The sequence below is a fragment of the Bacillus sp. B4EP4a genome, assembly GCF_006680105.1.
Classification (GTDB): Bacteria; Bacillota; Bacilli; order Bacillales; family DSM-1321; genus Peribacillus; species Peribacillus simplex_E.
Map to the genome: position 1 here is coordinate 1 of NZ_VHIK01000005.1, position 57,671 is coordinate 57,671.

Sequence of the window (57,671 nt, forward strand, 5' to 3'; positions counted from 1 at the left end):
TTACTCGTGAGTTTGGCGCGTTTACTCGTGAGTTTGTGCCTTTTACTCGTGAGTTTGGCGCATTTACTCGTGAGTCTGGCGCATTTACTCGTGAGTTTGCGCTTTACTCGTGAGTTTGGGGCATTTACTCGTGAGTCTGGCGCATTTACTCGTGAGTTTGCTCCTTTTACTCGTGAGTTTGGCGCGTTTACTTGTGAGTTTGCTCCTTTTACTCGTGAGTTTGTGCTTTACTTGTGAGTTTGCGCCTTTTACTCGTGAATTTGATGAAGAATCTAAATACCATTTATAAAAAAAGACGCCATAATTGACGTCCTCCCCATTCATTTCTTTACATGTTTTTTTAATACATAACCAATTTGGCTTCCCTTTTTCACTTTATACCATTCATCTTGTTGAGCCAGGATCGTTACGGCTTGGTCCCTGTATAGTTTCCCGACCGTTTCAGAAGATGCATTTTTATTTTCTTTAATATATAATTCGCTTGCTGTCACTATTCCCGGGGTCTTTCTAATGGAGACTTTCGTTGAAATGGATTTCTGATTGTCACTCTTATCCTTAGCGGAGATTGTCACCGTATACATCCCGTTGGACATATTTTTGAAATCCCAGGTTGCCGATTGTCTGCCTTTATGGAACTGCCTTTCAGAAAGGATGCCAACAACCTTACCTTTACTGTTTTTAATTTCCACTGTTACATTAGCGTTTTCATTAATTGTATAGGTTATGTTCGCTTTCTCGGTACTATAATCACCCGATGTATTGACATCGGTTATTTTCGGTGCCGACGTATCTTTACTGATCTTAATCGCCATTGTGGCCAAACCTTCATTCCCGCTTCGGTCCATTGCTGATATTTCTGCTTCATATGTACCGTTACTTACCGCTTTTGTGTTCCAGATTGCAGAATGGGTACCCTTTTTCATTGTTAGGTCACGGACTGGGGTAGCTAAGGCTTTCCCTTTACTATCTTTAATCGTGAGTGTTACCACAGCATCTTCTTTTAGGGAGTATGTGATTCCAACCTCATCATTTAAATGATCCGTCTCCGCTTTCATGTTTACTGAATTCGGTTCCGCCTTTACGACAGGTTCCGTTTTAGATCCAGCACCTGGTCCATATTCCTTTTCTATAGTTGTGTCAGGATAATAAAACCACAAAATCTCTTGATATGATTGGCCTGCTTCCGCTCTGTTTTTCGCTCCAAACTGACTTAGTCCGACACCATGCCCATATCCTGATCCTTCAATAGAGATTTTGGAAGGATTGGTAGATGAATGGTCAACCAAATAGCTTTTCATCACCTCTTGCCCGACCATGCCCCTGATTTTGGAAGCCGCTACATTAGTAAGCTTAACCGTTTGCTGCAAAAGTTTACCCCTGTCATCAACGAGATCTCTTACATAGAAATTCAGTTGGATGGAGCCTTTCGTTACACGGCCTCCCGTTTTTTCATCTGTAAATGTTAACAAGGGAATCTCCGTTATTTTAATATCTTTATTCGCATATCCATTATTCTTCAGCCAAACCTTCAGCTTCGGCACAACCGTTTTATCTTTTTCCTCTACACTTGCCCACCATTCTTCCGGTTTAGATAAATCCATTTTTGACAGGTCGATTTGCTGCTTGTCCAGCATTATCTCCCAATTGGTTTTCGAATCATAGAGATCTTCTTTTATAGATAAATATCCAAGGGGGTTGCCACTTGTCCAAACATTTGAATTCGATTCGGTCATTCCTCCATTGCTTGAGGAAAAGAACGCTTCGATTATTTCGCCATCATGTTTGATTACCATGCCCTTTGTCTGTTCAATGGCTGAATTAGTTCGATAGTGACCGGCAGCCCCGCCATATACTTGGTAAGAAACCGTATCATCAATTATTGCGGATTGATGGCGAAGTGCATAAGTTCGGGCGGCAATCGCCTGTGCCTTTAAGGCTTCGGCATGCCATAGAGCGGGCATCTCCAATGGGACAACGCCCTTTAGATAATCTTCCATGTAAACATGATTGATTGGCCGGATGTAACCGTCCTCCGCTGTAAATGAAAATGAGCCAAGATACGGACGGCCGTTTATGGACAATGAAGCATCAGGTTTAACTGGCATAACCTTAAAGGAAGCATAAGATCCCGTTTTCTTAAAACCTTTGTATACGGCAAGTTTACCCGACTCCACTTTCAAAGTCAGATTTTCCCCCGCCTTAATGAATATCTCTCCCCCTGAAGTACTGTAGTCCCCGGTTGCCTTTATTTTGACGCTGGTTCTATTCCCCAAATAATTCTTCAGTTTCACTTCCATCGTTGTATTCTCTTCCGCTGCCGTTGTTTCATGAGAAGGAAATGCAAAAAAAATGATAAAGAAAGCGATAAACAAATACCTTAAACTTCTCATTGCTTTTCATCCTCATTCCTATTCTATTTATCTTTCAAAGAATTTTGAATTAATCCTGTTCAATCCATTGGCATGGATAACGGCCTGGAAGATGTCACAGCTGCAGAAACCCCTGATGATTTCAGGACCACCTGGATCGCGGGCTTACTTGCAGGTACTCTTTTTACATTCTGTATGTACGACTCATTATCCTTCAATTCCAGCTTTATTGTCTTAACAAAATGGAATCCTCAACATGTGAAAAAATAAAAGCAGGACATGTAAGAAACCATGTCCTGCTTTTTAATGGTAAATGCTTGCTGCATTTTTACCCATTTCTGATGGATGACTTTTTTCTTTACTTCAAATACTTTTTCAACACCGGTTTCATATGATCGACAACGACATGGCTGCCGCCTCGTCCTTTTACATCTTCCATCATCCATGCCATGAGAAGTTCCGGGTCTTCTGTGTCCATGGCAACAAACCAGCCATTTTCTGTTCCGTCAGCATTTTTGGATGCCTTGATTTCGGCAGTTCCCGTTTTGGCAGCGATTTTGATGCCAAGATCATCTATTCCATGTCCGCTTCCCTTAGGATGTTCCACCACTTGTGTCAGCATCTTGGTGATCTGATTTGCTTGGTCTGCTGATATCGCATTTTCTTTCCATATTTTCTTTTCTGTTTTATCTCCTGTTATTAACGAAGGTGTCAGGATGTTTCCTTCATTCAAGAAGGCTGAATAGGTCATGGCGAGATGTAGCGTGCTCATTTGGACTTGCGCTTGACCATATCCAGCATCTGCCAAGCGTCCCTCACTGTCGATCTTACCGATGCTCGATGCTTTGATTGGATAATCGTAATTCAAAGACTCATCAAATCCGAATGCCTTGAGTCCATTTGTGAATTTTTCCTTTCCAAGCCCCAAAGCTTTTTGGGCAAAGTAAATATTGTCTGAATAAATTAATGCCTTTTCCATATCGATTGGAACACCGGGGTCCGACACCCTTGTAATGGAATGATCTTTCCATGTCGATTTGGCCCACGTTTTCCCTTGGATATTGATCGACTCTTTCGGATCCACACCATTTTCCAAAGCGATTGCCGCAGTGATGGCCTTAATGGTTGATCCAGGTGCAAACGTCGAACTGAAGCGGTTCAAAAGTGGTTTTTCCGGGTCTTCTTCAAGCGCTTTTTGTTCCGCTTTTGTTATCCCGAAAATATATTTATTAGGATCGAATGACGGACTTGAAACAAGTGCAAGCGTTTCGCCTGTCATCGGATCAATTGCCGATGCCGATCCAGTTTCGTTCTTATATTGCTCGAAGATATCCTTTTGAAGCTCGGCGTCGATGGTCAAGGTAATTGTTTCTCCCTCTTCAGCAGGCTTTTCAGCAATCACTTTTTCTTCACCATCTTCGGTTTTAATAAAGATTTTACCGCCAGGTTCACCTTTAAGCCGTGCTTCCAACACTTCCTCAAGACCTCGCTTGCCAATAACGTCACTTGCGGTATAACCTTTTCCTTTCAATTTCTCCAGATCTTCCGCCGATGCCTCACCGACATATCCAATTAGATGGGCAGTAGCGTCTTTATATGGATATATACGCTCTTCCGTATTATTGACAGATACACCGGCAATGCTCAATAGCTTTTCCAAGGTTGCGGCATTATCATTTGACATTTTCTTGATGGGCACGAAATAGCTTGGCTTTACCCATGATTGTTTTAATTTCTGATTCACTTCGTCGGTGGACATATTGAGGATTCCAGCGACCTTTTTAACCGTTTCGGAGTCGTTGGCCATTTTCTCTGGCACGATCCCCACTTCTGCTACCGTTCCATTCATGGCAAGGCCGCGTTCATTTCGATCGACAATTTCACCGCGAATGGCTGGATACGATTCAACCGATACCTTCTCTCCAGCTTTCAATTGTGGGAATATATAGCTTTCATCCCACTTGATGTACCAATTTTCTTCCTCGCCTTCCCCTTCCTTGACAAGTGTCGCTTTATGGTCAGAGCTGACAGCACCAGCCATAGTGGACATGTCAACGGTATATGAAAGGCTTACCTTTTCTCCATCTTTATGATTTTTCTCTTCTTTAGGCTGTTTATAGTCCACCTTTAATTGGTCGGCTTCTATGCCCGTATAGATTTTTTCATAACGGTTCGCAAATTCATCCGCACTGATTTCTTTCTTTGTCTCAGGTGACAGATACTCGTACATTTTTGCAAAATCTTGTTTATTCCAAAGCTTCGTGTATGCCGCAAAGCGATCTTCAGGACTTGGCTCATCCGAGCATCCGGCCAGAAACAATACGCTCATCAACAATAAGCTGGAAACTAAAACTAGTTTCTTCATGATTTCCTCCTAATGAATAGTTAGAATGATATACCTATAGTTTAGCAAAATATTAGGGGAATGGGGGATTTTGCACGCCGAATTTCTTCATTTTTCTAATTGACCATGTTTTTTCTAAAACAAAAGTCCTGTACAAGTGTACAGGACTTTTATATTAAAGCATTCTTTTTTTTCGGCTTTTTTTCTCTTGCAGCCATTTTTTCAAGAAGAAAAAGCCCAAGATTCCCGAAATGATTAGACCGCTAGTCGTAACAATGACAGCTACCCACTCGTATAAGGTGTAATTCATGTACGCTTTCCACGGCAATTTCCCTTTCCAATCTTCAATATATAGATTCATTCCGAATATCCCGGAAACAACCGTATAAATCGTTAATATTTGCAAGAGATAATTACTGCTTTTCCCAGACAGTTTATCTTGATTTTGATAAAGGTAGGAAAGTGTTTCCTTAACTTCTCTGTAGAGAGCGGAAATCCTGAAGGCTTCATCCGTTTTTTTGAATAGCTCCTTACCGATTGCCGTACTATTGACTTCAGTGAATAAGTACTTTGCAGAAAACTGAGTGATCATGAAAATCAACTGTTCCGTATCCGATTGATCTTTTTCCACATCTATCTGGGAATGTTCATGAGCCAATTTAAGCAGTACGATTTTATAATAGAAGAAAAGCAACACTGTATAAAAATGCTGGCCATACATTTCACTTGCCAGTTCCTTTTCCAATTTACCTGTCGCTTTCGTGACACAAGCGAAATGATACATGCTAGTTACATAATAGGTTTCCTTGCCCCACCTGTCATATACCCTTTCTTGATAATACTTTTCTATATAATCGGGGTTTATTGCGCCAATATATGGCTCACCATCATTGTCATACCCGTTCAGCTCACTGATGCGGAATAAATCATTTTTAGTGATATCACGATTCTCAGGGAATGCAGTATAGCTGACCACGTACATTCTTTCATCGATGAAGAAGGGCAAACTGCCAAAATAAGTCGGGTTCGCTTGTTCTTCATCCATATATTCCTCAATCGGCGGCAATAGTTCATTGAAGATGAAATCCTTCACCTGTTCATATTGATTTTCACGACAGCTTACTTTCGTTTTTTCTTCATCATCAGCAATCGGTTCGAGGATTCGGAATGTATCGCCAAAATAGAGCACATCATCATATGAAAGCTCTTCAGGCAAAGTAATGCGAAGATTCATCATGCCAATATGAAATGGGCATATGAAGATATCTATAGAGTTAATAATAAATGGGGTATTTAGATAGGGTGATTCGAAGGTACAATCAATATCCAGTTTTTTCGTGAAACGCCGCAAGCCTTCCTTCTGTTTTGCATTACCCGGAAATAAAATCGGTTCGATGTATGGCATGAAATACTTTTCCAATTTACGGTGAGAAACTTTATGGCCACCGTAAAATTGATTTTGTTGTTCCATATCTTTCAAGTTCAAAAAAACGAAATTGTCCTCAAACAACTTTTTCACAAACTTTTCAATCATATTTCCTTCAAGCGCAAATGGAAAAATGTACTGCTGGAAAGTTCGCTTTGTGGGATCATTCTTTACTTTCGCAACCATAAAATATATTCCTCCGATTAAACAGCGATAAACATAGGTTTAATTCATCTGTTTCTTATATTTACCCATGTATATACAAACAAAACGAAACATATTGTAGAAATAAAGTGGACAAATTATCCATATAAAAAAAGATCCCTCAAGCAAGTGCTCGGGGGCCATCGAAAAGAGTTCTGCAACCCTCTTCACTTTAGGGTACTAGAAACTGATGTTTCTAATGAAAAATCCGATATTCGGACCATTTTAGCATTTATTTAAAGTATGATAAAACACGAAATTCCTCCATATTTAGGCATTACCACTCATTATTATCTAATTAATCCTTATATACAGGGATTCCCAGAAGAAAATATAACTATAGGAATAATAACGAAAATTTTTTTGTTCATTATTTTTTTCCCTTTATCATGAAAATCACGTTTTAACTAATGAGAAATGGGTAAATAAAAAAAGCAAAGGAGAGACATCATGAAATCCGATAGCAATAAACAACACTTTAAATTTTTTGAAAGAACAAATAACGCTAAACCAAGTGAACGGAAACAAATGAGCGATTTCATCAAAAAAAAGATGAATGCTCAAAACTCTCATTTAAATGGTAAAAACTCATGACGGGTTGGATGTCATGAGTTTTTATCGTTTAAAATGCGATTTCATTTCCCTGAAGGTTGTGCTTTACACATTTCTTGATACCGATTACATTCAAAAAATGTTTAATTTTCTTCATCGAGGTTGCCTGATATTCATCTACAATGGAAAACTCTCTAATATAAGCGATTTTTTCTTGTATATCTGTATCTATATGATCTTGGCTGTATTCTTTTTGATCTGATTTTTTGCATGTGTACACCACAGCTTCACCAATATTCCTGGTTGCCTTATCAAAATAAAAAGAAAACACAATGGCACATTCATCATCGTAAAAAGAGGGTTGAACTTTCATATTAATATCCATCGTTAAACTTACACCTCTCTCCGTTTTGTTATTTACACTATAACAAAATCATTAAAAGGAAATAGGCGTTACAAACTACGCTCACGTTTCTTCCGCACCTAACAAATGGACTTTACACTCCCCATTCATAGATAATTATAACTACAGGAATATGCGTAAAAGAATAATCATTTAATAATAATAAAAAAACATCTTCTAATGAAGATGCTTGAATGATTGATAGGGAAGCTTCAGTACTTATTTATATAAACCTGGAAGTTCTGCGTAAAGGCCTGGTAATTCGCTTGGGACAATAACAAAAGCAGCGATGATAAGAAAAGATACGACTAATGCTTTAGTACTTTTTTTCATAGGTCATTCCTCCTTTTCTTTTAAAAAAATATTGGTTAAAATAGAAAATAATTCTATAGTTATATTTAACCACACTTCTTAAAACCATAAATTTCGACTAAAGATTCTATTTAAACCGTTCAGGACCTGTACATACCGCTTTCACCGATTTTTCATGACAAAATATAACTCTAGGCATATTTTAAGGAGAATCAAAATGGATTTTTTTGCAGTTGGACAAAAGATCAAAGAGCTACGTAAACAAATCGGGCTTTCCCAGGAAGAGTTGGCATCCGGTATTTGTACACAAGCACAGATCAGCAAGATTGAAAAAGGCGATGTCTATCCATATGCATCCACCCTCTACTTAATTTCCCAACGTTTAGGCGTTGATGTGAACTATTTTTTCGATATTGGAATGACCCCTAGGCTGGATTACGTTGAAGAAGTGATTTATCAATTAAAAATAGCCAGAAGAACCCGAAATTATGAGGAAATGCAGCAAATTGTAAAGGCTGAGGAAAACAGTCCCCTATTTCTTCAGAATAAAAAGAATCATCAATTGATTCTTTGGCACAAGGGAATATACGAATATGAAAAAAATAAAGATTTAGATAAAGCCATAGAATTCATTAATCAGGCCATCGCCATTACTCATACGACCGACAAAATATATTCGGAACGGGAGCTTGAAATCTTAAGCAGCCTTGGTGTAATGTATGTTGCCGAAGAACAGTACGAAAATGCATTCGCCTTGTTAAGGAAAGCTTTAGATCACTTGAAAGCCCTACCCTTTTTGACGGATAAAACGCTAAAAACACGCCTATCCTATAATTTTGGCAGAGTGTTAACACGCCTGGTCCGATATGAAGAGTCCATTGCCTGCTGCCAAGATGCCATAAAGTGGTGCCTCGAACATGATCAATTATATGCTTTAGCTGATTTACACTACCATTTAGGTTACAATTTTGAACTCATAGGTAACTTTGAAGAGGCAAAAGAGTACTTGGAAAAGTCAGCGTTTCTATTCAATTTACAAAAGAATCATACCTTTGTTACATTCATAAACAAAAAGTTAGACAGTTGGAAGAATGAAATGAAAATAAATTAATTCTATATTTTTGGCCATTCCCATGGGAATGGCTCCAATTTTTTAAGGAATGTACAATTTGAACGTTGCCTCCAGGCACCCGCTCCAGTCAACTTTGTTTTAACTTTTATATAGAACCCCATTTGCCTACAAACTGAGCCATTCACCAGGAATATGTATAATTTCACACGCATCATTTTCAAAACCTCCATTCTACATTTTAAATTCCAAGCCAAAATGAAGTATAATAAAGAGATGCTTCAAAAAACGCACATTAATAAAAGGTTCCAGCCCCTCATCACTTAGTTTTGTGAAGCGTGATGAGGATGAAGGATTTCAGGCATGGTTAACGTTAATGCCAGTTATTCCTGTTTATATCCGAACCGCTTATATTCAAGGGGATTTTTGACGATATTGACTTTTACAGGGTTTTTATGAATATACGGCTAGAAGCAGTGATGGTTTGTTCGATTAAATGTCTTAGAACGTAAAGAGAACGCCCATGGAAAAAGCCCGGCAATCGATCTCGGGATGTAATATATGCACGGCCCAAGAATAACGGGGGCGGGATTACGATAAGTTAAAGAACTGATGGTTCATGATCATACAAAAAATATAAATTTTGGTAAACAGGGCTTGTCCCTGAAGGAGGAGAGTATGGAGCGGGAGTTGTTGTTAGTTGGGGAGCGGCTGGCGGAATTTTTGGAGGCCGGGGATCCGGAAGATTCGGATGTGGTGAATCAAGGGCTCCAGTTATACCGTCAGGGGCTCGTCGATATTAAAGAAGAAGCGGTGGATACGATTGCGGCTGAGGTACAGGATGGGACACGCTTTAGGGCCAGGCTGAATCTGCTCTTCCCTCAGGATGGAAGCTGTACATGTGATTCAAGGTTCATATGCCGGCATCAAATGGCCGTTTTCTTTTCTGCATATTCTGAACACGCTAGTGTTTCCGAATGGCTGAGCGAATGGAAAGCACCAAAAAACACCTCAACTGCCCAAGCACTGCAGCAAGTCAAACGGGCAAGTGAATTACTTAAACAGGCGGCGGGGAATTCCATCATCTTAGATAAAAGCTACCCATCATGGAAGCAATTCGTCAATGATGCCTTTGCGGAACATGTCGAGCCCCATATAGGCGAGGCTACTTATATGATTGAAAATCATATACAAACTTACTTTAAACGCCTTAGCTCAAAAGCTCCAATGGAAAGGGAATGGAAGTTGCTTTATCATTTCGTTACGCAATTTTGCACGATGCAGCAGACACTAAGAATGATTCAGCTGCATAAAAGTGAGACGCAAACGATCAGGGTCTTTTATGCACTTGCCGTCGACCTAGCAGAAGAGCTGCATGAATCGGTACAGCCGCTTAGCAGGCAAGCGAGGCCCTTCGCCTTTGATCCCTTCGTTTTCAGCATCAAGGAAGATGTAGCTAAACTACTGGATGGAGGAGAAGGCCTGGAATACGAAAAGATCGACCTCTACCGGGAGATATGGAGCTACTTATTCTCCAACTCCTCATGGCGTAAAGAGGAACTGGAACGAATCAATAAAGAACTTCCCGACAAGTATATTGGCACCACTGAGAGGACGTCCTATTCCCTCGCAGCCATTCACCTATCCCTTTTGGAGAGCCATGATAAACAAGCGATTGAGTTTCTTCATGAATTGAAGAAGGAAGCCTGTCCATACATTTTTTATTGGCTGAATCTCCTGGCTGAATCTGACAACCGGTCACGCGCCATCCCTTTTATTGAATTCATCAATAATAATGTCCAGGAATTCCTTGCCGGTTTATCCGATTATTATAAACGGGTAGATTTCGTCCGAACGTTCACGACTTTAATTAACAGTTGCTGTTATAAATTAAAACGGACCGATTTGCTTGAGAAATTTTACAGGGCCACCCTTCCGCACAGCTATTGGAACTATGCAAATTTCCTTTTTGAACAAGGACAATATAAAAAATGGGTGGAGATGCATATTTACTCAGAAATCAGCATTGACTTAATCAGCAGTGAATCCATCAAAGAAGTGGTCTCAAAAGAACCGGAACTAATCCTGCCCCTTTATTATCATGCGGTCCAGGAAAAAGTTTCTTTGAAAAACCGGCCTGCTTATAAGCAAGCTGTCCGTTATTTAAAAAGGATGCGCACCATTTATAAAAAGAGCAAAAAGGAAGACGTATTCGATCGTTATATACTTTATGTAGCAGATTCAACCAAACGGCTTCGCGCTTTCCAAGAAGAACTAAAAAGGGGTAAGCTTATCGATGTTTAATCCAGGGAAATTAAAAATCAAAATAGCGGCTCTCGAAAACGGAACTTACGCCCTTGGTGTCGTCAATGAAGAGAATACCTTCCTCACTACGAATCATATACGCAGGCTGTTATTCAACTGGGATGACGCAAGCTTTTATGGTACTAAAATGACTACGGATATAGTGGATGGAAATCAAGTATTCATTCTTGACGCTTGGGGACTTCTCAACTTTTTTGCTAGGGAAAGCTTTAACTCCTTCATAGAATGGGAATGGTCCGAGTTATCCTCCCTTTGCCTATCAGCAGCGCCCGTTCTTCATGAATCCATTGAAGCCGGAATCCCCGTACCGGATTTCACTAATCTTCAGTTGGACTCCATCGGCTGGAAGCTGCCGGAAGAAGTGGAAGAGGAATTCGTCCCTTCCTTTTGGGAAGAAGAAATATCTTTGGATCTCCCTTCACCTGAACTGGAAACAAACCGTACTTTTATCGAAAAGTGGTATAACGGTGCCGCTAATATGTATTTAAAAAACTATTCACCCATGCAGCATAAATGGAGTGAAGCCGTCGGGGCATTAAAGGATACACGACTTTCTCCCGAAGAATTGCAGGCCTTTTTTGACAAAGACAGCTGGCAGGAATGGCTCGGTACCCTGCCCGATCCCAAGCCATTCACCATAGGTCTCCGTTTAACTGAGCCTCCTGATGGCAATGGGCCTTGGATTCTCGATGTTACCCTTCGTTCAAAAAGGGATGAGAATATCCTTGAAACATATACAGGAAAAAAACTGCCGCGCGGCTGGAATAAGTATGCAAGTGAAGTGGTGCGTGCTACGAAACGCTGGCAACTCGTCGTGCCATGGCTTGGGGAGAATGGCCGTCTGAAAAGGGAGATTTCGGAAACGGATGCATGGGAGTTTCTGACCGACGCAAGCGAAAAGCTCCTGTTTCTTGGCGTCGAAATTCTCCTTCCATCGTGGTGGCTTGCCTTGAAGGAGTCTTCATTGAAGGTCAAGGCGAAAGTGAAGAGCCAATCGAACCGCGGCCCGTCTTATGTCGGGTTAAAAGCTTTAATGGACTTCGATTGGCGTTTCTCATTAAATGGCAAAGAGCTCACCGAGGCGGAGTTCGAGGAGCTCGTCAATGAAAAAAGGCGGCTTGTCTTCATCCGCGGCCAATGGGTCAAGCTTGATCCAGCTTTCATTAAACAAATTCAGGAGCTGATGGAAACAGCTAATGAAAAAGGCATCCAATTGACTGACTTGCTGCAGCAGGAACTGTTGAATGGCATAAATGAAGATGGCGATGACGATTCTGAAAACGACGAAATGCTCCGGATTCAATTTGAATTGAACCAGGAGCTCCGTAAAATGGTTGGAAGACTCCGGGAAACCAAAAACATTTCCATCCTGCCCGTCCCTAATGCACTTCAAGGTGATTTACGCCCCTATCAAAAACTGGGCATGAGCTGGCTCCATTTTTTAAGGGAGCATGGTTTTGGTGCTTGTCTAGCCGACGATATGGGACTTGGAAAAACCGTCCAGATGATTGCCTACCTACTTCATGTGAAAGGCAAAGAAGGAGTGAGTAAAGAGCTCCCCACTGCCCCCAGGGATAAACAAAAAAGTGAACCGATCATTGTCGAAGAGGATAGTAGCACAGAGAGCAGTGATGAGGCTGAGATCATTACCACTACCCCCGAATCCGTCTCTGTACAATCGGCGCTCATCGTCTGCCCGACATCGGTCCTGGGCAACTGGCAAAAGGAATTGGAAAAATTCGCACCATCACTTAAAGTTCACCTTCATTACGGATCGAATCGTGCTAAAGGTGAAGCATTTACTAAACTGGCAGCCGATCATGATATTGTCTTAACATCATATGGACTGACCCACCAAGATGTGGCTGAACTGACCACCATCCATTGGAGCAGCGTTATCCTTGATGAAGCACAAAACATCAAGAATGCCCAAACAAAGCAATCCAAAGCGGTCCGCAAGCTAAACGGCAGACATCATATCGCCTTATCGGGTACGCCGATGGAAAACCGTTTAAGTGAGCTGTGGGCGATTTTCGACTTCATCAACAAAGGTTATCTCGGAACGCTAGGTCAGTTTCAGGAAAAATATGTGGCGACCATTGAGCGTGATGAACAGAAGGATAAAATCAAGGAATTGCAGCGTTTGATACAGCCCTTCTTGCTTCGCCGTACAAAACGCGATAAAGAAGTCGCTCTTAATCTTCCGGATAAGCAAGAACAAAAGGAATTCGTACCGCTTACCACCGAGCAAGCATCGTTGTATGAACAACTGATAAAAGATACATTCACTGATATCGAACAACTGTCTGCCTTTGAAAGAAAAGGCATCATCCTCCAGATGCTGAATAAGCTCAAGCAGCTTTGCAATCATCCAGCTCTTTACTTAAAAGAGACGGAGAAGGAAAACATCATGAAGGCACCTAACCGATCAGGCAAACTCGAGAAGCTGACCGAGATTATCGATGCTGTCCGCGAACAGGATGAAAGCTGTCTCATTTTCACACAATATATCGGGATGGGCAATATGATTAAAGAATTGCTGGAAAAACGATATGGCTTTGAAGTGCCATTCCTGAACGGGAGTGCGAACAAGAAGCAGCGTGATGAAATGATCACCCGATTCCAAGATGGGGAATTCCCCATCTTCATACTCTCGTTGAAAGCAGGCGGCACTGGACTTAATCTTACAGAAGCAAACCACGTGATTCACTATGATCGCTGGTGGAATCCGGCTGTTGAAAATCAAGCCACCGACCGTGCTTACCGAATTGGGCAACAGCGTTTCGTTCACGTTCATAAGCTAATCTGCACAGGGACCCTGGAAGAAAAAATCGACCAGATGCTTGATAAAAAGCAAGCCCTGAACGACGAGATCATCAGCAGTGACAACTGGATCACCGAACTTTCCACAGAGGAAATCAAGGACTTGGTTGCTCTTCAATAACCCGCTCTCACGATATGAAGATGAATGAGGGCAGGTTGTTAGCTACTCAGGACAAAAAAAGGGAGAATGCATATATGATATGCATTCCCCTTTTTTTATACATAAGCGTCCTGTAACTTTTAAACCCTTGAATACCTGGCATGGTCTAGTTCGAATACGTTTATATGATTCAAAAAAGCGATTTCACCATATAGAGAGCTGTGATCCAAATGATGATTGCAGAAATTTTATTTAATATTCCAAGGAATTTCCCGGATGTATCAACCTTTTTCAGCAATCGCCCCGCAAGACATAATCCATGGAACCAGCACCATGACACAAAGATGCACGTTATGGCGAATATCATTTTATCTTTCCCAGAATAAACAAGTGAGCTTGAACCGATTACACCTATCGTATCCAAGATTGCATGCGGATTCAGTAATGAGACTGATAGAGTAAACACAATTTGCTTTTTGGTCGACATCTGCATGGATTGGGCACCTGACTGTGAATTCGATTTGGCAAACCAAATCTGAAAACCCATATACAATAAAAATATAACTCCGATTATGATTAATGTAAGGCGCAACCAACCATATTGCATGACAACCAACGAAACACCTAAAATAGCTAACAGAATGAGCACTGTATCACAAATTGCAGCTGTGATCGTTGCTGGCAATGCTCTTTTTATTGTAGGTTGGATTGCTCCTTGATTAAAAATGAATACATTTTGCACTCCCAACGGAAGTATCAGCCCTAATGCCAATAATAATCCATGAAAAAATGGCCCCATACGAATACCCCCTCCCTTCATATTCAGTATAATGAAAACAACAAAGGAATTAACCATCCAATTGGTTGGTTTTCAATCCAACCAATTTAATGAATATAGAACATGAAAGGAGTGGTTTTCGCATGTTTATCGAATGGAGACCAAACCGGTCTTCCGACCAATCACTTCACCAACAAATAGTAGATTGGGTCAAACAACAAATTACACGAGGGGAATGGCCGGTTGGTACTAAGCTTCCATCACAACGCTCATTGGCCGACTCATTTGGTGTAAACCGAAGTACCCTCATCACAGCCATAGATGAGCTTATTGCAGATGGATTATTGGAAACTAAGATTGGGTCCGGCACATTCGTTTCAAATAATACATGGAATGTGCTCGTCTCCAGCAAACAGCCCGACTGGAAAAACTATGTCCGGAATGGCCTTCATGAACCTAATTTAAAAACGATTCAGGACATTAATCAGTATGAAACGGACACCGCCATCATCAGATTGGGCACGGGCGAACTATCTCCAGCTCTATTGCCTACAAAACAAATCGAAAAGACGTTGCGATCCACTTCATTTGATGCCCACTCATTAGGTTATTCCGAGCCCAAGGGTGATAAGAGACTTCGCCAATGTATAAGTGTTTATTTAGAAACAAAAGGGATCAACGCAAGTCCCAGCTCCCTCATGGTCGTTTCTGGCGGGCTTCAGGCACTCCAGTTGATTTCAGTTGGTTTACTTCAGAAGGGATCGTTGATTTTACATGAATCCCCTTCCTATTTAAATTCCGTTCACCCTTTTCAATCTGCGGGCATGCACTTATTAGGTTTATCAATACAAGGCCGGGAAAGTATTCCGACACAAATAAAGCGCATCAATGGAAGGAAAAAAGCGTCACTGTTTTATACTGTTCCAACGTTTAACAATCCAACAAATACTACATGGACAAAAGAAGAAAGACTAAACCTCCTATCACTATGCAAAAAAGAACAGATTCCTATTATTGAAGATGACGTATATAGTGATTTGTGGTTTGAAAAAGAACCACCGCCGCCTTTAAAATCTCTTGATGCAGATGGCCTTGTATTGCACATTGGCAGTATGTCCAAAACTTTAAGCCCCGGATTGCGTATCGGATGGATTGCTGGCCCGATAACTGTGATTGAACGTTTAGCGGACATTAAAATGCAAATGGATTACGGTTCCAGTGCACTTTCCCAACACCTTGTGGCAGAATGGTTAGCAAATGGTCAATATTCAAGGCATTTAGAGTGGCTAAGGCATGAGTTGATAGATCGCAGAGATTTTACATTAACCCTTCTCGATCAATATTTTAAGGAACTGGCTGAATGGCAAATACCTCAAGGCGGATTTTATATATGGTTAAAATTATGTAAACCCATCGTGAATCCAAACCTTTTCAAGCAAGCGATAAAGGAGAACATACTTCTTAATCCGGGATACATATACGAACCAAATAACCATACACATATACGGCTTTCATATTCATACGCCTCGAAGGATCAATTAGCTTATGGCATCCAAACCCTATCAAAGATCATTCGGCGGATGGTTTGACATTTTGAAGGATAGGAAACGCTCATCATATCGAGGAGCTGCCGTGGCAGCTCCATTATTGAGTAAAGTAACTTATTCGTACGTTCTCATACCCTACAATGTCCTGCAGTTCCAGAAGATGATATCACGGATTAGCAGCTTTCATTTTTACGTTCCGCCCTTTTTGCTGGATGATGAAAAAAGAATGGTGATGGCCATGATTGATCATGATATAATCGAGGATTGCAGTAAGCGCCTCACCCTTATTCGGCTGATACGTCCCTGAATTTTCCTCAATGATGATTTTTTCTTGGTGGGGGTCATAATTAATAGATGTTTTAGCACCTCTTTCAAAAAAAGAAAGGGTTACCCCCTGACATAGAGGAAAATCCTGATAGAGTGAATCTGAGCGGGGATCCTTTTCAAAGGGGGAATGGACGTGCTGAAGTGCATCAAAGAAACTCGGTTTTGTAAGATATGAACTGTCGCTTCCTCTCCTTTCGAATTTCACTGTAATTCCAAGACTACCTACTTTATTGCTGGATTTTTTCTTATAACTCATAGATACCCTCCTTTCAACAGGTTCTTTATACCTAATTCTTTCATACCATTCCATATACCTGCCTGATAATGAAAATACTTCCTCACTAATAGATTTCCATATTTGCACGGTGAAAACGCAGCAAACTACTCCATAAACATCACGAAAGAATTCATACTTCAAATCCATAATCCGGAAATCTTATTTCGTAAAAACAGCCCTCTTGGATAAGAGGGCTGTTTCTCATTATTTTTTAGCTTTATTGATGTTAAAGGATTTCTTCGATTCATTTCCTGCAAGATCGGTCACCTTAAATTCAATCTTGTTGTTGCCTGTTTTAAGCGGCAGCTCTAAATCCTCTATCTTCTTCTTGTAGGCACGCATTTTGTATGGTTCCTTGAATTCATGATAGAATACTTCGCTTCCGTTCAGGTAAAGACGGATTTCATCAAAATTATCCTCTACCGTCACATCCACTTTTGGATTCTTTCCTTTGGCTCCCACAGTTTCCGGTACACCTTTAACTTTTAACCCTGGCTTTGTTGCATCGACCATAATCGTCCGTTTAAAGGAAACCGTGTTATCCCATTTATCGGTTGCTTTAACCGTGAAGCTTTGGACACCATCTACAAATTTCTTTTCATATGAGAATTGATATTTATTATTCGTCTTGTTATACGTTACAGGTACCGTTTTATTGTCGATTTTAAATTCCGTTATTTCCGACGCTTCTTCAATTTCTCCCGTTATTTTGATTTTAGTTTTATTGTTCACGCTCAAGGCTTCAGGACTCTTGATCTTTACAGCTGGTGCATGATTATCGATCGGAGCCGAATCACTTGCTAATTCGGTTTCAGCCGTTTTTTCATTACCTGCATAGTCTATTGCCACAACCTGAACCTTATCCCCTTTTACATCAGGTAGGGTGAATTGTTTCGCATTCGCCGGGAGCGGTTCTTCCATGATGGATGCTCCATCGACTTGTACATCGTAATAAGCAAGCCCTGAACCATTCAAATTATCCTTACCTTGGATGGTCAATACATTACCTTTTTTCGAAATCTTGACTGTCGGCTTTACCGTATCGATTTTGATAGGCATTTTAAACGTCTGCCATTTCGCACCCTCGTAATCTATCATCGCTTTGATTTCAAAATAATAGACCCCATCCTTAGCGAGTGCATTATTGATTTTACCGTCCCATTTACGGGCTGGATCCAGGGTGTATGCAGTCCCTTGTCCGCCATCATAATAGTCCTTACGTACATTATTCTCTGTGCGAAGTTTCCGGACCGACTTGTTTTCACCATTCAATATATTGTATTCTACCTTTTTCGCATTCCTTAAGAATGATAGGACCGGCACGAAGTCATCCTGTGCACCATCACCATTTGGGGAAATTGCAATATTTTTGCCATTGAATGTTTTTCCCGCAGGGTCATAGCCGAGATAAGTGAAATCTTCACCTGCTGTCGATACTCCTCCTGCCATGCCATAGAAAGACTCTTTGTCATATTTAGTGCCATCCAGGATCGGGGCTTTGTCCCACTCTCCTTTAAACCCTACATACGGTACATTTAGTTCCGGATTCGTATCGGCTGGATCCTTCAATGAAATGAACCCTTCAACAAAATATCCGTTTGGAAAGACCTTGTCAATGTCTACAAGAGTTTGAAGGTCATCGCCAAGTACCTTTGCATCGGATATGTCCACTTTCACTTCGAATGTAACCGATTTTTTTGCAGGAACGGTAATCTTATTTGTATTTTTATTATTGATTTTAATCGAAGCGTTCTTAATTTCCTGTGCTTCCAGCTCATTAGCGGAATAACCCAGTTGTCCCTGGATTGCATAGTCCGTTTGGATGTTTCCTTTTACATCATACTTGACCGCTTTGTTGCTGAAGTTTTCAACCTTTAAAGTGAAGGCGAACTTATTGCCGATCTCCTTCATTGCAACCTTCGCTTCTTTCGTGAATGCCTCGGTCACGACAGCAGGTGTGGACAATGCGGATTGCAGCTGCATGACTCCGGCTCCCTGCCTGCGAGGCGAGTAAGGGTTTTCCCAGTCAAGGGCCTTATTGACGACACCCTGATCCGTTAATGGTTTTGAAGTATTCATCATCAGATTCTTAGCTAAATTAGCCCGGGCAGATCCATCTAATTTAAATTCTTTATCCACTCTTTCAAGAACCAGTGCCGAGCCTCCGGAAACATGTGGTGCCGCCATCGAAGTACCGCTCATCATTCCATATTCATCGTTGTTCAGCGTCGAATAAATTTGTCCGCCCGGAGCAGTGATTTCTGGTTTGAAATCCAAGTTCGGTGCGACTCCCCATGAACTGAATGAGCTCATTTTCCCTGCTTCTGGATTTACAGCTTTTGTTTTATCGCCATTAAAGGTAACCTTCACCTTTTCGCCATCCGTTAAGGCCGATTTCAGCTTTGCACCATCCGATTTCAACATGAACAGCTGAGGAATGGTGATGCTTGGATCTGTGGCCATGGAAATATATCCGTCAGCATTATTGTAAATGATGACTCCTGTCGCTCCTGCTGCCTGGGCATTTTGCGCCTTTTCTATAAAAGAAAGCGTGCCTCGCTCGATGAGGACGAACTTGCCTTCAACATCCACTTTGGAAAGCTCCTCCGGCGTCCCAAGACCTGCAGCCACCAAGTCATGTGTTTTATCCTTCAAAGTATTGGGATGTACGCTTGAAGCCGACATGAACGGAGCTTTACCTGCTTGTCCATTTATATCATAAGTCGCTGCATCCAAATCCATATAGTTATTCTCTACCGATGCCACTTGTACAGAATCGTAAGCAAGCCCAGGTGAACCTGAAACGCCAATATCCGGGTTCGAGGCCGATGGGTTTGCAAATCCATTTCCAAAGTGCGCCGAGTTTCCTGCTGAAATCGACATGAGGATCCCATTATCAACAGCCCTGGATACCGCCTGCTGCTCCGGATCTTCTGCCGATACAAAACCTGCAGTGGAGCCAAGGCTCATATTCAGCACATCCGCCCCAAGGATAATGGCATCGTCAATCGCCTTAATGTATATATCGCCCCATGTTGTCTGCATGTCGGGATCATTCCCGAAGACCTTTAGAGCAAGCAGCTGGGCTTCAGGAGCAACCCCTTTAATGCCGCCGTTCTCTTCATCTCCATTGGCACCAGCCGTACCTGCTACATGCATTCCATGCATGGAAGCCCCTTCACCAAGGTCAAGGATTTCTTCATTTTCATCCATGTAATTGTATCCATAAGGCACCTTCGCCGTATAATAATTGCCTAATAGATGGCTAGATTCCTTCATCCCGCTTATTTCACTTTCAGTCAGTTCAGCCTTAGTCTCGTCGTTCAGGACCATATCACGGTGAGATGGGTCGATTCCAGTATCAATAATCCCGACGACCATCCCTTCCCCTTTATATCCATATTCCCGCCAAGCTTCCTGGGCTTGGACAAGTTCTTTACTATAAAGCATCTCGGGTTTTTCTACAGGACGTTCATATTCATTCGCAATATGTACTTCAGCAACTTCAGGCATGGCTTCCACCTTTTTGATTTCACCATACTGAAGTTCACCACTGAACCCATTGACGACTGTCGTAAAACTTTCAAGTTCCTTGAAAGCTATTTTTTTCTCTTTCACCTTTTTTTTCAATTTCTTTTGATTAGCTAGCTTTTCGGACTTTAATTGTTGTTTCTTATTTTTTGATAACTGTTTAAAAAGTTTTCCTTCTTTCGAAGCTGTTTCTATTGCCGGGGCTTCCTTCATCTCTACGATGACCCTGACCTTCTCATTGCTTTTGTATTTCTTCCCCAAATCATTTTTCTTCAGCTTTATAATACTTTCCTGATTCTTCTTACCTGCATCGCCTGAGCCTGTCGGGGGATCTGGGAGCTTGGCTGCGGAAACGCTTGCAGTAAATACTAATAGAAAGATTGCTAGAATGGACAAGCTGCGTTTAATCACTGAACTTTCCTCCTCTAAAATAATCAATTTTTGGAATATTCTTACTGAGTATAAAAGTATCACAACTTTTGGGGTGATTTTAAGGGGTAATAGTCACTATTTTCCTATTTCGAACTAGGATTATGTTATTATTTTTCATATTTTAATAGATTTACAAGATAAACGACAAAAAGATGGTGATGTTAAACTAACATCACCCTTTTACTTCTAGTTTTTCATTCTTGGATCCAATGCATCGCGCAGCCCATCCCCCATTAGGTTAAAGCCGAGTACCGTAAGCATGATCGCAAGGCCAGGGAAAAGAACCGTCCATGGTGCCTGAATGATGAACGCCCTGGAATCAGCAAGCATTTTTCCCCACTCTGGTGCTGGCGGCTGTGCACCGAGACCGAGAAAACCCAGTGCTGCACACTCAATTATGGCAGTTGCAATCGCCAAGGTACCTTGAACGATGATCGGTGCAAGACTATTAGGAAGGACGTGGTGAAGGAGAATGCGGCCATCCCCCATTCCAATTGCCTTCGCAGCCGTTACATATTCCTCTTCTTTCACCGTTAAGACCCGTGAACGTAAAAGCCGGCCGAATATCGGGACATTGACGATGGCGATGGCAATAAGTGCGTTGCGAAGGGAAGGTCCCAAAACGGCTACGACAGCAATGGCAAGCAAGATACTTGGAAAGGCCAAAATGATGTCAAAGACCCTCGATATGATCGTATCTATCCACTTGCCGTAGTAACCGGCAATGATTCCTAAAAAAGACCCAACCACGACAGATCCGGCAACAGATAAGAAGCCGACCCCTATTGATATGCGCGAGCCATAAATGACCCTGCTCAAAATGTCACGTCCAAATTCATCCGTTCCGAACCAATGCTCCGCAGACGGGGCCAAATGTTTATCACTTAGCTTTTGCCCCTCAAATGAATATGGTGCAATAACGGGCGCGAAGATGGCGATTAAGATAAAAAATGCAACAATCCCCAGACCCACAAGGGCTACCTTATTTTTCCTAAAACTTTTCCATCCTTCCTTCCAGGGAGAGATGACTTTTTCCTCTGCCTCTTTTGGAGGAAGGATTGGCGAAGTATTCGTTGCTATTTCAGGCATGAGTTTCCCTCCCTATTTATACTTAATCCTAGGATCGATCGCTGCATACAACAAGTCCACAACTAGATTAATCATGACAAACAAAAAGGCGATGACGAGAATTCCGGACTGTATCACCGGATAATCCCGAGATAGTATTGCATCATAAATATATGTACCGATACCTGGCCACCCAAAAATGTTTTCCGTTAATATGGCGCCGCCTAAAAGTAATCCTGTCTGCAGGCCGATAACCGTCACCACTGGAATCAGGGCATTCTTAAGGGAGTGCTTGTAAACAACCCAAAACATTCTCATTCCTTTAGCACGAGCCGTACGAATAAAATCCGATCTCATAACTTCCAGCATGGACGAACGTGTCATCCTTGCAATAATGGCCATCGGAATGGTCGCAAGCGCAATCCCCGGCAAAATGAGATGTTTGATCACCTCGAAAAACTGATCAACCCTGCCAGCCATGAGTGTATCCATCAAATACAGCCCGGTTATGGCTTCAACGGGATCCCTGATATTATCCCGCCCTGTCGTCGGAAGTAAATCCCATTGAATTGAAACGATGTATTGCTCCATTAATCCCAGCCAGAAAATAGGCATGGACAAACCAATCAACGCAATCACCATGGCGACATAATCAAACCATGAGTTTTGAAACCAAGCTGATATTATCCCTGCATTCACGCCTATGACCACGGCGATGATCATGGCGATCAAGGCCAGTTCTATCGTGGCCATTAGGTATGGCCCAATTTCTTCAGAAACCGGACTATTCGTTTTTAACGAAACACCCAGGTCTCCCTTTAACAGACCTGATAAATAATCCCAAAACTGAATGAACCAAGGTTTATCCAGACCTAGTTCCTTTGTCATTGCAGCGACTGCCTCTTCCGTTGCTTGCTGCCCTAAAATCACCTGTGCTGGATTTCCAGGAATCGCCCGAATCATCATGAATACAATAAATGCCATTCCGAGTAACACTGGAATGAGAGATCCTAAACGTCGTACGGTATAGGAAAACAAAACAATCACCCGCCTTTTAAATAAGGGTCCTTCGAAGCGCCCTTGATCATTTTGAAATACATTCCATAACAAAACCGGGAAGCATGCAAGACTCCATACTACCCGGTTCGTACGGTTAATTTTCTAGTGAAACATTAACAAGGGATTGTGAACCAGTTGGATGTGGAACAAACCCTTTGACCGTCTTAGATCCGGCTAACTGCGGTAAAGAGTGTACAAGCGGAACCCATGGAGCATCATCATGGATGATTTCCTGTGCTTTTCCATACAGCTCATTTCGCTTGGCTTCATCTGCCGTGGACTGAGCTTCGATCAGCAGTTTATGGACCTCATCGTTTGCGTAACGGGCATAGTTGTTGGAGCCGATATTATCTTTATCCAATAATGTATAAAGGAAGTTATCCGCATCTCCATTATCGCCTGTCCAGCCCATCATGAAGGATTGGGCTTCACCAGCCTGCACTTTCTCTAAATATGCAGCCCATTCGTACGAAACGATATTCGCTTCGATGCCGACTTGTTTTAGACTTGCTTGAATGGCCTCAGCCACTTTTTGACCATCTGGCATATATGGGCGCGGTACCGGCATTGCCCATAGGTCCATTTTAAATCCGTCTTCAAGCCCAGCTTTTTTCAGCAGTTCTTTCGCCTTTTCTACATCGTAATCATAGTCTTCGACTTTATCATTGTAGCCAGAAACGGATGGCGGCATAGGATTCTTGGCAGGCTCTGCTGTGCCTTCATAAAAATTATCAATGATTTCCTTTTTATTGATCAAATGCGAAATGGCTTGACGCACTTCTTTCTTGTCGAATGGCGCTTTCTCAACATTAAAAGCAAAGTACCCGACGTTCATGGATGCACGTTCGAATATTTGCAGGTTTTCATCTCCTGTAACCTTACTGATATCACTTGGGTTCAACCCGTCCATCAGGTCGATTTCACCCTTGATTGCAGCATTTAAACGCGCAGAGTTATCTTTAATGACCTTAAAGGTGATTCCATCAAGTTTCGGCAGTCCTTCTTGCCAGTAGTCATCGTTTTTCACAACTTCAATCGTATCGCCAGGTTTCCATGATTTGAATTTGAAAGGACCTGTACCAGATGGATTTTTAGTGAAGTCATCACCCTCTTTTTCAATTCCAGCCGGACTGGCTATTGCAAATGTAGGCATGGCAAGGTTTTTCAGGAACGGCGCCTGCGGACGGTTCAAAGTGAATTCCACCGTGCTGGCATCGATCGCTTTTACTTCTTTGATAACATGGCCTTCATCACCTTCAAATCCTCCGAACATGGAGGCATAGTAAGCAAATTTACCCTCATCCTTACTTTTTGCCCAACGTTGAAAGTTTTTTACGACTGCATCTGCATTGAAATCCGTACCATCATGGAACTTGATTCCGGTTTTCAATTTGAATGTGTATGTTTTTGCGTCATCGGACACTTCCCATGATTCTGCAAGACCCGGATTGATTTCCGTATCATCTTCCCCATATTTCACAAGCGTTTCAAAAATCTGCTGTGTGACGATGAATGATTCCCCATCGGTTACGATAGCCGGGTCAAGACCGACAGCGTCTCCGCCTTTACCGTATATCAATACGCCGCCCTTCGCTTCACTCGATCCCCCTTTACCATCATCTTTTTCTTTTGATGTAGACGAGGAGCATCCCGCAAGCGCTAGCGAAAGAGCCAGGATACTAGTCAGCAATAATGCCAATGTTTTCTTCATATTCTTCCTCCTTATTATTTGCGAATTTATGTATACGTCGTGTCAATTGTATAAATGACAAGCAACGTAGTGACCAGGTTTATGTTCATTCAGGATTGGCTTTTCCGTACTGCATCCTGCAATCGCCTTCGGACATCTCGTATGGAATGGGCAGCCTCCGGGCGGGTTTGATGGGCTTGGAACATCTCCCTGCAGGATTACCCTATCCCCTTTGTATCCCACATCCGGGATCGGCACGGCTGATAGTAAAGCCTGCGTATATGGATGAAGCGGATCTTCATAAAGTCCTTCACTTTCCGTCAATTCAACTATATGTCCAAGATACATGACACCGACACGGTCGGAGATATGCCTCACCACTCCAAGATCATGGGCAATGAACAAGTAGGTCAAATCAAAATCTTCCTGCAAATCCTGCAACAAATTCAGGACCTGTGCCTGGATCGACACATCCAGTGCAGATACCGGCTCATCGGCAATGATCAGTTTGGGTTTGACTGCAAGTGCCCTCGCGATGCCAATACGCTGCCGTTGGCCCCCACTGAATTGATGCGGATACCTCTTAGCATGGTAACTGCTTAAGCCAACAACCCTAAGAAGTTCCTGCACACGGGCCTTTCGCGCCCTTTTATCTTTTACCCCATGAACGATGAGCGGTTCTTCCAATATTTTTTCAATAGTATGCCTGGGATTGAGGGAAGCGAATGGGTCCTGGAAGACCATCTGCATTTCACGGCGCATCTTTCTCATTTCACTGGAAGATAAAGCTGTCAGGTCCTTTCCTTCGAAATAAACATTACCCTCACTCGGCTCAAGCAATCGAAGCAATAACCTTCCCGTCGTAGACTTTCCGCAACCGCTTTCACCGACAAGTCCTAAGGTTTCCCCTTTATAAATGGAAAAAGACAAACCATCAACTGCCTTGACCTCTCCGATGGTCTTTCCCAGAACCCCTCCTTTGATTGGAAAATGCTTCTTTAGGTTTTCTACCTTAACCAATGTTTGATTCATGCAAGGCAGCTCCTTTCCCATCTTCATACAGCCAGCAGCGAACATGCTGACCCTCATCGAATTTCAATAGAGACGGGGTCTCATTTATACATTGCTCCATAGCATGGGAGCACCGGGGGGCAAACTGGCACCCGAGGTTGCTTGTCCCAGGTTTTGGCACATTACCCGGTATCGAGTAAAGGCGATCTTTCTTTATTCGCATATCAGGAATCGACTGAAGTAAACCGACCGTATAAGGATGCTTAGGGTTTTGGAAAATCGTTTGCACATTTCCTTCCTCTATCACCTTGCCGGCATACATGACAATGACACGTTCACACATTTGCGCCACTACCCCAAGATCATGGGTAATCATCATGATTGCCGTGTCTGTTTCTTTATTTAAATTCTTCATTAACTCTAGGATTTGTGCCTGGATCGTCACATCCAAAGCCGTTGTCGGTTCATCGGCTATAAGGAGTTTCGGCTCGCAAATCATGGCCATTGCTATCATGACCCTTTGTCTCATTCCACCTGAAAGCTGATGCGGATATTCTTTGAGCAATTCCTCGGCACGGCCAAGCCCTACCAGCTTCAACATTTCAACCGCTCTATGTCGGGCCTGTTTTTTGTTCCATTTTTTATGTATCCGAAGCGTCTCGACCAACTGCTCGCCAATAGTGAACACAGGATTCAAGCTTGTCATCGGTTCCTGGAATATCATCGCTATATCATTCCCGCGAATTTTTCTCATTTTCGCTTCAGAAGCATTTACGATGTTCTCTCCTTTAAAAAGGATTTCCCCTTCCACCTTACCAGCCGGCGAAGGAACCAGACCCATGATGGACAGAGAAGTTACGCTTTTTCCGCATCCCGATTCTCCTACAATCCCTAGAACCTCACCAGGATTGACATAGAAATCGATTGAATTCACGACAGGAATCACCCCATCGTCAGTACGAAAACTGGTTCGCAGCCCATTCACCTTAATAATTGGTTCGTCCATCAAATCACTTCCTATATATAACTTTTTTTCCAATTATATTATTGGGTTTATTATTGCATCAAAATTAAAATATTACAATATATTTTCTAAAAATTCTAATTTAACAGAATTATTTTTTTATTTTTCTCTTTTACACACATTTTGGCACAAAAAAATGACTGCTTATTTGCAGTCATTACAAGGGGGAAATCAGATAACTCGATTTTATTGAGGGTAAATCGAGGTTTCCAGCGGGGAAGAAGCTATATTAGCTTTTGGGGAATGAATGGATGAAAGATAATCTATATACTACTGTCGAGTTTGACTAAATTGTGCTGAAAAACTGTGCATGTATTTTTCATTATGGTCATATAAATACTTTTATTGTTTCCAATGCAGTAAGCATCAAATTGATCTGTCCTACGTTTTCACATGGGTCTTCACCACATGGCGGGATAAACCCACTCGTACATTTTCTTGAAAACAAACTTGCTTCCGTCCTGTGGCACGCCATCATACCAACCTCCACGTAACACTATAAACCAATATGTTCAAAATCTTTGGGCTTAACATCATTTTGTTTAGACCCAATGAATTGAACCCTCTCGGCAACCACTTCAGTTACATATACATATTTGCCCTCCTGATTTTCGTATCTCCTTGTTTGTATTCTGCCAGTTATGCCGATCGTTGCACCTTTTTTACAATATTGAGCAGTATTTTCAGCCGACTTTTTCCATATGATACACTGTACGAAGTCCGCCTCATAGTTACCGACAGTATTACGGAAGTTCCGGTTGACTGCTAACGTGATATTGGAAACAGCCTTGCCATCGGGTGTGTATCTTAATTCGGGATCCTTCGTAAGCCTGCCGACGAGGGTAACTTGGTTAATCATCTTTTCACTCCTTCCTCTTTAATATGCTTTAATCATACTCTTTCTTCCATCGATTAAAAAATCGAGGAAATGGTCTTATTACACCATTTTTCTTCATAAAAAACCGTTTGGATTGATGCAAAATCATTTTTTATTGACTAAAATCAGGTGAAAAGCGAATAGTTAACAAAATTAAATATTTTGCAAATTTTTATTCTATCCTTCATAATTTAGACAAATGTTGGGTTTTCATTTCATTAAGGGACTTTTTTTTAGTATGATATAATTACCTTTAAAAGGATTAAATCGATATGTACCAAAATTACGTTTAAGAGAGGTAATACCGCTCTTTCTTGCAAGAAACGGAGGAATTAGATGAAATCATTTAAATTGATCTCGTTGCAAATTGTTACTGAAAATTTAAACTTGATTGATATCGCATTAACAGATGGACTGATAATAAATAAAGAAAACGACGCCAGAACATGGTTACTGGAAGCCTTTGTAGAAGAAAATCATTTCAATAAGCTTCAACCCTCACTTCCCAATATAGACGGAGAGGTGTATATCCAGGCAGTCATTACCAAAAAGGACAATGAACCGGCTTTGTTCCACACGGTTTTACGAACAATAAGAAAAGTGGGCAACCATTATAGCCTTTTATTTGTTGGCCACATCAAAAAAACACGGAGCAAATATGCTGAACTCCTTCTTGAAGATTTGGTCCAAAAAGGTCTATCCGGCGATGAATTAATAAAAGAGTTCAAGCAAAAAATCCGCTCAAAGCCTAAATTAGCAACTAATAAATAAATACCCTTCCCATATTTCCCATCCCTAATCGAATGCACATAAAAAAGACTGACTTAGACGAATAAGGATACAAATCCTCTTCTTACCTAAGCCAGTCTTTGTCATTCTGCTAATTACTTATTGTCGTCGTCTTTTTTATCTTTAATCAAGTCATCCGCATCATTATCGACGTTATCATCGACGTTATCATCGACGTTATTATCGCCGTTATCAAGCACTCCATCATCATCGTTATCATTCATATCGTTATCATCGTTGTTATCATTTACATCATTGTTATCATCTTCTATGATGTTGTTATCATCTTCTGGTGCGGGATTGTTGTCATTATCATTCGTTCCACATCCAGCAAGGAACATAATAGATAATAAAGATCCCCCAATTAGTGCAAAAATTTTCTTCATCATTTTTGGCAACCTCCCTTCTTTCTTTATCATTAGTTATTTTGCCCGAATGTGAAAATAACTTGCGCCCTATTTTAAATTTAAAAAGAAAAATTCGCTTTGCTTAATCATAAAAAAATGCCGGACATATAAAATGTCCGGCATTCAAAGGGAGAATAGAAAGATCTAAAAACGGCTCTTGCTTTAAAAAAGCAATGCAGTGCTTTTTATATACACCGCTTCACGATTCCTTAAACCATTTTTCGATAAATACAGTTAAAACATTCCATTTCCCTTTCGCGGAAAATGAATCTTATTTGTCACCAAAAGCAAACATGATATCGGCTTCACATGCTGTTTCTCCATCTACCGTTGCCACTGCTTTCCCTTTACCCATTGACCCTCTCATACGCACTATTTCCACTTCCAGACGCAGCTGATCACCTGGTTTAACTTGCTTTTTAAAGCGGCAATTATCAATCCCAGCGAAAAAAGCAAGCCGTCCTTTGTATTCTTCTTGTTTCAAAACGGCTACAGCACCGACTTGCGCTAATGCCTCTACAATCAAAACTCCAGGCATAACTGGATAATCGGGGAAATGGCCATTAAAGAATTCTTCATTTGCTGAGACATTCTTCAATCCAACCGCTTTTTTCCCTTCATCTATTTCTATGATCCGGTCGACTAATAAGAATGGGTAACGATGTGGGATAATTTCCTTTATTTGTGTGATATCAAGCATACATGTTCCTCCTATGACTAAAATATTTCTAACATAACATAAACTCGCCCCTGTCATGTAGACAGAGGCGTAGTTGCCATGTAATATAAATCCGATAACGACAGCAACTACTTCAAAAAAACATGGAACTACGCGCCCTTGTTCACTATATCAATAATATGGGTCCATGTGGATTTTTGGAAAACATCCATTGCATGTCCTCCACCAATCACACTATATCCTAATAGTGCCCCGGATAATACAGCAATGAAAATCAATCCAATAACAATGAGTAAACGAAGCCAAATTGGCAAAAGACGGACCTTGATTCTACGATTCGGTTTCGCCTCAACTTCCTTTATCTCTTCTTCAATTTCTTGTCTCATTACACGATTTTGTTCCATATAGAATGTGAAAGCTCCTTTTAAGAAAACTCGCCGACTGATTTTCCCTATACACCAGAAATTCAGCAGCTATGCAAAATGATCGGCACGAATGATTCTCTTTGTTATGAATACATTATAACCGATTTGCTCTAATTCCGCAGGGAGACATTTTATTTACCAGATACCTTAACGGATTCCATTGACCAATCCGCTCATTTGATCAGCCATCGTTACAGCACGGGATTGAAATTGGTAAGACCTCTGAACATTGATTAGATCCGTCATTTCTTTGGAAAGATCGACATTTGATGACTCCAAAGACCCTTGACGGACTGCTGCCCGGTTGCGGGAATCCCCTGTTAATGCAGTCATGATATCGTCTTCAGTAACACCCAAGGCATTGAAGTTTTTGGGCAGTCCAAGTAAATTTTCGCCTAGCCGGTCAAGAAATTGCGTTTTCTTGACCGAGACGATTCCGAGCCCAAAACTCTTTTCGCCATATTCTTCCGTATCCACTATCAATAAGCCATTTTCTGAAATCTTAATGTCTTTAATATTCCCCTCAATGAGGATCGGTTCACCATTTTCATCAAGGACTTTATGTCCAGCAGAGGTAACGAGCATCATTCGGTCGTTAGCATTAGGAGATAAATAAAAGGCCCCATCCCTTGTAAGCCTTGTATTGACCCCTTTATCGTCATGAACGCTTACGGTGAAGAATTGGTCATCCCGGGTGAATGCAGCATCAAGGTTGCGGTCCGTCGTTTTTAAGGCTCCCTGTGAAAGCACCAATTGAGATTGGCTTATCATAGCACCTGTTCCTTGCCGGATTCCAGGTGTGGTCAATCTTCCTTTTTCCTTGGTCTCACCCGGTTGATTATTGAAACTCTGTGTCAATAAGTCATTGAAACTCGTTTGGGTCTTTTTGTAGGCGGTCGTGTCCGCATTCGCGATATTATTACCTATTTGGTCGATTTTACTTTGAAGTTGGTTCAGCGTATTCGTCGCCGTCATCATCGTCCGATTCATGGTTTTTCCCCTTACATGTTCAAATTTCCAAAATCATTTTTCCCTACTGTTTAATTAAAGCCTGCCAACTTCATTGACCGCTTTATCCAAACTTTTATCATAGGCTTGAAGAACCTTCTGACTCGCTTCAAAAGAGCGGTATGCCGACATCATTTCTGTCATCGTTCTCGATTGGTCAACATTGGAGCCTTCAAGAAAACCTTGCTTAGTAGAAAAACCGACATCTGCAGCAGCATATGCGCTAGGTAAATCCCCATCATTCACAGCCTTGTACAGGCCTTCCCCATCCTTCATGAGCTGTAATGACGGATCATCCGAATAACCGATGCCCATACGTGCGATTTGAACATTTCCTTCTAAAATAACACCGTTTTCCGCTACTGTGAATTGATCGCCATCAAGCTGGATCTTTTCATTATTTTCGTTCAATACATAATGACCGGAAGGCGTAGTCAGATAACCTTGCCCATCCAGGGTGAAACTGCCGTTACGTGTATAACGGATAGCACCATCACCATCCTGGACAGTAAAAAAAACCGATCCTTGCCGACCCGTTTCTTCATTGATCGGAAGGTTTTCATCAACCAAGGAAATATCCGTATTAAGCTGGGTTTCCTCCAATGTGCCCTGGGCAAATAAAGGATTCGCTTCCTGTACGTAAACACCCGTACTGAGCCCCCCAACCTGGGATAAGTTAGACATGCTCAATTTGCTCTCCGTAGGAACCGTTTTACCACCTATGTTGCTTATGAGCATTTCCGGAAAAGACCTTACACTCATTTGATCCGCTTTATACCCTGTTGTATTCGCATTGGACATATTGTTTGTGAGCAATTCTGTGCGCCTTTGCTGTGTAAGCATCCCGGAAGCAGCCGTATAAAAACCTCTTAACATCTTCTTCACTCCTCAATTTACATAACTTATCCCGTTCAATTTCTCATATCTATCTTATCGGTCATGAACATCAGTATCTTAAGGAAAAGGGACAGCATTAGGCAGAAGAATTTGTCTATATCGTAGGCTAGGTCAGATTTAAAGGAATGGTGTTAAATTCTCGATTAAAAGAAGAGGGCCTATTGCTCATCTGTACTAGAACTGCACGCACTTTCACTATGCCTCACGTTTGTCTGAACCTTAGACCCCTATCTTATGATGCGGATTTCCATCCGCTTTTTAGTTGAATTTGTGCCGTGGCAATTTATCCATATTATCAAGCATGATACCGGTTCCGATTGCTACACAATCCATTGGCTGCTCGGCAACAAGTACTGGGACCTTAAGTTCTTCAGCAAGGAGTAAATCAATCCCGTGAAGCAATGCTCCTCCGCCTGTTAAAATGACGCCGCGGTCGATGATATCAGCAGAAAGTTCTGGCGGTGTCCGCTCAAGCACGCTTTTTGCAGCTTGTACAATGATGGAAACCTGCTCGCGAAGAGCCTCCTCAATTTCTTCCGAGTTGACCGAAATGGTTCTAGGCAATCCCGATACCATATCGCGCCCACGGATATCGATGACTTCATTACGAGATCCAGGGAAGACGGTTGCAACCTGGATTTTAATGTTTTCCGCTGTGCGCTCACCAATAAGGAGCTTGTACTTCCGCTTGATATAATTTAAAATTTCATTATCGAATTTGTCACCGGCCATTTTGATAGAAGAAGATGTAACGATATCCCCCATTGAAAGAACGGCAATATCCGTTGTACCCCCGCCAATGTCTACGACCATATTGCCGCTTGGTTGAAAAATATCCATACCGGCACCGATAGCAGCCACTTTTGGTTCTTCTTCAAGGAATACTTTTTTCCCGCCGCTTTTTTCAGCAGCTTCTTTAATCGCTTTTTGTTCGACACTTGTTATGTTGGTCGGGCAGCAGATTAAAATTCTAGGCTTTGAAAGGAAGCCTTTCACATTCAATGTATTGATAAAATGCTTAAGCATCGATTCTGTTACATCAAAATCCGCAATGACACCGTCTTTTAAAGGACGGATTGCGATGATGTTTCCTGGAGTACGGCCTACCATTTTACGAGCTTCTTCCCCGACGGCAAGAACACGGTTCGTATTCTTATCAATCGCAACTACCGAAGGCTCATTTAACACAATTCCTTTACCTTTGACATGTATAAGAACATTGGCTGTTCCAAGATCTATCCCAATATCTCTAGCAAACATTTCTTAAATCCTCCTTGAATATCCTCACATATAACCTACTTCTGTCCTAATTGTTTATTTTACCATATTGCATTGGCACAAGTAAGTATGAATTATAAATAAACACTAATAAATACTATTATTCCCTTTTTTGCCAATATGTAAAAAAAATCGATGCCTTATGTACTAAATTTTCCGCATTTCCCCATAAAAAAAATCCCGGCATGGAACCGCAATCAAGGTTAAGAAAAAAGCTGACATTCACTTTCATGTCCCCTTATTCTGCCCCGATTGCCCTATTCACTTCCAATTGCCGGAATGATTCAAGTATCATTTAACGATTTCTTCTTCTCTTTCAGAACGTTTATATTTTAACTTTGTCGCTTCTCCACCTCTAAGGTGGCGAATGGATTTATGATAATCCAATATATCCTTCACTTCGTTAGCCAAATCAGGATTAATTTCCGGCAGCCTCTCAGTTAAGTCTTTATGAACCGTGCTTTTAGAGACTCCGAACTCTTTTGCAATGACGCGGACTGTTTTTCTAGTTTCCACGATATACTTTCCTATCTTGATAGTTCTTTCTTTGATGTAATCGTGCACACCACTCGACCTCCCCAAATTGGATGTGAGAAGTGTGAAATGAGATTCGTATTTTTCGAATCGAATACCGCTGCCCTATAAACAATGAAAGATAGAATTATTCACCTATTAGATAATTTGTAATAAACGATTCCTCACCTCAAACACTCTCTTTGCATGGTTTATAACATCTTATTAGCTTGGTTAAGAATATATGCCTAATGGGACAGGCGGTTTGGATATATTTCTGATTTTCATCTGTTTATTTTCATTAAGCGTAAATTATTTCCCGAGAAATTTGTCAGAAATTCAAAGGTTTCAGCATATTGGCCAATATTTCCTCGAAAAAAAAAAGGAAGCCGTTCAAAGTGAACGGCTTCCTTTTACCAAATTTTCAGTTGTTGTCTTTCGTAACGCTCTAGGTTTTTGTTTTGATTTTATTAAAAATCTTAATCTTAATTAGATTGATTTAACGAATCTTTTAAGGAATCGCTGTCTTCAGTTGTATCTTCACCAGGGACAGAGCCTTCCTCATCAGTGCCACTCTCTAAATCAGTGCTCTCGTCAGTTTCGTCAACTGCAGGTGTTTCCTCTTTATCAGCTTCAGATCCTTCGACTGCAGGTGTTTCTTCTTTATCAGCTTCAGACCCTTCGACTGCAGGTGTTTCTTCTTTATTAGCTGAATCTTCAAGTTCGCTGCCTTCAGCTTCAGTTGCCGATTGAATCGCAGAAGCTTGTTTATCAACAAAATCAAGTGGGTTTAAAGCAATGTTATCTTTTCTGATTTCGAAGTGTACATGTACGCCAGCCTCTTCATTGATTTGGCTTTTTCCAGCTGTAGCAATTGCTTGTCCTTGTTTCACTTTGTCACCGACTGCAACCTTAATGTCTTTAACAGATTGATAACGGGTAACAACTCCATCTTCATGCTCTACTTCAACTAAATTTCCAAGTAACGCATCGTCTTGAACTTTCGTTACATTTCCACTTAAGGAAGCTTTTACATCGAAAGTCTTTCCATCTTCCATTGCAATGTCTATACCTTTGTTTTGCTCATATCTATTGTTGTAGAATACCAATGCTTCTTCTTGTGCCTTTTCATCCGCATTCACATCATAAAACTGTTTCTTGATAACCGTTTTGTCCGCATCGGCTACAGGCATCTTGATTGTCTCAAGATTACTATTAACCTCTACAGAAGGCTCACCATAGTTTTTTCCTGTTTCAGCTGATTCCTCTTTACCATCTTTAGCTGAATCGTCAAAACTATTTTGTAATAAGAAGGCCGCGGCTAAGATTATGGCTGCACTTGCGATATAGATTGCTGATAATGCCCAACGTTGTTTTAGTATACGTCGGATTGTGGAAGTTGGTTTCTTTTCTTCCTCTCTCATATTAATCACCTCAGCAATCATTCTGAACATTTTGTTAAGATTATATACATTCAGGAAAAAAATTTTTTAGATTTATTTTGTGGAAATGAAACCGATTTTATTCGTAGAATGGTAAAATGTTTGGTATCTTACTGTTGAAGGATGTTTAAATCATGAAAAAAGCTTTTAAACTTGTGTTAACGTTATTGCCCTTTCTATATATGATTGCCATTTGGATAATGTCGAGCAACCCCGATGATATGATTCTTGATCTTCCCTCATCCTCAATTGACCGATTTATCAAAGAGGCACTTCATCTGGTCGAATTTGCCCTTTTGTATATATTATTAGTTTCCGCCCTTGCTGCAAACCAAAAACTGAAGCCTGGTTTAAGCCTGTTGGCGGCACTTGTGGCTTGCCTTTACGGAGTTATTGATGAATACCACCAATCTTTCGTCCCATACCGCTCCTCTACCTTAATAGACGTCATTAAAGATATCATAGGAGTAGCAGCAGTCTATTTTCATGTCCAATATCATTATTTCAAGCGTGAACGGGGCTTTTTGACCATTATAGAAAAATTAAGCGCAAAAAAATGAGAGATGGGGATTCCCATCTCTCATTTTTTTGCTGTCATCGTATTCAGCCACTTATTTGAAGACTGAACTTTGACTCCTTTATAATAATATTTCACGATGTCTTCATAGGTTTTACCTTCCCTGGCCATGCCATTAGCACCGTATTGGCTCATTCCAACTCCATGTCCGGATCCTTTTGTCGTGATGACAATCTGATTGCCCTGACGCTCCCAGTCAAAATCGGATGATGTCAGCCCGAGCTTCTCACGAATCTGTTTTCCTGTCATTTTCTTTCCTGCGATTTCCACTACACCTACGCGATTACCTGATGTTCTTTCAATGACAGTCCCTATTGATGTTCCCGAAGAAAGACTTACACCCAGTTTTTTTTCAAAATCGGCAGTATCCACTACAACTTTATTATAAAATTTTGGTGATTCTTCTTTATCCCACGGACTGGATACACTTTTTAAATAGGGATAATCAGCTTGCCAATAGTCCTCGGAATTCTCCGTGTAGCCATTACTGGTCGAAAAAAAAGTGGCAGTAATCGGTTTTCCTTCATAGGTTAAAATTTGACCCGCAGTTTCTTTTATAGCCTTGTTAATTTTTTGCATCTTCGATTTATAATCAGAGCCCCACTGTTTTTTCAGCTCATCATTATTCTTATAAACTTGGTGCATGACCGTATCGCTTACATCGGCACCATCCGGCAAGCCCAATCGACTTTCGCTTATAAGCTGATTGACAATGTAAGTTCTCGCTGTCAATGCTTGAGCCTTCAGCGCTTCTTCTTCAAAATCCGCTGGCATTTCAGCCGCAACCACACCAGTCAAGTACGATTCAATCGGCAGTTTTTCAATCTTTTTTGCAGATGTTCGGTAAACGGCAACTTCTACGGAACTCATTTCATTTGCTGCTACCTCTTTACCCTCATTCTTCACTTTCTTTTCTAATTGTTCGGTCAACTGCCCACTTGTCTTATCATTTGAAAATGGAAGCACAAGCACTGCCGGAATCATGATAATTACGAATGCTACTGCTATGAATAGTACGATCATCGGTTTGATTGCTTTCAAATTCCTGAGCCTCCCTACACTTGTTTTCTCTGCCGTATATAATCGTATCCAGCAGGTATCTTTACATAACAAATGTATGTCGAAGGACAAGCTTTTATGAATAGAAAAACGACATCTATTTAACTGTAGTCGATGAATCCGGATCAAGACAAAAAAAACCATTCACGGTTCAATGACTCGAACGTGAATGGTTCTATAAGCTATTTATGCGTTTAAATCTGCAATTTTTTTTGTTTCAGCAGGTACATCTTCGTTAATACGTTCCACATCTGCACCTAGGGATGCCAATTTACCATGGAAATTCACGTACCCTCTGTCAAGATGCTTCAGTTCTGTAACACGTGTAATGCCATCTGCAACCAATCCAGTCAGGATGAGCGCTGCTGCGGCACGTAAATCTGTTGCAGCTACTTCAGCACCTTGAATGTTAGTTGGTCCATTAACGATAACGGAACGACCTTCTATTTTAATATTGGCATTCATGCGACGGAATTCCTCAACATGCATAAAACGGTTTTCGAAAACGGTCTCCGTAATCATACTTGTTCCTTCAGCACGCAGTAATAATGCCATCATTTGCGATTGCATATCAGTCGGGAAACCAGGATGCGGCATTGTTTTGATATCAATGGCCTTCAAGGTTTTTGGACCGATAACGCGTAATCCATCTTCTTCTTCAAGAATTTCAACGCCCATTTCCTCCATTTTAGCTATAAGGGAAGTAAGGTGTTCAGGTACAGCTCCTTGAACAAGAACATTGCCGCCAGTAAGAGCGGCCGCAGTCATGAATGTACCAGCTTCGATACGGTCAGGTATAATCGTATGTTCAGTGCCATATAATTTATCGACACCTTCGATTCTCATCGTACCAGTACCGGCACCTCTGACTTTGGCACCCATTTTATTAAGGAGATTCGCAAGATCTACAATTTCAGGCTCTTTGGCCACATTTTCAAGAATAGTTATACCTTCAGCAAGTGTTGCTGCCATCATGATGTTTTCAGTGGCACCCACACTCGGGAAGTCAAGATACACTCTTGCACCCTTAAGTCTGCCTTCTACCTCGGCATCAATGAAACCATTGCCGACCTTCACTTTTGCTCCCATCGCTTCAAAACCCTTTAAATGCTGGTCGATAGGACGTGATCCGATGGCACAGCCACCAGGAAGAGCAACGCGGGCCCGGCCATTCCTTGCTAGTAATGAGCCCATCACTAAAACGGAAGCTCTCATTTTACGTACATATTCAAATGGTGCTTCTTCTAATAACTCTCTTGATGCATCTACAGTTACTTGATTGTCATGAAAGGCAACATCTGCATTTAAGTTGCGCAATACTTCATTGATTGTATATACATCGGAGAGCGTAGGAACATCTTTAATGATACTTTTCCCATCACTTGCTAATAATGTTGCAGCGATAACTGGCAAAACGGCGTTTTTAGCACCTTCTACTTTAACTGTCCCGCTAAGCCTTTTTCCGCCGCGGACGATGATTTTTTCCAAAAGTATTCCCCTCCGCGTCCATTTTCTCTATATTAATATTCAAACGTTATGATTGGTGTGCCAACTACAAAGTTCGTTCGGTCACCCAATCCTTCTGTCCGTAGCCCAAACTGCAAATTTAATTTTTCTTTTGTCAATGGTTGTTTAAACAAAGTTGAATGTGCAGATATAGATGTGAAGTTTGTTTCATGCACACTCTCAATTTCCCTTGCTTGGAACATATCTAACAGGTCTTCAGTTTTAGAGTTTAAAACCGAATCCATATTATCATTGATAGACCCTTTAATACAAGAAAAAATTGAAGGAGTTCCTATAAATAGGTCATTCACCCTGTTTTGGAACGTAGCAGTAAAAAATGCCGCATTGGCTTCCTTCCACTCTTTCCCCTCCACTTCGTAAATAACATAGGTAACTTTATCAAATTTCTCTTCCGTTGTCATTATTTTGATAGACTCGGTCAGACCTGAATCGACATTGTAAGTTAACGCCTCAGCCTTCCAGCCGGAAGCATCATCTTTCCGGTGCCATTGAAATTGAGGGTATTTTCGTTTTAAAGCTGTAACTTCGCTTTCAAACTCTTGTTTAGTTGTAATCTCTTTATTTATTTCTCTAGTGAGTACAGACCAATCCCCTATGTCCAAATCTTCATCTTTTTGTAACAGTCCCACCATTTTAACTATATCTGGTTTACTTTCTGCCACAATCGTACTATTCCCAATTAAAATCACCGTCAAACCGAGAAATACTATGTATGTTAACATTTTTTTGTTTAAATTAAACATGTTAAATCCCTCCCCTTTTACACATTCTTTCCATAAGGAGAGAGATCATACTTCAAGTTTTCCGACAATTGGTGACAACTTCCCCTTAAACTGGCAGGAAGCAAAAGCGAATACAAGAGAGTAGAATCATATTTTGCTATAAGAAAACTCTCACAGCTTATCAGTCATTACTAAACATATACGGAAGTTGGTTTGCAAATCCCAGGTAGTCGAGGAAGAAATTACTTACAACTGAACCGATGGCAACAGTTAATAAAATATATAAAACCCTGGCCTTGATGACCGAATTGGATCTTAACATTTTATCAAAATGTAATGCCTGTAAAGCCCACCAGGTAACTGCGATGAAAAACAAGTGTGCAATAATCCCTGTTAAAGCCTGCTGTCCCATTGCTGAAAACATGTACATACCTCCTAAAAGACACCCAAATTCTATTCTAACACAAAACTCCTGCATATTTGGAATTTAAAAGGAAGAATTGCAAAATATCTTTTTAAAACTGTAAATAGAGGCTTGATCCAATGGAACAAGCCTCTGATACAGGCATTATATCATTTACTCGAAATAAAGTCTGTAAATTCGCCAAATTGATCATGAATAAAATCAAAGGCAATATTTGGCGCCACCCCGAAAAGAATGGTGCCTATCACGCAAATGATCAACACGGCGTAAAGACCCGGACGAATTTTAATGACCTTCTCCGAATGAATGGGTCGGAAAAAGACCTGCACCAATAATCCGAAATAATACACATAGGAAACAATGGTTCCTGCAATCATGATTCCCGCAAGGACAAAATGTCCAGGCTCCGTTATGAATGTTCCTAGAAAAATATTGAGTTTGCCAATGAAACCTGTCGTCCCGGGAATTCCAGCAAGCGCCAGGATAAATACGGTGAATGCCATGGCAAGATACGGTGATTTCCTCCCCAGCCCTGCAAGAATGCTAATATCTTCTGACCCACTTTGACTGGAGAGCAGCTGAATGACTGCAAATACACCTATATTCATCAATACATAAGCCATTAGATAAAACCAGACAGTATCCAGCAGGAAATATCCCCCGCCCAATGTTGCCACTGCTACAAGCAGGTAACCCGCATGGGCGATGCTTGAATAGGCGAACAATCGTTTTAAATTTTGCTGCCTTAACGCAACCACATTTCCAATGATGATCGTCAGCCCCGCCAATGAAGCTATATAGATATTATTCTTTTCCAAAAAGTCGAGCGCTCCGAACGTATCACCCGAAGCTGTTAGGAATAACGAGAGAAAAATGCGCAGGATGATGATGAAACCCGCCATTTTCGAAATTACACTCAAGAAGGCTGTGACCGGTGTCGGTGCCCCCTCATAGACATCCGGCGCCCACATATGAAATGGGGCGGCAGCTATCTTGAAGGATACACCGACAAATACCATGAAGAAAGCGAGTCCCATAATGTATTGCAGCTGGCCGTCCGTCATTGCGGCCATCGTCCGGCTCATTTCGCCTAGATTGACGGAACCGGTCACTCCATATAAATAGCTCATTCCGAATAAAGTGATCGCTGTGGAAATGCCTCCGTTTATCACATACTTCATGGACGCTTCGTTGGACTTTCGATCATGCTTGCGTATTCCGACCAATATATAAGATGAAAGTGAAAGAAGTTCCAGTCCAACGAACAGCGTTATCAAATCACCGCTTGAGGACATGACCATCGCTCCAAGCAAAGCGGTCAGGAACAGGTAATAAAATTCCCCCCGGTGCTCCCGCAGCCCCTCTTGCGGTTCATATCCTTCAGCCAGAAGGATGATTAGGGCCGCTCCGAATAAAAGCAGCAGCTTAAAAGCTTTTGCAAATGAATCTAAACGAAACGTATCGGATAAGATACTGACCGTCTCAAAGGATAGCAGGCTAATTAATGACAAACATGCCAAAATGATTCCGGTTAACGCGAGCCATGCCAGTTTTCTCCGATCAAAGTGCTTCGGCCAGAATAGATCCAATATCGAAAGAAACATGGCCGTTCCAAGGATGATGAATTCCGGCATCATCGCTCCCCAATCATAAGAAAGCATCGTGTTCCAATCCATCCTTCATCGCCCCCCTAGAGCTAGCATCATGGCTTCAATCGTTCCTTGAAGAGGCCCGCCTAACAAATTTGGGTATACCCCGACAGTTATTATCAAACCGAGAAGAACCAATGCCGGCAAAAACTCCCAGCCCCTAAGGTCCCGTTTCTCTGTTTCTATCAAGCTATCATTTTTTCCAAAAGTCATCAGCATGACCGCCCTCAGTACATAAACAGCGGTTAATACCAGCCCGATCACACCTATTGCCGCAAGCAACGGCTGACTTTTGAATAAGCCAAGAAATACCATGAATTCACTGATGAAGCCGGACATGCCGGGCAAACCGAGTGAAGCCAGCCCGCTAGCTAACATAAATCCTGAAAAAATCGGCATCGACTTGGCCAATCCCCCAAGCTTAGGAAGCATCGTGGTTCCCGTCCGCTCATACAGCACTCCCACCAGGAAAAACAACAAAGCGGCAATTAGCCCGTGTGAGATGACTTGAAAAATAGCTCCCTGAATGCCCGCTTCATTCAAGGCTCCCAGCCCCATCATGACTATACCCATATGTGAGATTGACGAGTAAGCTAAAACGAGCTTGAAATCCGTTTGTACCAACGCTAGAAATGCACCATATAAAAAACTGAGGACCCCAAACAGGACAATGGTAAAGGCCAAGCTTTTATATTGTTCAGGAAATATCCCCATTCCAAACCGGATGATTCCATATGCCCCTATTTTCAATAGGACACCCGCATGTATCATGACTATGGATGGAGGTGCTTCTGCATGGACCCGCACCATCCAGCTGTGAAGGGGAAAGACGGGCAGCTTTATCGCAAATGCAACGAGAAAGGCGAGACATAAACCATATTTCATCGAACCGGATATGGGTGCAAAAAGCGAAACACCGCCCATTGTCATCATCTGTGTCAATGCCGCAATGTTAGTCGTACCTGTCCTGGCAAACAAAATCAAAATGGCCACCAATAAAACGGCCGAACCAATGCCATTATAAATCAGAAAACTATAAGAAGCTTTCTCCCTCTCCAGAAAGCCCCATCTACCAATTAAAAAGAAAGCAGGAATCAATGTCATTTCAAAAAAGATGAAAAAAAGGATCAAATTTTCTGCCGTGAAGACACCGAGCATTCCGATCTCCAGGATCAAAAATAACAAATAATACCCTTTCCAATCTTTTTTTATATAAATGGACGCGATTGCGGCCAGTGATGAAATGATTGTTGTCAGTAATATGAAGATGAGGCTTAATCCATCCAGCCCCAACTCAAAGTCAACCGTGAAGAGCTTGGGATCATACATCTCCAAGTTCCCAAACCTGATCCAATTCAACTTAATGTCAAATAAGGATAGGGCCACACCCGAATAATATTGGCTGCATAGAAAGAACGAGAGGAAAAGGGGAGGCAGTGTTCCGAAAAAGCCAAATTGTTTAATCGTCCTTTCCTCTTTTTTCGGCATAAGGGCAACCATCACTATGCCCAGCAGCGGTGAAAACACTAAAAGCGAGAGCAAATAGACATTCATCTTAGATACCCCCCAGTCACTGCAAAAATCACCAACAGTACCGCAAGTCCCAGAAAGGCTATCATGCCATATTGCTGTACCTGTCCCGTTTGCAGTTTAGACCCTATTTTCCCCAATCCTTCTATTGAACTTGTTACAGTGGAAACCAGGCCACCGATAATGAACCTTTCAATATAAGATAGGAATATACTAAAGCCTTTGATTGCATAACCTGCAGTAAGGTGGTAAATCTCATCTATATAATACTTATTTTCCAAAACCCTATATACCCCGGAGTTTTCTTTGACAAGCCATTCCCGAGGTAACTTCTTTTTAGCGTATATCATATAAGCAAGGTATATCCCGGCCAGCGATACAAGCACGGCCATCAACATGATCCAAACGGGCCCCTCACTATGGCTGGCGCCTAGAAGAGTTTCATTTCCCTCCACAAGCCACTCCCCAAGGAAAGTTCCAAACCACGGTGTTTGGATATACCCACCGATTACAGCAAGCAACGCCAATGCGAGCATCGGAATTAACATGATGGAAGGTGATTCCTTGACCTGTTTTACTTGACTGCGCGAGTCGCCTGCAAATATCATGAAAAACAGCCGGAACATATAAAACGCAGTTAAAAAGGAGGTAACCACCGCTAGACCAAACAATATATAACTACCATTCTCCCAGGCAGCCATCAGAATTTCATCTTTACTGAAAAAACCCGAGAGCAACGGAAACCCCGATATCGCCAAAGTGCCAGTCAAGAACAGCGGCCCAGTCCAATTCAACTTACCCCATAAACCGCCCATCTTTTCCATATCCTGTGTATGTATAGCGTGAATAACACTGCCTGCCGCCAAAAACAGCAATGCTTTAAAAAAGGCATGGGTCATTAAATGAAACACCCCGGCCACATATCCCGAAGTACCCAAAGCAAGCATCATAAAACCGAGCTGAGAGATTGTCGAATAGGCCAATACACGCTTAACATCCTTTTGCACTATGGCAATGCTTGCGGCAAATATGGCTGTAATTCCACCTGTTATTGCTACGACCTGCATCGCAGCAGAACTAGCCATAAATAACGGAAACATGGCCGCCACCAGGTAAACCCCTGCAGCAACCATGGTTGCTGCGTGTATCAATGCGGAAACCGGAGTCGGGCCTTCCATTGCATCCGGAAGCCATGTGTGAAGCGGAAATTGTCCAGACTTCCCAACCGCACCTATAAAAATCAAAATAGCGATTAAAGTCAGTTTTCCACTTGATATCATGCCCGATTGAACGGCTTGAAAGATCTCTCCATATTCAAAGCTGCCTGTTTCCCAGAATAGAAGAATGATGCCGATTAAGAGCCCTACATCCCCAATCCTGGTCATGATGAATGCCTTCTTCGCTGCAGCCTTAGCTTCCAGTTTATAAAAGTAAAACCCGATGAGCAGGAAAGAACCCACCCCGACCAATTCCCAGAAGATATAAAGCTGTAATAAATTAGGTGCCATGACTAGACCAAGCATGGCAAAGGTGAAGAAGCCCAGATAAGCATAAAAAATGGAGAATCGCACTTCACCCTTCATATACCCCTTCGAATATATCTGGACAAGCAGGCTGACAAGGGAAACGATCACAAGCATCAAGGCATTAAGCTGATTGATTTCGAATCCGGCTGTAAGTTGTGTCCCTCCGAAGGAAAGCCAATCTATCGATATATTATAAGTAGGTTCTTTAAATCGTTCTATCAGGACTAGCAACGATAAAACAAACGAAGCCAATGTACATATTATTCCTATAAAAGCCCCTCGTTCCCGCAACCGCCCGCCTGATAGAAGCAGAACCAGAAACGTGACGAGTGGAAAGATCGGTATGAGCCATGCGTGCTCCATCATCGTATCAAATCCCCTTCTTCATTTATATAAACCTTCAATTCTTCATTATTTCCATTTCATCGACATTGACCGTCTTCCGATTGCGATAAAGGGACATTAGTATAGCCAGCCCTACAGCTGCCTCGGCCGCAGCAATCGTAATCGTGAATAAGGAAAAAACTTGACCCGTAATGGATGGCGTTACCCCGAATTTACTGAAGGCGACTAAATTGATATTCGCGGCGTTCAGCATCAGCTCGATTGAAATCAAAACAATGACCGCATTTCTTTTCGTCAAGGCACCATACAGCCCTATACAAAATAAAACGAGTGCCAATACAAGGTAAGCCGACAAGGGAACTCCCGTCATGATCGATCTCCCTCCTCATCATCTTTTTTAGCCAATACGATGGCACCGACTAAAGCAACAAGCAGGAGTACCGACATCACTTCAAATGGAATCACATATTTTGAAAAAAGTTCGATTCCTATTTGCTTTGTATTTTCCTCATGCAAGGCCGTTGGCTGTACAGGTATATCCAGATTATAAATCCCCAGATAAACCGCCACGGCGAATCCAGCAATCGCTGCGAGCAAGGAAAATTTCCCCCAGCCCCCTTTAGCAGGTGCATCATTTTCCTGGTGCTTTGTCAGCATAATCCCGAATAGCATCACGATCGTGATTGCCCCTGAATAAATAAGGATTTGGACAATGGCGACAAACTCGGCCGAAAGCAACATATAAATGCCTGCAATGCCCAAGAAAGTAAAAACAAGTGCAATTACCATGTGCACCACTTTTGTTAAGGTAATCAGCAGCACCCCGCCTAATATCGCGACGAGTGCCAAACCAATAAAGGCAATTAATTCACCCGACAAACTCATACTTTATTCACCTTCCGGATATTTTCATCATTTTCATCCAGCCACTCCAGATTTTTAAATAGATGATCACGGCTATACTCTGCCAGCTCAAATTGATTCGTCATCACGATCGCTTCTGTAGGGCAGACCTCCGTACATAAATCACATAAAATGCAAATCTCGAAATTGATGTCATACGTATCGATGATTTTCCCTTTTTTCGATGGGTCCGGATGTTTCTTACCAGTTAATTGAATACAATCCGTTGGACAAATCGTCACGCATTGATTGCATACAATACACTTTTCAGGATAGAATTTTTGGATTCCGCGGAATCGGTCAGGGAGCGGAAGCGGCTCATTCGGGTAGTCATAGGTCACTTTTTTCCTCGTCAAGTTCTTTAATGTATAGGTTAAACCTTTTGCTAAACCAAGCATATAAATCCCTCGCTTTCCGACCAGCTTATGTTTCTAAAAAAGGTTAATCAATTCTTTTATTAGTGCCGTCAAAAATATATTTGCTAATGCAACCGGAAGCAGCACTTTCCATCCGAATTCCATCAATTGATCGGCCCTTATACGAGGAAAGGTTACACGAATCCAGACCAATACATAGAATACGGCACTGAACTTCAAACCGAACCAGATGGCTGCCGAAATAAAATCCAAAAACGGAATAGAATTCCATCCTCCTAAAAATAATACAGTGGTTAGCGTTGCCATTGCAAACATATACACATATTCGGATAACATAAAGAAAGCCCATCGAAATCCAGAGTATTCAACGTGATAGCCTGCAACAAGTTCGGATTCCGCTTCCGGAAGGTCAAAAGGAACCCTGTTCAACTCGGCAACCGCTGCAATAAAAAACACGATAAACGCAATCGGCTGAAGAAAAATGAACCAAACCTTTTCCTGGGCTGCAACTATATCATTCAAGTTTAAACTGCCTGTTAGGAGGACGATTCCCACTAGCGACATCACCAATGGGATCTCATAAGATATCATTTGCGCGGCTGCCCTCATTCCGCCAATCAAAGAATATTTATTATTGGAAGCCCAACCCGCAGTGACGATGCCGATGGTCGATATGCCGGATATCGCAATATAATAAAGCAGTCCGACACCTATATCCGCAAATTGGAAGGCATCGGTGAACGGCAAGGTGGCAAGGACCATGAAAGCAGGAGCAAAAGCAATTACCGGAGCTAAAATATATAACGGCTTATCAGCTTTTTTGGGTATCGTATCTTCCTTGATCAGAAGTTTCAAAACGTCAGCAACGGTCTGCAAGAGACCCCATTTCCCCCCAATTTGGTTTGGGCCGACACGCATTTGCATGAATCCCATGATTTTTCGTTCTGAAAGGATTCCATAGGTTACAAACCCTAATACGACGAACAGGAGCAGGACTGCCAAACCAAAAAAAATGCCAAAATTCAGTAGGCTTGGAGCGGAGTGGAGAAGATCCTTGATCATTTATCCATCAACCTCCCCTAAAACGATATCGATTGCACCTAATATCGTTATCAAGTTCGCCATATTTTCCCCTTCCAATAATTTCGGAAGAATTTGCAGATTATAAAATGAAGGTCTGCGAAATTTCAAACGGTATGGCTCCTTTTTCCCTTCACTCGCGATATAACAGCCTATTTCCCCTCTTGGCGATTCAATTCGGACAAATGCTTCACCCTTAGGAACCTTTATTATTTTAGGGACCTTAGCAAGGATCGGCCCTTCTGGAAATTGCTCAACCGCCTGCTCGATGATTTTCAGTGATTCTTCGATTTCTTCCATTCTACAGTGATAGCGTGAAAAGGCATCACCCTCTTCCCTTGTAGGAACATCAAATGTGAACCTGTCGTAAATGGAATATGGCTCATTTTTTCGTAAATCCCATTCCACACCTGTACACCTTAAGTTGGCACCGCTAAGCGAATACTGCAGAGCTTCTTCTTTCGTATAGATGCCTACCCCTTTAACCCGATTAACAAAGATTTCATTACCTGTCACAAGCTCATGGTAACCGGCAAGCTGCTCCCTCATATAAGGGACAAACTCGGCAACCTTCGCAATCCAGTCTTCAGGAGCATCCCATTTCACGCCTCCGACACGCATATAATTGAATGTAAGGCGCGCCCCTGACAATTCAGTCAATAAATTAACGATCATTTCACGTTCTCGAAATGCGTATAGGAAAGGGCTCGTCGCACCTATATCCAGCAAGTATGTACCCCACCAGACAAGGTGGCTTGCCACTCTGCCCAATTCCATTGCGATAACCCGCAAATATTCTGCCCTTTCGGGGATCTCCACCCCCATCATTGTCTCAACAGCATGGCAAAGCACATAATTGTTTGTCATTGCCGCTAGATAATCGAGCCGGTCGGTATATGGGATTATTTGTGTATATTGCAGATTTTCCGCTAGTTTTTCCGTACCGCGATGCAAATACCCAATGACAGGTGTTGCCTCTTTTATAATTTCACCGTCAATCTTGATGACAAGCCGAAAAACACCATGTGTACTCGGATGCTGCGGCCCGACATTGAGAAGCATTTCTTCCGTCCTTAACATTGGGCTTACACCTCCACATCATAAGGCTGATAATCTTTTCTAAGGGGATACCCTTTCCATTCTTCACCAAGTAAAATCCGCTTTAAATCAGGGTGTTCATAAAAGTTAATACCTAATAAATCATACGCCTCACATTCTGGCCAATTTGCTCCTGACCATAATGGGACCAATGATGGAATAACGGGAGAATCCCTATCAAGTTTCACTTTCAAGGCAACTGATTGGTTCATTTTGAATGAATGTAAATGTACATAGATTTCCATATGGGTTTCAAAGTCCGTACCATGAAGTTCCGATAAATACGAAAAGTTAAGCTGTTCATCGTACCGCAGAAATTTTGCTATTGAGAAATATGTATCCGGATTAGCCACTAAAGTGGGTACATCTTTTGATAATCTATTAATATAGTGCTCTAATAATGCCCCTTGTCCTATATGGCTCTCAATAGCAGAAACGATTTGATCCAGTTTCGACTGATTTGGGGAAAGTTCGCTAGGGGTGTTAACTTCCTCGCTTTCCTTTACAGCAGTCCTGCTCTTCGCAGCAGCAGCCGCTTTCGCTTTGGCCGCTGCCGCTGCTTTTTGCTTTGCTATATCCATTTCGCCTTCCAGCTTTTCCGCACTTTCAGCTTTCGCCTGTTTTCGGGCCAATGCAGCTGCCTTCGCCTTGGCCGCTGCCGCCGATTTTTGTTTCGCTTTATCCATTTCGCCTTCCGGCTTTTCCGCCGCTTCTTCTTTTGCCTGTTTTCTGGCTAATGCCGCTGCCTTCGCCTTGGCTGCTGCCTCCGCTTTTTGTTTCGCTTTATCCATTTCGCCTTCCGGCTTTTCCACCGCTTCTTCTTTCGCCTGTTTTCGGGCCAGTGCTTCAGCCTTCGCCTTGGCCGCTGCCTCCGCTTTTTGTTTTGCTAAGTCCTCCTTTTCACTCATCTATATCACCCGCTTTCCGGTTTTCGCCTCGTAACGGATTTTTTCTTTTAATTTATTGATCCCATAAATAAGTGCAGCTGGGTTTGGGGGACAACCCGGTATATATACATCGACAGGTACAATTTGATCTACCCCCTTGACCACTGAGTAAGAGTGAACATAAGGCCCACCAGCAGTTGCACAGGATCCCATCGCAATAACCCATTTCGGTTCTGGCATTTGTTCGTATAATCTACTTATTATTGGAGCCATTTTTTTCGTTACCGTTCCTGAAACAATCATGACATCTGATTGTCTGGGTGATGTCCGAAAAAATGAACCAAATCGGTCCAAATCATAATGAGAGGAACCGACACCCATCATTTCAATTGCACAACATGCCAAACCGAAAGTCATTGGCCAGAGTGAGTTACTTCTAGCCCAGCCTTTTATTTGCTCAAGTGTGGATAAAAAAATACTATGGCGCATTTCTTCCATTTCTTTAGGGGTAAGTTCATCCAACTTCAATTCCACTTTAACACCTTCTTTTTCCAAGCGTAGATTAGCCCAAGCATTAGGATCAGGACAAAAAACAGCATTTCAATCAAAGCAAACAGTCCGAGTTCATCATAGGCAACCGCCCATGGATAAAGAAAAACCGTTTCTACATCAAATATGACGAACATCAATCCGAATAGATAATACCTGACATTGAATTGAACCCTTGAATCCTGAAAAGGTTCGATTCCACTTTCATAAGTCGTATATTTCATATCTGTCGGTTTATACGGCCTTAGCAGTCTACCAAGAAATAAAGCGATCACAGGTAATAAAATGCCAAGACAAAGGAAAACAAATACAATTAAATAATTATTTTGGTAAATATGCAGCTGTCCCATGTTCATCTCCCTTTATGGATAATTCATGTTAAATGGGTACAATTCAAATTTGCTTGTCTTCTTTTTGGATACCGTTTTAAATATTATGCAGGGTAACATTCTTTTAGAAGCAACGTGAAAGGAGGGGGTATGAAGCAATAAATGTAAGCGTATACATTATAACATTAGGATAAAATCATGTCGACGAGTTAAGGTTTAAAATGGAAAATACTTTACTCTATAATTCGACCTTTTTTTCCTAATTCCGATATTAAATATCAATAATCCTCAAAAACTTTCTGGATAAAAAAACACCTGATCTTACCACGAATGGTTTGATCAGGTGCTTTCATAAATTAAAGTTATCGCATTTCTGCAATTTGGATTCGGTTGATGGCACGTTTAAGCGCTAAATCAGCTCTTTTGGCATCATTTGATCCATCATTGTTCTGCAATCTTTGTTCAGCACGGGCTTTTGCTGCTTGAGCACGTGCAAGATCGATAGTTTCAGCTCTTTCAGCAGATTGAGCCAAAATGGTTACCACATCAGGGCGAACTTCCAAGAAGCCACCATTTACAGCTACATAGTCTGTGTTGCTTCCATTTTTAAGACGGACAGCACCAATGGTAAGCGGGGCTACAGTTGGAACGTGTCCAGCCATGATTCCTAGCTCACCGCTTTTAGCTTTAGTGCTTACCATTTCAACTTCTGCATCATATACTGGGCCATCGGGAGTAACAACATTGACTTTAATGGTCTTCATTTCATTCCCTCCTAGGTCCCTTTAATTAAGCCATTTCTTTTGCTTTAGCAACAACTTCTTCGATGCGGCCAACTAGACGGAAAGCATCTTCAGGAAGTTCGTCATATTTTCCAGCTAGGATATCTTTGAATCCTTGGACTGTTTCTTTAACTGGTACATAAGATCCTTTTTGACCAGTAAATTGTTCAGCCACGTGGAAGTTTTGTGACAAGAAGTTTTGAATTCTACGAGCACGTTGCACGATTACTTTTTCGTCTTCGCTTAACTCGTCCATACCCAAGATCGCAATAATATCTTGAAGTTCTTTATATTTCTGTAAAGTTGATTGAACTTGACGAGCTACTTTATAGTGCTCAGCTCCAACGATTTCTGGGCTAAGAGCACGAGAAGAAGAAGCCAATGGATCAACTGCTGGGTAGATACCCATTTCAGAAAGTTTACGCTCAAGGTTAGTTGTTGCATCTAAGTGAGCGAAAGTTGTAGCTGGAGCCGGATCCGTATAGTCATCAGCAGGTACATAGATCGCTTGAATAGATGTAACAGAACCTTTATTAGTTGATGTGATACGTTCTTGTAATTGACCCATTTCTGTAGCAAGGGTTGGTTGGTAACCTACCGCTGAAGGCATACGGCCTAGAAGGGCAGAAACCTCTGAACCTGCTTGAGTGAAACGGAAGATGTTATCGATGAAGAAAAGAACGTCTTGTCCTTGTTCGTCACGGAAATATTCAGCCATTGTCAAACCACTTAGAGCTACACGCATACGTGCACCTGGTGGCTCGTTCATTTGTCCGAATACCATCGCTGTTTTCTTAATAACACCAGAATCAGTCATCTCGTAGAAAAGGTCATTTCCTTCACGAGTACGCTCACCTACACCAGCGAATACTGAAATACCGCCGTGCTCTTGTGCGATGTTATTAATAAGTTCTTGGATAAGTACAGTTTTACCAACACCAGCACCACCGAAGAGACCGATTTTACCACCTTTGATGTAAGGTGCAAGTAAATCTACTACTTTAATACCAGTTTCAAGAATTTCAACTGTTGTTGATAAGTCCTCAAAAGTTGGTGCTTGTCTGTGAATTGGATCACGACGCACCTCTGCTGTAAGTGGTTCAAATAGGTCAATGTTTTCCCCTAATACGTTGAAAACGCGGCCTAGAGTTACTTCACCTACAGGAACGGAAATTGGAGCTCCTGTATCAACAGTCTCTGCACCACGAGTTAAACCATCAGTGGAAGACATTGCTACAGTACGAACTGTATTATCACCTAGTTGAAGGGCCACTTCAAGAGTTAGTCCTGTACCAGACGCTGTATTTTCGATTCTTAACGCGTTATAGATCTTAGGAAGTTGTCCGTCTTCGAATTTCACGTCAACAACCGGACCCATAACTTGAGTAACGCGTCCTATATTCATCGTTTTCCCTCCTAACGTTGCTTATAACGACTATCGAGATTATGGAACGGCCAAGCTTCGTTCGGGCCGACCGTCCCCGTTAATGATTTTATTCTAAAGCTGCTGCACCGCCAACAATTTCCGTGATTTCTTGAGTAATTGCGGCCTGACGTGCACGGTTATATTGCAATGAAAGCGAGTCGATCAATTCTTTCGCATTATCGGTTGCATTTTTCATTGCAGTCATACGTGCAGAGTGCTCACTTGCTTTACCATCTAACAAAGCACCATAAATTAAACTTTCTGCGTACTGAGGTAGTAATACCTCAAGAATTTCTTCTGCATTCGGTTCAAATTCATAAGAAGTCAATGCTGCATTGGAAGTATCAAAGTCAGCTAAAGGAAGGACTTGCGTTTCCGTTACATCCTGCTGGATTGGGCTGACATAATGGTTATAGTACATATAAAGCTCATCACACAGTTCATTTAGATACAAATTCACTGTTGATTTAGCAAGGGAGCTAATGTCAGCGAAAGACGGCTGATCGGGAACCCCAGTTACTTCAAGCTCTACGTGCATATTACGGCTGACAAAGAAATCACGGCCAACCCTTCCGATTGCGATAATGACGAACTCATCATTGGATTTATGGCGTTCAAGAATAGTTTTATGAACGTGGCGAAGGATGCTACTGTTGTATGCACCTGCCAATCCGCGGTCCGATGTGATTACCAGGTAACCGGTTTTCTTCACTGGACGTGAGACAAGCATTGGATGAGATGCACCCGTACTTCCGTTCGCAATACTTGATACTACTTCTTGAATTTTTTCCATATATGGAACATATGCTTTAGCATTAGCTTCAGCACGGTTCATTTTAGAAGCAGATACCATCTGCATCGCTTTTGTAATTTGACTCGTCTTTTTCGTTGAAGTAATCCGAGACTTAATATCGCGTAAAGAGGCCATTCATTCTCACCACCCTTTATAAATTAGTTAGACCTTATTATTCAGAAATAACGAAGTTCTTTTTGAACTCGTTAATTGCAGCAACGATAGCAGCGTCTTCAGGAAGACCTTTAGTTGTGCGAATGTGATCTAATAATTCTGGATGAGAACGATCTAGGAACACATAGTATTCTTCTTCAAAACGAAGGATATCCGATACTGGAATATCATCTAGATGACCTTTAGTCAATGCATAGAAAATCATGACTTGTTTTTCAACTTTAATTGGTTTATTTAGATCTTGCTTAAGAACTTCAACTGTACGAGCACCACGGTTAAGTTTTGCTTGAGTAGCAGCATCAAGATCAGAACCGAATTGGGAGAATGCTTCCAATTCACGATAAGAAGCTAAGTCTAGACGTAATGTACCAGCAACTTTTTTCATCGCTTTAATTTGTGCAGATCCACCAACACGGGATACGGAAAGACCAGCGTTAATCGCAGGACGTACACCTGAGAAGAACAAATCAGATTGTAAGAAGATTTGTCCATCTGTGATGGAAATAACGTTTGTTGGAATGTAAGCAGAGATATCGCCTGCTTGTGTTTCAACAAATGGAAGCGCAGTAATTGAACCGGCACCTAAAGTGTCATTCAATTTAGCTGCACGCTCAAGTAAGCGGGAGTGCAAGTAGAATACATCCCCAGGGAATGCTTCACGACCTGGAGGACGGCGAAGAAGCAAGGAAAGTTCACGGTATGCTGATGCTTGTTTAGAAAGATCATCATATACCACTAAAACGTGCTTGCCAGCGAACATGAACTCTTCACCCATAGTCACACCAGCATATGGAGCTAGGTATAAAAGTGGTGCTGGTTGAGAAGCTGATGCAGATACAACAATTGTGTAATCTAGTGCACCATTTTTACGTAGTGTCTCAACTGTTCCACGAACTGTTGATTCTTTTTGACCAATAGCAACATAAATACAGATCATGTCTTGGTCAGCTTGGTTAAGGATTGTATCGATCGCAACTGATGTTTTACCAGTTTGACGGTCACCAATGATTAACTCACGTTGTCCGCGTCCGATTGGTACTAGAGCATCGATTGCTTTAATCCCTGTTTGTAATGGCTCATGAACAGATTTACGGTCCATAACACCTGTAGCAGGGCTTTCGATTGGACGAGTTTTTGTTGTAGCGATTGGGCCAAGACCATCTAATGGTTGTCCTAGCGGATTCACGACACGTCCGATTAATTCTTCTCCAACTGGCACTTCCATGATACGGCCAGTACGGCGTACTTCACTGCCTTCTTGAATGTCTCTGAATGGTCCAAGAATAACAACACCTACGTTATTTTGCTCAAGGTTTTGTGCCAATCCCATTGAACCATTAGAAAATTCTAAGAGCTCCCCAGCCATTGCATTATCTAAACCATGAACGCGAGCGATACCATCACCAACAGTGATTACTGTACCTACATCGCTTACTTTAATTTCCGACTGATAGTTTTCAATCTGCTTTTTAATCAGCGCACTGATTTCTTCAGCTTTGATGCTCATGAATTTCACCCCTATCTGTGAATATTAACCTAATAGTTGTTTGCTAAGGCGATCAAGCTTCCCGCTTATCGTTCCGTCATAAATACGGTTACCGATTTGAAGTTTGATGCCGCCAAGAATACTGCTATCCGTAACATTAGTGATACGCAAATGACGTTTGCCGATTTTTGCAGCAAAAGCTGAAGACACAGCTTCCGCTTCAGCTTCAGTTAAAGGATTAACTGTATAAACAGTCGCGTCCGCAACTGAATTTTCTTCATTCGCAAGTTCAATGAACTCTTGTGCCATAGCAGTCACTTCACCTGTACGATGACGCTCCACCATTAACATTACAGTATTTTGAACGGAAGACGAAAGACTTGCAAATGCATTTGCAAGCAATGTATTTTTTGCATCGCTAGTCATTTTAGGATGAGCCAAGAAGTTTAATAGCTCTTTATCATTTGTGAAAACGTCATTCACTATGCGAAGCTCTTCTTCAAGTTGGTTAATGAGATTTTGCTCTTTCGCAATTTGGAAAAGAGCTACAGCATAACGTCCTGCTACAGTTATATCGCTCATTTACCTTCTCCTGCCTCTTGAATATATTCATTGATTAGTTTTTCTTGATCAGCTGATGAAAGTTCTTTCTCAATCACCTTAGAGGCGATCATAACAGATAATGAAGCTACTTGCTCGCGTAAGGCGGCAACTGCTTTTTCTCTCTCTTGAACGATTTCACGTTTTGCTGATTCTTTAACACGTTCAGCCTCTGCACGCGCTTGATTAATAATATCTTCGCGCTGTGCTTCGCCTTGTTGCTTAGCATTCTCTATAAGTTGTCCCGCTTCAGTGCGAGATTGTTTTACGATTTCACGCTGTTCTTCTAAATATTTCAGTGCTTCTTTTCTACTAACTTCAGCTGCTTCAATTTCATTCGCAACATGCTCTTCACGTTCTTTCATGATGCCCATTAGCGGACCCCATGCAAACTTCTTAAGCAACGCTAACAAAATAATAAAGATTACAAGCTGGTATATGATATCCCCACCATTAAAGTGGGCTGCTTGACCAAGAACATAATTGCTTGTTAACACGCTCGGTTCACTCCCTTCATGAGATTCACTATTGAAGTTCTGTATTTTCGATTGACAGTATCACTGTCATAAATGTTCACTTTAACACAGAGCAATGGCGAAGGGTCTCCTTGGATCATCTTCGCCATTATTGAACTTTTTCAAGTTATCTTATTTACCCATTACAATAAACGCGATAACTACAGCGATGATTGGAAGTGCCTCAACTAACGCAATACCAACGAACATTGTAGTTTGAAGCATACCACGAGCTTCTGGCTGACGAGCCATTCCTTCAATTGTACGCCCTACGATAAGACCATTACCAATACCCGCACCTAGTGCACCTAATCCAACTGCGATAGCAGCAGCTATAAGACCTAAAGAACCTGTCATGATAAATTTCCTCCTTGAAATGTTGTTTTATTTTTTCATCAATATAATGTTCAAAATGAACAATATTTATAATTAATGGTCGTCACTTACTTTATGGGAAAGATAAACCATCGTTAACATAGTAAAGATAAAAGCTTGAATGGAGCCGACAAAGATACTAAATCCTTCCCAAGCTAACATTGGTAATGCAGCAGTGGCTGCACCCACAACACCACTTGTTCCTAGTCCAGCAAGTAAAGTTAATAGTAACTCACCCGCATAAATATTCCCGTAAAGCCGCAATCCTAGAGTTAACGTATTAGCGAACTCCTCAATAATCTTTAACGGAAACAAGAAACCCATTGGTTGGACATAAGTTTTGGCATAATTTTTCATGCCTCTCATCTTGATACCATAATAATGAGTTAAACCCATTACCATAACTGCCAAGGTTAAAGTTATTGCTGGATCTGATGTAGGTGATTTCCACCAAAGTTCATGCCCTATTACAATCGAGAACGGCAATCCTAACATGTTTGAAACAAATACGTACAATATTAATGTCATTCCCAACATAAGGAACTGACCACCCGTACGCCAATCCATATTGCTGTTGATGATATTTTTCACAAAATCCATAACCCATTCGATAAAGTTTTGGATTCCTGTTGGCTTCATCGCAAGTTTTCGAGTTGCTGCTACAGCAATAATGAAGACAATGAGACTTGCGATAGTCATCATAAGAACATTAGCCAAGTTGAAATGTATTCCAGTATCCATAAATTCCCACATAGGAGCTTCATGATTCAACAGTATTCACCTCTCTTCTTTACTACCTACGTATGTTTTGCATAAAATAATCTATCATAATGACAAAGTAAACTGTCATTAATCCCACTACCACGCAGACCACTTGAAACTCGTCAGGATATCTCAATGCAATAATTGCAGCTAAACCCGCTACAGACATTCTAGTTAAACTACCAAGGGAGCGCGTTTTCTTACCTTCGGCAACCTCTTGAGCGAACTTTTTGTTCTTTTTGACCATTGACCAGAATATAAATAGGCTGAAGGCTGTTCCAAGCAATAATCCTTGGAAGACTGAATCATGTGAAGTGAAGCCCACCCCGAGTACATAAATACCCATTAAATACAACATGTATTTTAGCTGCCTATTGAACATTTTTTCCAATTCTAGCATTTTGTCATGTAATCTCCCTAGAAATATTGTAGTATCTGTGTTTAGCTAGGGAATTTGCCCGTAACAAGTCCAAATAGAAGGTCAAAAACTAGCTTCTATTTGACACGTTATTAACGTATGAAACCCCTCTCATTTTACATCCTTAGTTAGCATACAATAGGCAAGAATCAATGTCAATGAGTGGTTAGTGAAATTTGTCACAGGTTTGTAATTATTAACGAATTGTTCACAAATTATCTTTTTTATACTATTGACATCCATTTTATTTTACTTATTATCCTCTATTCACTCAATAAGTAACGTCTTTTCTATCCGATCTTCCCTTCCACCCTTTCTCGCAAAGATTATCGCTTTATACACTCCCTTAGGCGGCAAGTTCTTTTTCAATACATCTTTTTTGATCAAACCGGAAGGTGCCGATTTGGACCAATCCAAATATCCAGCGAATTTCAAGCTATCTTCCTCATAAAGGGCAATACCGAATTCTTCAGCCCCACGCGGAAGGTACATTTCGTATCGATATGTGCCTTTCTGGTCCCCTTGGCCAAAATCAAATCCCATTATCCTTGGGTAATCAGGCTCTTCCTTTACATATAAATAAGGAAGGGATATTCTTTTGGTTCCTTCCATTATAATGAGGTATCCATCAAAGACTCCTTTTTTAAGCTCGGCTGGGTTGACCTGCAGCCCCACTTTTATCCGTTTTTTTTCCTTCGGATTCAAAGTAAGGGATTTCGGCAATTCCCAAGTAAGTCCCGTCTCTTTCAATGGAACCATGAAAGAGTACTTC

The 57,671-nt window shown here is 41.6% G+C and carries 54 protein-coding genes (1 of these 54 running past the window's edge); 8 read left to right on the forward strand and 46 right to left on the reverse strand.

The features are described 5' to 3' along the window. A partial coding sequence (locus tag FNK51_RS26905; RefSeq protein WP_220126975.1) for a hypothetical protein occupies positions 1 to 237 on the forward strand: 237 nt, incomplete at its 5' end. 83 nt (positions 238 to 320) lie between these two features. Here the strand turns inward: FNK51_RS26905 and FNK51_RS01970 are convergent. From FNK51_RS01970 to FNK51_RS01980, 3 genes are all read right to left on the reverse strand, one after another. Further along, entirely contained in the window at positions 321 to 2,390 is a 2,070-nt protein-coding gene (locus FNK51_RS01970; protein WP_141992290.1) for a SpoIID/LytB domain-containing protein, read from the reverse strand. Positions 2,391 to 2,727: 337 nt separating this feature from the next. Next, on the reverse strand, positions 2,728 to 4,734 hold the full coding sequence (locus tag FNK51_RS01975) for a penicillin-binding transpeptidase domain-containing protein (RefSeq protein WP_141992291.1): 2,007 nt from the start codon (positions 4,732 to 4,734) through the stop codon (positions 2,728 to 2,730). A 154-nt stretch (positions 4,735 to 4,888) separates the two neighbouring features. Then, positions 4,889 to 6,325, reverse strand: coding sequence for a hypothetical protein (locus tag FNK51_RS01980; RefSeq protein ID WP_141992292.1), 1,437 nt, complete (start codon positions 6,323 to 6,325; stop codon positions 4,889 to 4,891). Between the two features lie 468 nt (positions 6,326 to 6,793). Here FNK51_RS01980 and FNK51_RS26330 point away from each other — a divergent pair, with 468 nt between their 5' ends. Further along, positions 6,794 to 6,937: a hypothetical protein gene (locus FNK51_RS26330; protein WP_179086066.1), complete on the forward strand. Its 144-nt coding sequence runs from the start codon at positions 6,794 to 6,796 to the stop codon at positions 6,935 to 6,937. Between the two features lie 28 nt (positions 6,938 to 6,965). Here the strand turns inward: FNK51_RS26330 and FNK51_RS01985 are convergent, their stop codons facing one another. Next, positions 6,966 to 7,280: a hypothetical protein gene (locus FNK51_RS01985; protein ID WP_098371619.1), complete on the reverse strand. Its 315-nt coding sequence runs from the start codon at positions 7,278 to 7,280 to the stop codon at positions 6,966 to 6,968. 547 nt (positions 7,281 to 7,827) lie between these two features. Here FNK51_RS01985 and FNK51_RS01990 point away from each other — a divergent pair. From FNK51_RS01990 to FNK51_RS27035, 3 genes are all read left to right on the forward strand, one after another. Further along, positions 7,828 to 8,721, forward strand: coding sequence for a helix-turn-helix domain-containing protein (locus FNK51_RS01990; protein WP_098371620.1), 894 nt, complete (start codon positions 7,828 to 7,830; stop codon positions 8,719 to 8,721). 636 nt (positions 8,722 to 9,357) lie between these two features. Next, the gene (locus tag FNK51_RS01995; RefSeq protein ID WP_098371621.1) at positions 9,358 to 10,983 is read left to right on the forward strand and encodes a hypothetical protein; all 1,626 of its coding nucleotides are present in this window, start codon (positions 9,358 to 9,360) and stop codon (positions 10,981 to 10,983) included. Next, positions 10,976 to 13,948, forward strand: a complete 2,973-nt coding sequence (locus FNK51_RS27035) for a DEAD/DEAH box helicase (protein WP_141992293.1) — start codon at positions 10,976 to 10,978, stop codon at positions 13,946 to 13,948. Before FNK51_RS01995 ends, FNK51_RS27035 begins: the two co-directional genes overlap by 8 nt. A gap of 169 nt (positions 13,949 to 14,117) precedes the next feature. Here the strand turns inward: FNK51_RS27035 and FNK51_RS02005 are convergent, their stop codons facing one another. Next, a complete protein-coding gene (locus FNK51_RS02005; protein ID WP_141992294.1) occupies positions 14,118 to 14,726 on the reverse strand; it encodes a LysE/ArgO family amino acid transporter in 609 nt (202 codons plus the stop codon). Between the two features lie 122 nt (positions 14,727 to 14,848). Here FNK51_RS02005 and FNK51_RS02010 point away from each other — a divergent pair, with 122 nt between their 5' ends. Continuing rightward, positions 14,849 to 16,294 (forward strand): aminotransferase-like domain-containing protein, encoded by a 1,446-nt coding sequence (locus tag FNK51_RS02010; RefSeq protein WP_141992295.1) that lies wholly within the window; start codon positions 14,849 to 14,851, stop codon positions 16,292 to 16,294. 124 nt (positions 16,295 to 16,418) lie between these two features. Here the strand turns inward: FNK51_RS02010 and FNK51_RS02015 are convergent, their stop codons facing one another. From FNK51_RS02015 to ssb, 8 genes are all read right to left on the reverse strand, one after another. Then, the gene (locus FNK51_RS02015; RefSeq protein WP_141992296.1) at positions 16,419 to 16,835 is read right to left on the reverse strand and encodes a hypothetical protein; all 417 of its coding nucleotides are present in this window, start codon (positions 16,833 to 16,835) and stop codon (positions 16,419 to 16,421) included. 225 nt (positions 16,836 to 17,060) lie between these two features. Further along, on the reverse strand, positions 17,061 to 20,798 hold the full coding sequence (locus FNK51_RS02020; protein ID WP_141992297.1) for a S8 family serine peptidase: 3,738 nt from the start codon (positions 20,796 to 20,798) through the stop codon (positions 17,061 to 17,063). A gap of 207 nt (positions 20,799 to 21,005) precedes the next feature. After that, the gene (locus FNK51_RS02025) at positions 21,006 to 21,908 is read right to left on the reverse strand and encodes an ABC transporter permease (protein WP_076368323.1); all 903 of its coding nucleotides are present in this window, start codon (positions 21,906 to 21,908) and stop codon (positions 21,006 to 21,008) included. Positions 21,909 to 21,920: 12 nt separating this feature from the next. Beyond that, the gene (locus tag FNK51_RS02030; protein WP_098371669.1) at positions 21,921 to 22,925 is read right to left on the reverse strand and encodes an ABC transporter permease; all 1,005 of its coding nucleotides are present in this window, start codon (positions 22,923 to 22,925) and stop codon (positions 21,921 to 21,923) included. 115 nt (positions 22,926 to 23,040) lie between these two features. Then, positions 23,041 to 24,657: an ABC transporter substrate-binding protein gene (locus tag FNK51_RS02035; protein ID WP_141992298.1), complete on the reverse strand. Its 1,617-nt coding sequence runs from the start codon at positions 24,655 to 24,657 to the stop codon at positions 23,041 to 23,043. Positions 24,658 to 24,699: 42 nt separating this feature from the next. Beyond that, a complete protein-coding gene (locus tag FNK51_RS02040) occupies positions 24,700 to 25,668 on the reverse strand; it encodes an ABC transporter ATP-binding protein (protein ID WP_141992299.1) in 969 nt (322 codons plus the stop codon). After that, entirely contained in the window at positions 25,649 to 26,653 is a 1,005-nt protein-coding gene (locus FNK51_RS02045; RefSeq protein WP_181762156.1) for an ABC transporter ATP-binding protein, read from the reverse strand. Before FNK51_RS02045 ends, FNK51_RS02040 begins: the two co-directional genes overlap by 20 nt. Before the next feature lie 514 nt (positions 26,654 to 27,167). Further along, positions 27,168 to 27,530 (reverse strand): single-stranded DNA-binding protein, encoded by a 363-nt coding sequence (gene ssb, locus FNK51_RS02050; RefSeq protein ID WP_141992301.1) that lies wholly within the window; start codon positions 27,528 to 27,530, stop codon positions 27,168 to 27,170. A gap of 354 nt (positions 27,531 to 27,884) precedes the next feature. Between ssb and FNK51_RS02055 the strand changes: the two genes are divergently transcribed. Then, positions 27,885 to 28,319 (forward strand): YwpF family protein, encoded by a 435-nt coding sequence (locus tag FNK51_RS02055; RefSeq protein WP_098371631.1) that lies wholly within the window; start codon positions 27,885 to 27,887, stop codon positions 28,317 to 28,319. A 113-nt stretch (positions 28,320 to 28,432) separates the two neighbouring features. Here the strand turns inward: FNK51_RS02055 and FNK51_RS02060 are convergent, their stop codons facing one another. The 8 genes from FNK51_RS02060 to spoIIQ all read right to left on the reverse strand — a co-directional run bounded on the left by FNK51_RS02060 (position 28,433) and on the right by spoIIQ (position 34,968). Beyond that, a complete protein-coding gene (locus tag FNK51_RS02060) occupies positions 28,433 to 28,726 on the reverse strand; it encodes a hypothetical protein (protein WP_141992302.1) in 294 nt (97 codons plus the stop codon). A gap of 289 nt (positions 28,727 to 29,015) precedes the next feature. Continuing rightward, positions 29,016 to 29,444, reverse strand: coding sequence for a 3-hydroxyacyl-ACP dehydratase FabZ (fabZ, locus tag FNK51_RS02065; protein WP_141992303.1), 429 nt, complete (start codon positions 29,442 to 29,444; stop codon positions 29,016 to 29,018). A gap of 128 nt (positions 29,445 to 29,572) precedes the next feature. After that, positions 29,573 to 29,827, reverse strand: coding sequence for a DNA-directed RNA polymerase subunit beta (locus FNK51_RS02070; RefSeq protein ID WP_098371633.1), 255 nt, complete (start codon positions 29,825 to 29,827; stop codon positions 29,573 to 29,575). A 168-nt stretch (positions 29,828 to 29,995) separates the two neighbouring features. Further along, positions 29,996 to 30,838, reverse strand: a complete 843-nt coding sequence (locus tag FNK51_RS02075; protein ID WP_141992304.1) for a flagellar hook-basal body protein — start codon at positions 30,836 to 30,838, stop codon at positions 29,996 to 29,998. A gap of 54 nt (positions 30,839 to 30,892) precedes the next feature. After that, positions 30,893 to 31,732, reverse strand: a complete 840-nt coding sequence (locus FNK51_RS02080) for a flagellar hook-basal body protein (protein ID WP_098371635.1) — start codon at positions 31,730 to 31,732, stop codon at positions 30,893 to 30,895. Between the two features lie 279 nt (positions 31,733 to 32,011). Continuing rightward, complete coding sequence (gene mreB, locus FNK51_RS02085; protein WP_076368333.1) at positions 32,012 to 33,013, reverse strand: rod shape-determining protein; 1,002 nt, start codon at positions 33,011 to 33,013, stop codon at positions 32,012 to 32,014. Between the two features lie 309 nt (positions 33,014 to 33,322). After that, positions 33,323 to 33,595, reverse strand: coding sequence for a sporulation transcriptional regulator SpoIIID (gene spoIIID, locus FNK51_RS02090; RefSeq protein WP_034315767.1), 273 nt, complete (start codon positions 33,593 to 33,595; stop codon positions 33,323 to 33,325). 434 nt (positions 33,596 to 34,029) lie between these two features. After that, positions 34,030 to 34,968 (reverse strand): stage II sporulation protein SpoIIQ, encoded by a 939-nt coding sequence (gene spoIIQ / locus FNK51_RS02095; RefSeq protein WP_141992305.1) that lies wholly within the window; start codon positions 34,966 to 34,968, stop codon positions 34,030 to 34,032. 152 nt (positions 34,969 to 35,120) lie between these two features. Between spoIIQ and FNK51_RS02100 the strand changes: the two genes are divergently transcribed. Then, a complete protein-coding gene (locus FNK51_RS02100; RefSeq protein ID WP_076368335.1) occupies positions 35,121 to 35,546 on the forward strand; it encodes a VanZ family protein in 426 nt (141 codons plus the stop codon). Positions 35,547 to 35,566: 20 nt separating this feature from the next. Here FNK51_RS02100 and spoIID read toward each other — a convergent pair whose 3' ends face one another. The 25 genes from spoIID to FNK51_RS02225 all read right to left on the reverse strand — a co-directional run. Further along, positions 35,567 to 36,604, reverse strand: a complete 1,038-nt coding sequence (spoIID, locus tag FNK51_RS02105) for a stage II sporulation protein D (protein ID WP_260397942.1) — start codon at positions 36,602 to 36,604, stop codon at positions 35,567 to 35,569. A gap of 204 nt (positions 36,605 to 36,808) precedes the next feature. Beyond that, positions 36,809 to 38,110: a UDP-N-acetylglucosamine 1-carboxyvinyltransferase gene (gene murA, locus FNK51_RS02110; protein ID WP_098371638.1), complete on the reverse strand. Its 1,302-nt coding sequence runs from the start codon at positions 38,108 to 38,110 to the stop codon at positions 36,809 to 36,811. 32 nt (positions 38,111 to 38,142) lie between these two features. Beyond that, complete coding sequence (locus FNK51_RS02115; protein WP_098371639.1) at positions 38,143 to 38,892, reverse strand: YwmB family TATA-box binding protein; 750 nt, start codon at positions 38,890 to 38,892, stop codon at positions 38,143 to 38,145. Between the two features lie 160 nt (positions 38,893 to 39,052). Continuing rightward, positions 39,053 to 39,295 (reverse strand): DUF1146 family protein, encoded by a 243-nt coding sequence (locus FNK51_RS02120; protein ID WP_034315776.1) that lies wholly within the window; start codon positions 39,293 to 39,295, stop codon positions 39,053 to 39,055. A gap of 149 nt (positions 39,296 to 39,444) precedes the next feature. Beyond that, positions 39,445 to 40,971 (reverse strand): NADH-quinone oxidoreductase subunit NuoN, encoded by a 1,527-nt coding sequence (gene nuoN, locus FNK51_RS02125; protein WP_098371640.1) that lies wholly within the window; start codon positions 40,969 to 40,971, stop codon positions 39,445 to 39,447. Between the two features lie 3 nt (positions 40,972 to 40,974). Then, on the reverse strand, positions 40,975 to 42,498 hold the full coding sequence (locus FNK51_RS02130; RefSeq protein WP_141992306.1) for a complex I subunit 4 family protein: 1,524 nt from the start codon (positions 42,496 to 42,498) through the stop codon (positions 40,975 to 40,977). Then, positions 42,495 to 44,366, reverse strand: a complete 1,872-nt coding sequence (gene nuoL, locus FNK51_RS02135; RefSeq protein WP_141992307.1) for an NADH-quinone oxidoreductase subunit L — start codon at positions 44,364 to 44,366, stop codon at positions 42,495 to 42,497. The genes FNK51_RS02130 and nuoL overlap by 4 nt, the downstream gene beginning before the upstream one ends. A gap of 34 nt (positions 44,367 to 44,400) precedes the next feature. Continuing rightward, positions 44,401 to 44,715 carry an NADH-quinone oxidoreductase subunit NuoK gene (gene nuoK, locus FNK51_RS02140; RefSeq protein ID WP_098371643.1) on the reverse strand — a complete coding sequence of 105 codons (315 nt, stop codon included), beginning with the start codon at positions 44,713 to 44,715 and terminating at the stop codon, positions 44,401 to 44,403. Then, on the reverse strand, positions 44,712 to 45,230 hold the full coding sequence (locus FNK51_RS02145) for an NADH-quinone oxidoreductase subunit J (protein WP_076368342.1): 519 nt from the start codon (positions 45,228 to 45,230) through the stop codon (positions 44,712 to 44,714). The genes nuoK and FNK51_RS02145 overlap by 4 nt, the downstream gene beginning before the upstream one ends. After that, positions 45,227 to 45,646, reverse strand: a complete 420-nt coding sequence (nuoI, locus tag FNK51_RS02150) for an NADH-quinone oxidoreductase subunit NuoI (protein WP_048685828.1) — start codon at positions 45,644 to 45,646, stop codon at positions 45,227 to 45,229. Before nuoI ends, FNK51_RS02145 begins: the two co-directional genes overlap by 4 nt. 33 nt (positions 45,647 to 45,679) lie before the next feature. Beyond that, entirely contained in the window at positions 45,680 to 46,687 is a 1,008-nt protein-coding gene (nuoH, locus tag FNK51_RS02155) for an NADH-quinone oxidoreductase subunit NuoH (protein WP_141992308.1), read from the reverse strand. Beyond that, positions 46,688 to 47,785: an NADH-quinone oxidoreductase subunit D gene (locus FNK51_RS02160; RefSeq protein WP_098371645.1), complete on the reverse strand. Its 1,098-nt coding sequence runs from the start codon at positions 47,783 to 47,785 to the stop codon at positions 46,688 to 46,690. 5 nt (positions 47,786 to 47,790) lie between these two features. After that, on the reverse strand, positions 47,791 to 48,711 hold the full coding sequence (locus FNK51_RS02165) for an NADH-quinone oxidoreductase subunit C (protein ID WP_141992309.1): 921 nt from the start codon (positions 48,709 to 48,711) through the stop codon (positions 47,791 to 47,793). Next, positions 48,712 to 49,188 carry a NuoB/complex I 20 kDa subunit family protein gene (locus FNK51_RS02170; protein WP_170946902.1) on the reverse strand — a complete coding sequence of 159 codons (477 nt, stop codon included), beginning with the start codon at positions 49,186 to 49,188 and terminating at the stop codon, positions 48,712 to 48,714. It lies immediately after the preceding gene. Between the two features lie 26 nt (positions 49,189 to 49,214). After that, positions 49,215 to 49,589, reverse strand: coding sequence for an NADH-quinone oxidoreductase subunit A (locus FNK51_RS02175; protein WP_076368347.1), 375 nt, complete (start codon positions 49,587 to 49,589; stop codon positions 49,215 to 49,217). Between the two features lie 341 nt (positions 49,590 to 49,930). Continuing rightward, positions 49,931 to 50,332, reverse strand: a complete 402-nt coding sequence (locus tag FNK51_RS02180) for a F0F1 ATP synthase subunit epsilon (protein WP_034315803.1) — start codon at positions 50,330 to 50,332, stop codon at positions 49,931 to 49,933. Between the two features lie 25 nt (positions 50,333 to 50,357). Beyond that, a complete protein-coding gene (atpD, locus tag FNK51_RS02185) occupies positions 50,358 to 51,755 on the reverse strand; it encodes a F0F1 ATP synthase subunit beta (RefSeq protein WP_034315806.1) in 1,398 nt (465 codons plus the stop codon). An 88-nt stretch (positions 51,756 to 51,843) separates the two neighbouring features. After that, the gene (locus FNK51_RS02190) at positions 51,844 to 52,704 is read right to left on the reverse strand and encodes a F0F1 ATP synthase subunit gamma (RefSeq protein WP_098370188.1); all 861 of its coding nucleotides are present in this window, start codon (positions 52,702 to 52,704) and stop codon (positions 51,844 to 51,846) included. Positions 52,705 to 52,741: 37 nt separating this feature from the next. Then, positions 52,742 to 54,250 carry a F0F1 ATP synthase subunit alpha gene (atpA, locus tag FNK51_RS02195; protein ID WP_034315812.1) on the reverse strand — a complete coding sequence of 503 codons (1,509 nt, stop codon included), beginning with the start codon at positions 54,248 to 54,250 and terminating at the stop codon, positions 52,742 to 52,744. A gap of 24 nt (positions 54,251 to 54,274) precedes the next feature. After that, complete coding sequence (locus FNK51_RS02200) at positions 54,275 to 54,811, reverse strand: F0F1 ATP synthase subunit delta (RefSeq protein WP_141992310.1); 537 nt, start codon at positions 54,809 to 54,811, stop codon at positions 54,275 to 54,277. Further along, entirely contained in the window at positions 54,808 to 55,326 is a 519-nt protein-coding gene (gene atpF / locus FNK51_RS02205; RefSeq protein WP_098370190.1) for a F0F1 ATP synthase subunit B, read from the reverse strand. The genes FNK51_RS02200 and atpF overlap by 4 nt, the downstream gene beginning before the upstream one ends. A gap of 150 nt (positions 55,327 to 55,476) precedes the next feature. Continuing rightward, positions 55,477 to 55,701 carry a F0F1 ATP synthase subunit C gene (gene atpE, locus FNK51_RS02210; RefSeq protein ID WP_034315818.1) on the reverse strand — a complete coding sequence of 75 codons (225 nt, stop codon included), beginning with the start codon at positions 55,699 to 55,701 and terminating at the stop codon, positions 55,477 to 55,479. Between the two features lie 72 nt (positions 55,702 to 55,773). Further along, complete coding sequence (atpB, locus tag FNK51_RS02215; protein ID WP_076368353.1) at positions 55,774 to 56,490, reverse strand: F0F1 ATP synthase subunit A; 717 nt, start codon at positions 56,488 to 56,490, stop codon at positions 55,774 to 55,776. Between the two features lie 22 nt (positions 56,491 to 56,512). Further along, complete coding sequence (locus tag FNK51_RS02220) at positions 56,513 to 56,881, reverse strand: ATP synthase subunit I (RefSeq protein WP_063234155.1); 369 nt, start codon at positions 56,879 to 56,881, stop codon at positions 56,513 to 56,515. 285 nt (positions 56,882 to 57,166) lie between these two features. Beyond that, positions 57,167 to 57,671 carry the 3' end of a S8 family serine peptidase gene (locus tag FNK51_RS02225; RefSeq protein ID WP_286178543.1) on the reverse strand. Its footprint extends 1,724 nt past the window's final position, so only the last 505 of its 2,229 coding nucleotides appear in the window; the start codon falls outside the window, past its right edge; its stop codon occupies positions 57,167 to 57,169.

What these genes read in the sequence shown, in the direction of transcription:
- FNK51_RS01970 (WP_141992290.1), bottom strand. Translation starts at nt 2,390, where the DNA reads ATGAGAAGTTTAAGGTATTTGTTTATCGCTTTCTTTATCATTTTTTTT.
- FNK51_RS02175 (WP_076368347.1), bottom strand. Translation starts at nt 49,589, where the DNA reads ATGGGACAGCTGCATATTTACCAAAATAATTATTTAATTGTATTTGTT.
- nuoL (WP_141992307.1), bottom strand. Translation starts at nt 44,366, where the DNA reads ATGATGGAGCACGCATGGCTCATACCGATCTTTCCACTCGTCACGTTT.
- FNK51_RS02160 (WP_098371645.1), bottom strand. Translation starts at nt 47,785, where the DNA reads ATGTTAAGGACGGAAGAAATGCTTCTCAATGTCGGGCCGCAGCATCCG.
- nuoN (WP_098371640.1), bottom strand. Translation starts at nt 40,971, where the DNA reads ATGGATTGGAACACGATGCTTTCTTATGATTGGGGAGCGATGATGCCG.
- FNK51_RS27035 (WP_141992293.1), top strand. Translation starts at nt 10,976, where the DNA reads ATGTTTAATCCAGGGAAATTAAAAATCAAAATAGCGGCTCTCGAAAAC.
- FNK51_RS26330 (WP_179086066.1), top strand. Translation starts at nt 6,794, where the DNA reads ATGAAATCCGATAGCAATAAACAACACTTTAAATTTTTTGAAAGAACA.
- FNK51_RS02180 (WP_034315803.1), bottom strand. Translation starts at nt 50,332, where the DNA reads ATGAAGACCATTAAAGTCAATGTTGTTACTCCCGATGGCCCAGTATAT.
- fabZ (WP_141992303.1), bottom strand. Translation starts at nt 29,444, where the DNA reads ATGCTTGATATCACACAAATAAAGGAAATTATCCCACATCGTTACCCA.
- FNK51_RS02115 (WP_098371639.1), bottom strand. Translation starts at nt 38,892, where the DNA reads ATGTTTAATTTAAACAAAAAAATGTTAACATACATAGTATTTCTCGGT.
- FNK51_RS02080 (WP_098371635.1), bottom strand. Translation starts at nt 31,732, where the DNA reads ATGTTAAGAGGTTTTTATACGGCTGCTTCCGGGATGCTTACACAGCAA.
- FNK51_RS02045 (WP_181762156.1), bottom strand. Translation starts at nt 26,653, where the DNA reads ATGGACGAACCAATTATTAAGGTGAATGGGCTGCGAACCAGTTTTCGT.
- FNK51_RS02060 (WP_141992302.1), bottom strand. Translation starts at nt 28,726, where the DNA reads ATGATGAAGAAAATTTTTGCACTAATTGGGGGATCTTTATTATCTATT.
- ssb (WP_141992301.1), bottom strand. Translation starts at nt 27,530, where the DNA reads ATGATTAACCAAGTTACCCTCGTCGGCAGGCTTACGAAGGATCCCGAA.
- nuoK (WP_098371643.1), bottom strand. Translation starts at nt 44,715, where the DNA reads ATGACGGGAGTTCCCTTGTCGGCTTACCTTGTATTGGCACTCGTTTTA.
- FNK51_RS02165 (WP_141992309.1), bottom strand. Translation starts at nt 48,711, where the DNA reads ATGAGTGAAAAGGAGGACTTAGCAAAACAAAAAGCGGAGGCAGCGGCC.
- FNK51_RS02200 (WP_141992310.1), bottom strand. Translation starts at nt 54,811, where the DNA reads ATGAGCGATATAACTGTAGCAGGACGTTATGCTGTAGCTCTTTTCCAA.
- atpA (WP_034315812.1), bottom strand. Translation starts at nt 54,250, where the DNA reads ATGAGCATCAAAGCTGAAGAAATCAGTGCGCTGATTAAAAAGCAGATT.
- FNK51_RS02190 (WP_098370188.1), bottom strand. Translation starts at nt 52,704, where the DNA reads ATGGCCTCTTTACGCGATATTAAGTCTCGGATTACTTCAACGAAAAAG.
- FNK51_RS02100 (WP_076368335.1), top strand. Translation starts at nt 35,121, where the DNA reads ATGAAAAAAGCTTTTAAACTTGTGTTAACGTTATTGCCCTTTCTATAT.
- FNK51_RS02220 (WP_063234155.1), bottom strand. Translation starts at nt 56,881, where the DNA reads ATGCTAGAATTGGAAAAAATGTTCAATAGGCAGCTAAAATACATGTTG.
- nuoI (WP_048685828.1), bottom strand. Translation starts at nt 45,646, where the DNA reads ATGCTTGGTTTAGCAAAAGGTTTAACCTATACATTAAAGAACTTGACG.
- FNK51_RS02005 (WP_141992294.1), bottom strand. Translation starts at nt 14,726, where the DNA reads ATGGGGCCATTTTTTCATGGATTATTATTGGCATTAGGGCTGATACTT.
- spoIIQ (WP_141992305.1), bottom strand. Translation starts at nt 34,968, where the DNA reads ATGAGAGAGGAAGAAAAGAAACCAACTTCCACAATCCGACGTATACTA.
- FNK51_RS01985 (WP_098371619.1), bottom strand. Translation starts at nt 7,280, where the DNA reads ATGGATATTAATATGAAAGTTCAACCCTCTTTTTACGATGATGAATGT.
- FNK51_RS02055 (WP_098371631.1), top strand. Translation starts at nt 27,885, where the DNA reads ATGAAATCATTTAAATTGATCTCGTTGCAAATTGTTACTGAAAATTTA.
- FNK51_RS02170 (WP_170946902.1), bottom strand. Translation starts at nt 49,188, where the DNA reads ATGGAAGAAATGCGCCATAGTATTTTTTTATCCACACTTGAGCAAATA.
- FNK51_RS02075 (WP_141992304.1), bottom strand. Translation starts at nt 30,838, where the DNA reads ATGAATCGGACGATGATGACGGCGACGAATACGCTGAACCAACTTCAA.
- FNK51_RS02035 (WP_141992298.1), bottom strand. Translation starts at nt 24,657, where the DNA reads ATGAAGAAAACATTGGCATTATTGCTGACTAGTATCCTGGCTCTTTCG.
- FNK51_RS02015 (WP_141992296.1), bottom strand. Translation starts at nt 16,835, where the DNA reads ATGAGTTATAAGAAAAAATCCAGCAATAAAGTAGGTAGTCTTGGAATT.
- atpE (WP_034315818.1), bottom strand. Translation starts at nt 55,701, where the DNA reads ATGACAGGTTCTTTAGGTCTTATAGCTGCTGCTATCGCAGTTGGATTA.
- FNK51_RS02130 (WP_141992306.1), bottom strand. Translation starts at nt 42,498, where the DNA reads ATGAATGTCTATTTGCTCTCGCTTTTAGTGTTTTCACCGCTGCTGGGC.
- nuoH (WP_141992308.1), bottom strand. Translation starts at nt 46,687, where the DNA reads ATGATCAAGGATCTTCTCCACTCCGCTCCAAGCCTACTGAATTTTGGC.
- FNK51_RS02070 (WP_098371633.1), bottom strand. Translation starts at nt 29,827, where the DNA reads ATGGAACAAAATCGTGTAATGAGACAAGAAATTGAAGAAGAGATAAAG.
- mreB (WP_076368333.1), bottom strand. Translation starts at nt 33,013, where the DNA reads ATGTTTGCTAGAGATATTGGGATAGATCTTGGAACAGCCAATGTTCTT.
- FNK51_RS01995 (WP_098371621.1), top strand. Translation starts at nt 9,358, where the DNA reads ATGGAGCGGGAGTTGTTGTTAGTTGGGGAGCGGCTGGCGGAATTTTTG.
- FNK51_RS01975 (WP_141992291.1), bottom strand. Translation starts at nt 4,734, where the DNA reads ATGAAGAAACTAGTTTTAGTTTCCAGCTTATTGTTGATGAGCGTATTG.
- atpD (WP_034315806.1), bottom strand. Translation starts at nt 51,755, where the DNA reads ATGAATATAGGACGCGTTACTCAAGTTATGGGTCCGGTTGTTGACGTG.
- FNK51_RS01990 (WP_098371620.1), top strand. Translation starts at nt 7,828, where the DNA reads ATGGATTTTTTTGCAGTTGGACAAAAGATCAAAGAGCTACGTAAACAA.
- FNK51_RS02040 (WP_141992299.1), bottom strand. Translation starts at nt 25,668, where the DNA reads ATGAATCAAACATTGGTTAAGGTAGAAAACCTAAAGAAGCATTTTCCA.
- FNK51_RS02025 (WP_076368323.1), bottom strand. Translation starts at nt 21,908, where the DNA reads ATGCCTGAAATAGCAACGAATACTTCGCCAATCCTTCCTCCAAAAGAG.
- FNK51_RS01980 (WP_141992292.1), bottom strand. Translation starts at nt 6,325, where the DNA reads ATGGTTGCGAAAGTAAAGAATGATCCCACAAAGCGAACTTTCCAGCAG.
- FNK51_RS02010 (WP_141992295.1), top strand. Translation starts at nt 14,849, where the DNA reads ATGTTTATCGAATGGAGACCAAACCGGTCTTCCGACCAATCACTTCAC.
- FNK51_RS02120 (WP_034315776.1), bottom strand. Translation starts at nt 39,295, where the DNA reads ATGTTTTCAGCAATGGGACAGCAGGCTTTAACAGGGATTATTGCACAC.
- FNK51_RS02145 (WP_076368342.1), bottom strand. Translation starts at nt 45,230, where the DNA reads ATGAGTTTGTCGGGTGAATTAATTGCCTTTATTGGTTTGGCACTCGTC.